46 protein-coding genes and 1 pseudogene (1 of these 47 running past the window's edge) are annotated in these 49,651 nt (G+C 64.9%); 27 read left to right on the top strand and 20 right to left on the bottom strand.

Features of this window, described 5'->3' with window-relative positions; genetic code table 11:
• Together H512_RS27470 and H512_RS0115950 are read left to right on the top strand one after the other, a co-directional pair.
• The coding region (locus H512_RS27470; RefSeq protein WP_210162713.1) for a hypothetical protein at positions 1–281 on the top strand (281 nt) is incomplete at its 5' end.
• A gap of 133 nt (positions 282–414) precedes the next feature.
• A complete protein-coding gene (locus tag H512_RS0115950) occupies positions 415–951 on the top strand; it encodes a hypothetical protein (protein WP_026784297.1) in 537 nt (178 codons plus the stop codon).
• A 3-nt stretch (positions 952–954) separates the two neighbouring features.
• On the opposite strand, the gene H512_RS27070 is transcribed toward H512_RS0115950, so the two are convergent.
• The gene (locus H512_RS27070; protein ID WP_156899527.1) at positions 955–1,590 is read right to left on the bottom strand and encodes a hypothetical protein; all 636 of its coding nucleotides are present in this window, start codon (positions 1,588–1,590) and stop codon (positions 955–957) included.
• Between the two features lie 966 nt (positions 1,591–2,556).
• Positions 2,557–3,123: a toll/interleukin-1 receptor domain-containing protein gene (locus H512_RS26450; RefSeq protein ID WP_169507168.1), complete on the bottom strand. Its 567-nt coding sequence runs from the start codon at positions 3,121–3,123 to the stop codon at positions 2,557–2,559.
• Positions 3,124–3,252: 129 nt separating this feature from the next.
• Here H512_RS26450 and H512_RS0115940 point away from each other — a divergent pair, with 129 nt between their 5' ends.
• The 3 genes from H512_RS0115940 (at position 3,253) to H512_RS0115925 (ending at position 4,527) form a co-directional block, all read left to right on the top strand.
• A complete protein-coding gene (locus H512_RS0115940) occupies positions 3,253–3,720 on the top strand; it encodes a M15 family metallopeptidase (RefSeq protein ID WP_026784296.1) in 468 nt (155 codons plus the stop codon).
• A 145-nt stretch (positions 3,721–3,865) separates the two neighbouring features.
• Positions 3,866–4,192 (top strand): hypothetical protein, encoded by a 327-nt coding sequence (locus H512_RS0115930; protein WP_026784295.1) that lies wholly within the window; start codon positions 3,866–3,868, stop codon positions 4,190–4,192.
• Positions 4,193–4,272: 80 nt separating this feature from the next.
• Positions 4,273–4,527 carry a hypothetical protein gene (locus tag H512_RS0115925; protein WP_036792129.1) on the top strand — a complete coding sequence of 85 codons (255 nt, stop codon included), beginning with the start codon at positions 4,273–4,275 and terminating at the stop codon, positions 4,525–4,527.
• On the opposite strand, the gene H512_RS0115920 is transcribed toward H512_RS0115925, so the two are convergent.
• The gene (locus H512_RS0115920; RefSeq protein WP_156899526.1) at positions 4,506–4,706 is read right to left on the bottom strand and encodes a hypothetical protein; all 201 of its coding nucleotides are present in this window, start codon (positions 4,704–4,706) and stop codon (positions 4,506–4,508) included. The two genes, H512_RS0115925 and H512_RS0115920, sit on opposite strands and share 22 nt — an antisense overlap.
• On the opposite strand from H512_RS0115920, the gene H512_RS0115915 reads away from it, so the two are divergent.
• Both H512_RS0115915 and H512_RS0115910 read left to right on the top strand, forming a co-directional pair.
• The gene (locus H512_RS0115915; RefSeq protein ID WP_026784292.1) at positions 4,693–4,968 is read left to right on the top strand and encodes a hypothetical protein; all 276 of its coding nucleotides are present in this window, start codon (positions 4,693–4,695) and stop codon (positions 4,966–4,968) included. The two genes, H512_RS0115920 and H512_RS0115915, sit on opposite strands and share 14 nt — an antisense overlap.
• The gene (locus H512_RS0115910) at positions 4,968–5,441 is read left to right on the top strand and encodes a hypothetical protein (RefSeq protein WP_026784291.1); all 474 of its coding nucleotides are present in this window, start codon (positions 4,968–4,970) and stop codon (positions 5,439–5,441) included. Before H512_RS0115915 ends, H512_RS0115910 begins: the two co-directional genes overlap by 1 nt.
• On the opposite strand, the gene H512_RS0115905 is transcribed toward H512_RS0115910, so the two are convergent.
• Positions 5,438–6,076 carry an SOS response-associated peptidase gene (locus H512_RS0115905; protein WP_026784290.1) on the bottom strand — a complete coding sequence of 213 codons (639 nt, stop codon included), beginning with the start codon at positions 6,074–6,076 and terminating at the stop codon, positions 5,438–5,440. The genes H512_RS0115910 and H512_RS0115905 overlap by 4 nt on opposite strands.
• 105 nt (positions 6,077–6,181) lie before the next feature.
• On the opposite strand from H512_RS0115905, the gene H512_RS0115900 reads away from it, so the two are divergent.
• Positions 6,182–6,673, top strand: coding sequence for a hypothetical protein (locus tag H512_RS0115900; protein WP_156899525.1), 492 nt, complete (start codon positions 6,182–6,184; stop codon positions 6,671–6,673).
• Positions 6,674–6,938: 265 nt separating this feature from the next.
• The gene (locus H512_RS26445; RefSeq protein ID WP_084798540.1) at positions 6,939–7,607 is read left to right on the top strand and encodes a class I SAM-dependent methyltransferase; all 669 of its coding nucleotides are present in this window, start codon (positions 6,939–6,941) and stop codon (positions 7,605–7,607) included.
• A gap of 25 nt (positions 7,608–7,632) precedes the next feature.
• Here the strand turns inward: H512_RS26445 and H512_RS27065 are convergent, their stop codons facing one another.
• The gene (locus H512_RS27065; protein WP_156899524.1) at positions 7,633–8,862 is read right to left on the bottom strand and encodes a hypothetical protein; all 1,230 of its coding nucleotides are present in this window, start codon (positions 8,860–8,862) and stop codon (positions 7,633–7,635) included.
• Positions 8,863–9,134: 272 nt separating this feature from the next.
• On the opposite strand from H512_RS27065, the gene mgtE reads away from it, so the two are divergent.
• The 4 genes from mgtE to H512_RS0115875 all read left to right on the top strand — a co-directional run bounded on the left by mgtE (position 9,135) and on the right by H512_RS0115875 (position 12,714).
• Positions 9,135–10,547: a magnesium transporter gene (gene mgtE / locus H512_RS0115890; protein ID WP_053239948.1), complete on the top strand. Its 1,413-nt coding sequence runs from the start codon at positions 9,135–9,137 to the stop codon at positions 10,545–10,547.
• A complete protein-coding gene (locus H512_RS0115885) occupies positions 10,529–11,350 on the top strand; it encodes a glycoside hydrolase family 25 protein (protein WP_084798539.1) in 822 nt (273 codons plus the stop codon). Before mgtE ends, H512_RS0115885 begins: the two co-directional genes overlap by 19 nt.
• A gap of 110 nt (positions 11,351–11,460) precedes the next feature.
• Positions 11,461–11,958, top strand: coding sequence for a lysozyme inhibitor LprI family protein (locus H512_RS25910; RefSeq protein ID WP_026784285.1), 498 nt, complete (start codon positions 11,461–11,463; stop codon positions 11,956–11,958).
• 132 nt (positions 11,959–12,090) lie between these two features.
• Positions 12,091–12,714, top strand: a complete 624-nt coding sequence (locus H512_RS0115875; RefSeq protein ID WP_026784284.1) for an ATP-dependent Clp protease proteolytic subunit — start codon at positions 12,091–12,093, stop codon at positions 12,712–12,714.
• A 100-nt stretch (positions 12,715–12,814) separates the two neighbouring features.
• Here H512_RS0115875 and H512_RS0115870 read toward each other — a convergent pair whose 3' ends face one another.
• Both H512_RS0115870 and H512_RS0115865 read right to left on the bottom strand, forming a co-directional pair.
• Positions 12,815–13,996, bottom strand: a complete 1,182-nt coding sequence (locus H512_RS0115870) for a peptidoglycan-binding domain-containing protein (protein WP_169507167.1) — start codon at positions 13,994–13,996, stop codon at positions 12,815–12,817.
• Positions 13,997–14,138: 142 nt separating this feature from the next.
• A complete protein-coding gene (locus H512_RS0115865; RefSeq protein WP_026784282.1) occupies positions 14,139–14,561 on the bottom strand; it encodes a MerR family transcriptional regulator in 423 nt (140 codons plus the stop codon).
• Between the two features lie 82 nt (positions 14,562–14,643).
• Here H512_RS0115865 and H512_RS0115860 point away from each other — a divergent pair, with 82 nt between their 5' ends.
• From H512_RS0115860 to H512_RS27650, 4 genes and pseudogenes are all read left to right on the top strand, one after another.
• Entirely contained in the window at positions 14,644–16,887 is a 2,244-nt protein-coding gene (locus tag H512_RS0115860; protein WP_026784281.1) for a heavy metal translocating P-type ATPase, read from the top strand.
• Positions 16,888–17,104: 217 nt separating this feature from the next.
• A complete protein-coding gene (locus H512_RS0115855; protein ID WP_026784280.1) occupies positions 17,105–18,367 on the top strand; it encodes a TIGR03808 family TAT-translocated repetitive protein in 1,263 nt (420 codons plus the stop codon).
• A gap of 278 nt (positions 18,368–18,645) precedes the next feature.
• Positions 18,646–20,220, top strand: coding sequence for a glutamine-hydrolyzing GMP synthase (guaA, locus tag H512_RS0115850; RefSeq protein WP_026784279.1), 1,575 nt, complete (start codon positions 18,646–18,648; stop codon positions 20,218–20,220).
• Positions 20,221–20,514: 294 nt separating this feature from the next.
• Positions 20,515–20,913, top strand: a pseudogene (locus H512_RS27650) (Arm DNA-binding domain-containing protein); the annotation flags it as partial.
• A gap of 48 nt (positions 20,914–20,961) precedes the next feature.
• Here H512_RS27650 and H512_RS0115845 read toward each other — a convergent pair.
• Both H512_RS0115845 and H512_RS0115840 read right to left on the bottom strand, forming a co-directional pair.
• Positions 20,962–21,531 carry a GNAT family N-acetyltransferase gene (locus tag H512_RS0115845; protein ID WP_036792122.1) on the bottom strand — a complete coding sequence of 190 codons (570 nt, stop codon included), beginning with the start codon at positions 21,529–21,531 and terminating at the stop codon, positions 20,962–20,964.
• A gap of 23 nt (positions 21,532–21,554) precedes the next feature.
• On the bottom strand, positions 21,555–23,078 hold the full coding sequence (locus H512_RS0115840; RefSeq protein ID WP_036792110.1) for an MFS transporter: 1,524 nt from the start codon (positions 23,076–23,078) through the stop codon (positions 21,555–21,557).
• Positions 23,079–23,141: 63 nt separating this feature from the next.
• Here H512_RS0115840 and H512_RS0115835 point away from each other — a divergent pair, with 63 nt between their 5' ends.
• Positions 23,142–23,702, top strand: coding sequence for a TetR/AcrR family transcriptional regulator (locus H512_RS0115835; protein WP_245585430.1), 561 nt, complete (start codon positions 23,142–23,144; stop codon positions 23,700–23,702).
• A 293-nt stretch (positions 23,703–23,995) separates the two neighbouring features.
• On the opposite strand, the gene recQ is transcribed toward H512_RS0115835, so the two are convergent.
• Positions 23,996–25,798, bottom strand: coding sequence for a DNA helicase RecQ (gene recQ, locus H512_RS0115830; RefSeq protein ID WP_026784275.1), 1,803 nt, complete (start codon positions 25,796–25,798; stop codon positions 23,996–23,998).
• A 259-nt stretch (positions 25,799–26,057) separates the two neighbouring features.
• Positions 26,058–26,948 carry a hypothetical protein gene (locus H512_RS0115825; RefSeq protein ID WP_026784274.1) on the bottom strand — a complete coding sequence of 297 codons (891 nt, stop codon included), beginning with the start codon at positions 26,946–26,948 and terminating at the stop codon, positions 26,058–26,060.
• 360 nt (positions 26,949–27,308) lie between these two features.
• Here H512_RS0115825 and H512_RS0115820 point away from each other — a divergent pair, with 360 nt between their 5' ends.
• The gene (locus H512_RS0115820) at positions 27,309–28,058 is read left to right on the top strand and encodes an SDR family NAD(P)-dependent oxidoreductase (RefSeq protein WP_026784273.1); all 750 of its coding nucleotides are present in this window, start codon (positions 27,309–27,311) and stop codon (positions 28,056–28,058) included.
• A 104-nt stretch (positions 28,059–28,162) separates the two neighbouring features.
• Here the strand turns inward: H512_RS0115820 and H512_RS0115815 are convergent, their stop codons facing one another.
• Positions 28,163–29,077, bottom strand: a complete 915-nt coding sequence (locus H512_RS0115815; RefSeq protein WP_026784272.1) for a LysR family transcriptional regulator — start codon at positions 29,075–29,077, stop codon at positions 28,163–28,165.
• Positions 29,078–29,188: 111 nt separating this feature from the next.
• Here H512_RS0115815 and amaB point away from each other — a divergent pair, with 111 nt between their 5' ends.
• From amaB to H512_RS0115800, 3 genes are read left to right on the top strand one after another with little or no spacing between them, the layout of a single operon-like run.
• The gene (gene amaB / locus H512_RS0115810; protein WP_026784271.1) at positions 29,189–30,706 is read left to right on the top strand and encodes an L-piperidine-6-carboxylate dehydrogenase; all 1,518 of its coding nucleotides are present in this window, start codon (positions 29,189–29,191) and stop codon (positions 30,704–30,706) included.
• A 4-nt stretch (positions 30,707–30,710) separates the two neighbouring features.
• Entirely contained in the window at positions 30,711–31,508 is a 798-nt protein-coding gene (gene dapB, locus H512_RS0115805; RefSeq protein ID WP_026784270.1) for a 4-hydroxy-tetrahydrodipicolinate reductase, read from the top strand.
• Between the two features lie 28 nt (positions 31,509–31,536).
• The gene (locus tag H512_RS0115800) at positions 31,537–33,204 is read left to right on the top strand and encodes a thiamine pyrophosphate-binding protein (protein ID WP_026784269.1); all 1,668 of its coding nucleotides are present in this window, start codon (positions 31,537–31,539) and stop codon (positions 33,202–33,204) included.
• Between the two features lie 61 nt (positions 33,205–33,265).
• Here the strand turns inward: H512_RS0115800 and H512_RS0115795 are convergent, their stop codons facing one another.
• Positions 33,266–34,936: an MFS transporter gene (locus H512_RS0115795; protein ID WP_245585429.1), complete on the bottom strand. Its 1,671-nt coding sequence runs from the start codon at positions 34,934–34,936 to the stop codon at positions 33,266–33,268.
• Positions 34,937–35,118: 182 nt separating this feature from the next.
• Positions 35,119–35,934, bottom strand: a complete 816-nt coding sequence (locus H512_RS24385) for a YdcF family protein (RefSeq protein ID WP_053239946.1) — start codon at positions 35,932–35,934, stop codon at positions 35,119–35,121.
• 262 nt (positions 35,935–36,196) lie between these two features.
• On the opposite strand from H512_RS24385, the gene H512_RS0115785 reads away from it, so the two are divergent.
• Both H512_RS0115785 and H512_RS0115780 read left to right on the top strand, forming a co-directional pair.
• On the top strand, positions 36,197–36,547 hold the full coding sequence (locus tag H512_RS0115785; RefSeq protein WP_026784267.1) for a RidA family protein: 351 nt from the start codon (positions 36,197–36,199) through the stop codon (positions 36,545–36,547).
• Positions 36,548–36,659: 112 nt separating this feature from the next.
• Positions 36,660–37,649: a transporter gene (locus H512_RS0115780; protein WP_026784266.1), complete on the top strand. Its 990-nt coding sequence runs from the start codon at positions 36,660–36,662 to the stop codon at positions 37,647–37,649.
• 54 nt (positions 37,650–37,703) lie between these two features.
• Here the strand turns inward: H512_RS0115780 and H512_RS0115775 are convergent, their stop codons facing one another.
• The 5 genes from H512_RS0115775 to H512_RS0115755 form a co-directional block, all read right to left on the bottom strand.
• Entirely contained in the window at positions 37,704–38,813 is a 1,110-nt protein-coding gene (locus tag H512_RS0115775) for an ABC transporter ATP-binding protein (RefSeq protein ID WP_036792107.1), read from the bottom strand.
• Positions 38,814–38,908: 95 nt separating this feature from the next.
• On the bottom strand, positions 38,909–40,576 hold the full coding sequence (locus H512_RS0115770; RefSeq protein ID WP_084798536.1) for an alpha-glucosidase family protein: 1,668 nt from the start codon (positions 40,574–40,576) through the stop codon (positions 38,909–38,911).
• 72 nt (positions 40,577–40,648) lie between these two features.
• The gene (locus tag H512_RS0115765; protein WP_026784263.1) at positions 40,649–41,479 is read right to left on the bottom strand and encodes a carbohydrate ABC transporter permease; all 831 of its coding nucleotides are present in this window, start codon (positions 41,477–41,479) and stop codon (positions 40,649–40,651) included.
• Positions 41,479–42,396 (bottom strand): carbohydrate ABC transporter permease, encoded by a 918-nt coding sequence (locus H512_RS0115760; RefSeq protein WP_036792176.1) that lies wholly within the window; start codon positions 42,394–42,396, stop codon positions 41,479–41,481. The genes H512_RS0115765 and H512_RS0115760 overlap by 1 nt, the downstream gene beginning before the upstream one ends.
• Positions 42,397–42,739: 343 nt before the next feature.
• On the bottom strand, positions 42,740–44,005 hold the full coding sequence (locus tag H512_RS0115755; RefSeq protein ID WP_036792105.1) for an ABC transporter substrate-binding protein: 1,266 nt from the start codon (positions 44,003–44,005) through the stop codon (positions 42,740–42,742).
• 303 nt (positions 44,006–44,308) lie between these two features.
• Between H512_RS0115755 and H512_RS0115750 the strand changes: the two genes are divergently transcribed.
• The 3 genes from H512_RS0115750 to cysN all read left to right on the top strand — a co-directional run bounded on the left by H512_RS0115750 (position 44,309) and on the right by cysN (position 48,414).
• Entirely contained in the window at positions 44,309–45,340 is a 1,032-nt protein-coding gene (locus H512_RS0115750; protein WP_026784260.1) for a substrate-binding domain-containing protein, read from the top strand.
• 237 nt (positions 45,341–45,577) lie between these two features.
• Positions 45,578–46,486 (top strand): sulfate adenylyltransferase subunit CysD, encoded by a 909-nt coding sequence (gene cysD, locus H512_RS0115745; RefSeq protein ID WP_026784259.1) that lies wholly within the window; start codon positions 45,578–45,580, stop codon positions 46,484–46,486.
• Positions 46,486–48,414, top strand: coding sequence for a sulfate adenylyltransferase subunit CysN (gene cysN / locus H512_RS0115740; RefSeq protein WP_026784258.1), 1,929 nt, complete (start codon positions 46,486–46,488; stop codon positions 48,412–48,414). The genes cysD and cysN overlap by 1 nt, the downstream gene beginning before the upstream one ends.
• On the opposite strand, the gene H512_RS0115735 is transcribed toward cysN, so the two are convergent.
• Positions 48,404–49,651 carry the 3' portion of an MFS transporter gene (locus H512_RS0115735; protein ID WP_026784257.1) on the bottom strand. It continues 165 nt past the right edge of the window, so 1,248 of the gene's 1,413 nt are visible here — the last part of the coding sequence; its start codon lies beyond the right edge, outside the window — the gene reads right to left on this strand; it ends in the stop codon at positions 48,404–48,406. The genes cysN and H512_RS0115735 overlap by 11 nt on opposite strands.

Here is a 49,651-nt window from a genome sequence, read left to right as displayed (position 1 = left end):
TCCGGTCTTTCCTTTTCGAAGTTCTATCCGACAGCGTTAGGCTTCTGTTTGGCAGCGGCGCATCTGACCTTGATACGCAGCTGTTCAGAGATGTGGCCGATCGCCTCACGATGGGGACGGGAGACAGCTTTAGGGTAGATGGAACTTATAACGGTGGCCACTTCGTTATGGGCAATTATCACCTGTGGGTAGACGCGGAAGGTCGACTGAGAATCAAAAACGGGGCGCCGACACCTGGCACAGGTGACCATGAGGGGACAGTCATAGGCTCTCAAACGTAGTCACACGTCTGAAAGCCATCCTTCACCGAATGGATCTTTTCGGGCTGAAAAGCTAGGCGACGGCAGCAGTCTGAAAAACGTCAATAACTTCACGTTTGTCGGCGGCACCATATCGTCTGGTGGAAACGGTGCGGTGGGCATTCTCGTCATGCCTTCGGTTGTTTCCAACACGCACGATGTCCACTCCCGATTCCTTGTCGGTCTGGGCGGTACGGATTCAATGAACGTCCTTGATCCTTTTGGGAGGTTTAAGGACGTTGTTCCCCAGGGCCGACGCATCGAGATTGCTCTTCGAGCTGCGCCTAACCAGCGCGTCGACGAGTTCATAATCCCTGGTGGCGCTACTAACGTTTATCCGATAACGGCGCAACGCATCGCGGATGCGTATGCCTGTTTTATGATTCAGATCCTGTCTACCGGCGGGCCTCGGCTCCTGTTCGGCGATGGCACGGCCGATCCAGACGTTCAATTGTTCCGAGATACGGCTGACCGTCTCACTATGGGCGTCGGTGACTCTTTTAGAGTGCAGGGCACCTTCGACGGAGGGCACCTCGTCATGGGCAACTACCACCTGTGGGTAGACGCCCAAGGGCGCTTAAGAATGAAGAACGGAGCGCCAACCCCTATCACCGGCGATAATGAAGGCACGGTGGTCGGCTCTCAAAGCTAGACCCTATCGCGTCGAAAAGCTGAGTGTCGGAGGTGGTTTCGTACCTACGATTATTACAACTTGGCCGGTCGCAGATCCTGTCTCGTACCCATTGGCTGGCCTAGCGGGGATCCCCGCCTCAATGAGCGTCGCTAAAATAGCTGGACCAACTCCATTAGTAGAAACCTGCAATCCAGCATCCGGTCCATTTAGCATTTCTGTTAGTTGAAGGTCTAGCCCTGCTGCTTGTAGGACACCACCTAATACGGATGCGAACGCACGCGTCTCCGCATCTGACGTGACTACTTGAAACCAAACCTGAGCATTCAGTCCTTTTAGCCTTTCAACAATGAAATCACCTTGCGACTGCAAAACGGTCCGCCACGCTAGCTCTTTCTTGATGCGTTCGGTCTCTAGGCGTGCTTCTTCAGCCTCTTTTGCCAACCTTGCCGCCGCTTCGTTTGCCATTGATGCGCGCTCGTCTGCCGCTGATAATTCTGCTCTCAGGAATCGTTCTTTTGTGTTTGCTGAAACGATGATTGCATAGGTCGCCACAACTCCCACTAATAAGGAGGTGAGCAATGCAGCGTTGGCTACTGTAGATATTCGTTCGGCGGTTTGGGAAGACAACGAGTCCCAGTTCCAAATCTCGTGCCACATGCTTCTGTCTTCTCTTTTATCACAGTGATCCCCAGCCTAACGGCGTCGAGTTTTGACCGGAGGGTCCATGATCAATCGTACCTCCATTAGATCTTTGAGGAACTGATCCAGTTCCTCCGTCGAAAGAGATAATTGAGCGTTTTCCAGCGACTGATCGAGTCGGATAATGATCGTCCGAAACTCTCGATCGGTGGAAAGATATCTTCCGGATGGTAGGGTCATTTGCGGGGACACGTAGGGTAGGAGGTTGGGTCGACGGAGGCGGGAAAACCCGCTGCGGGCGCAGATTGCGCGTCAGTGACCCGCAAGGCAAGGGCAAGCCTGATTGCCGCTTCGCCAGCGCCAACGGCGCCGACTTTATGAGTGGCGGGATGCGTCAGGCGCGGCATTGAAAGATCTGAGAGACTTTTGCTGCGCCTGCGGTTCGCTCCTTTTCAAGGTAGTTTCAAACGCTGTTTGAGATCGCCTGTCATCGGGTCTAGGCCCTCGTTTCAGGAGGCCGCGGTGGATAGATCAAGGATCTCCTTGTTGCCAGTCGAGACGATCTGCAGAGTTCCGTCAGGCAGGGGGCGCTGAAGCGCCCCAGCTTCGTCCCAAGGAGCGCGAAGCCAAACGTCGATTTCCTCCGACGTTGTGAGTATGGCAGACATAACCGTGGTTGGACTTGGCTGATAGCAAAACCAGACGCGGGTAAGTATCAGCAGCGCGCAGGTCTCGCGCTTGCAAAGGATGCTTCATCAAGTCACAGATTGGCTACCAATATATCACGGGTAATTTTTACTGATATATTTGCGCCGGTTATTGCTTTTGTGGGCCCAATCGATAGACCTGGGTCGGTTATCTCAACTTGTATCAACCCTTTTAGCTCATTACTACTGAGCTTTTCTATCTCAGAAATAACGGATGTATCTTGAAATCCGCAATCTAGAGTGAGTATGTAGGCAGTTTGGCTGTTTGCCCAATACTTTAGTTGCTGAATGTCCCCCCCCCAACCAACGAGCAAATACGACTGATGCTTGCTCCAATAGTATAGGAGGTCTGGAATGCTAGAGCCGCCGCTGCGAGTTTATCGAAGTCCGTGCGGAGAGCCCCCTTACCTCCTAAAGCACTCTGCAATGAGCGGAAGGCAAACTCGAGTTGAGAGGATTCCGTGGCGATGATGCCGTTCAAATTGTTGAGGGGAGCAGGTAGTTCACTGGGGGTAGATCCTGAATGACAAAATGGGATGGTTGGGATTTTCGTTCCGGCAGAGGGCTGGTTTAGAACGTTCCTGATCCAAACAGCGCCAAGTTCGAAATTGATCCAGTTTCTCTTCACTGACTTGGGGCTAATCAAGTAAATAGCTGCAGCGCAAGTGGCCAAACCATCTTCGATACGGCTCAGGAAATTGGCCCCCGCGGGTATAGTCGTCCCATCTGACGAAACAAAAACGTCAATGAATCCGCCAAACTCCTCCTGCACCGCGTTTTTTATCAGCACTGCTAGCTCACGCTCTTCGTGAATGTGCGAGAGGAAAATCAGCTGATTTGCCACAACACCCTCCTGTGGATGTTGCAAGTATAGCCTAAGCATCCTTTCCAATTGGTTCATGCATACCGACGCCTTCGCACCTAATGTACGTGCCGCAGCCCGCCTCGCGCGGGCTTTTTCATGGAGAAAACAATGTCAAACTTCGTTTTAGGGACGCGCAGCCGCGCGGCCCTCGTCGGCGTGCATCCATCTCTTATCAAGGTGGTTGAGCGCGCCATTGAACTTACGGCGCAAGACTTCACCGTGTTGGAGGGCGTGCGGTCGCTCGATCGCCAGCGGGTGCTCAAGTCGCACGGCAAGAGCAAGACCATGCTGTCAAAGCACCTCCGCCAGTCGGATGGCTATGGCCATGCCGTCGACCTGGCGCCCCTGGTCAACGGCTCAGTGGTCTGGGAGTTCGAGAAGATCCGGCCGATCGTGCTGGCTATGCGGCGAGCGTCGATCGAGGCTGGTGTGAAGATCGTCTGGGGTTCGATCTGGGATCGCAACCTCGCCCAACTGCCCGACACGCTACCGGGTATCGCCGACGCCGTCGATGCCTACAAGGCGCGCCATCCGGGGCCGGATTTCATCGACGGTCCGCACTACCAGCTCGCATGATCGAACATCCCTGGCGGTTGGTGGTCTTCGTCGTCTTCTGGTTCATCTACCTCGCTGCCATCCTCACTGCCTTTATCGTCCTTCCCGTGATGCCCGCCGATTGGCGGGTTTTTTAGTGCCCGCATGCCGGGCGGAAAGGTGACCTATGAAGCGCTTGATTTCCTTTGGCCTCGCTCTCTTCGCCGTGGTGGCGCTCGCCGCCTGCCAAACCACCGTGACCAAGATCGACGACGTTATTTCGAAGAACTTGCCGACAGCGTGCGCGGCGCTCAAAACGGCGCATGCGTCGTTCGTGATCGTGGCGGCAACCGGGAAGGTGAAGGAAGCCGCCGTCACCAAGGAAGCGGCGGCCTATGCTGGCGTCGCCTCGATCTGCGCCGACCCCGCGTCGGTCACCACGTCGACGGCGCTAGTCAAAGTGGCCACGGCCTATGCGGCGGTCATCGGCGCACTCAAGACCGCCGACAACTGACGCTCACTCCATCTTCCGCGCCGACCCCGCCCGCTTTCGAGCGGGTTTTTTAATGCCCTGAAGGGCGAAGGATACCCATCATGAATTCCAACCTGTTTCACAACATCGCCAATGTTCTGACGGCCATTCTCGCCGTGCTCGTCGCCGTGCTGCTGTTCACCGGCTGTACGGGCGATTTCACGACACAGTTGATCGTCGATTGCTCCGGTTCGTCGATCGACGCCAAGTGGCTATCTATCGCGATCGGCATCATCAGCGCCCTGAAACTCGGCCTCAACGTGCTTCGCGACGGCGTGGGCGGTCTGACCAAGCCTCAACCGCCGGTCGAGAAGTGAAAGCTGTTCTGGCGCTCATCGTTGAAAAGCTGCGGGCCTCGCTGGTGGCTTTTCTGCGCGGCCTCGTTGCCGATCGGCAGGCGAGGGCGGATGAAATGGATCTCGGCGCCTCGCGCGCCGCGACCGCCACCGACCATGTCATTGACGAAATGGAGGCGGAGCAAGATGCGGTGGATCAAGCCGATCGCGGCGGCGCTGCTGGCGTGCTTGCCCGCCTGCGCCGAACTGGCGACGGAACGGCCAGCACTGACCGGTGAGGCGTCTCAGATCCGTGAAGGGCTGGCGCGCGCGTGCCCTCGGCCGACGACGGAAAAGCAGAAGGCGGCGATCCTCGCCGAACTCGAAAGCCTCGACGCGGCCGGCATGATCGCCCGCGTCGATATGCTCGCCACCGAGTGGGAGCGGCTCGACGCCGGCGCCCGCGCCTGCCGGGGAACATAATGGCCGAATCCGAAAAGCAGCCTGCCGTCCGCTCGCGTTCTAGGCGTCGACCGGCCCGCCAACCCGCCGCCGACGGGGATATCTCGCGGTCACTTGGTCGCATCGAGGCGGGCTTGCAATATCTTGCCGATGAGATGGCCGGCGAGAAGGATGCGGCGGCGCAAAGTCGCGCGGCCGTGCATAGAAGGCTCGATGAACAGGCCGGGCTTATTGCCAAGCTGACTGGCGATGTGGCGATTTCCGTGCAGGTGAGCGCGCAGGCCCGTGAGCATGCCAAGGCGATCGAGGAACGGCTAGATCAGGAGGTGGCGCCCGCCGTTGCCGAGTGGCGAAAGATCCTCAGCATGGGGCAGGGAATGGCCATGCTGGTCGGCCTCGGGGGTGCCCTTGTGGCTTCAGGAGTATGGCTCGCTTTTTCCTACTTCGGCGATGCCATCGCGGCGGCGATCAGGGCCGCCCTTCGTATTCCTTAAGGATCTTCCTTGTTTCCGCTGGCGACGATCTGCAGCGTGCCATCGGGTAGCGGGCGTTGCAGGGCGCTTGCCTCCGACCACGGCGCGCGCAGCCAGACATCGAGCTCTTCGGCCGTTGTCAAAATGACCGGCATTGCCTTGGGGTGGATAGGTTCGACCTCGGCGTTCGGCTCGGTGGTCAGAAAGGCATAGAGCTTATGTTCGCCCTCGACCGGCTCGGCCTTGGTGCCGCGCGTGCCGTGCCATGTCGTCCAGATGCCAGCGAAAAAGAATAGGTCCCGTCCCTCATTGAGGGCGAACCACATGGGTGTTTTGCGAGGCTTGGTATCGGCGTATTCGCAAAAGGACGACACTGGAACGAGGCAGCGGCTCTCAGGGCCAAGCCAGCGGCGCCACCAACCGGATTGCGTATTGCGGACGTTGGTGATCGGGGCGCCGCCAAAGGCCGGCGGCCCCGGCATTCCCCAGCGCATGCGCAGGATTTCCCGCTCGCCTGCGTGCTGGCGAACCACCGGCGCCATCTGGTCCGGGAAGATGGAGGGCAGGGGCTCCAGGTTTCCCGTGTGATCGACCATCGCCTTGCTGATGGCACGGATGGCGGCAGGGGCGCGCGTCATGCTGTAGAGGTTGCACATGCTTCGTTCCTCGTTTCCTGACATATTCTGACAGTTGTTCTCTGAATGTTCCAGTGCCATCATCGCGGCATGGACAGAGTTTTCGAGATAGCGAGCCATTTTGCATTGACCATTCGCCAGGCCGACGAAGCCGGATGGACGGCGCTCGCTGTCGAATGTACCCCCTGCGGTACCACCACGCACATCTCGCTCAAGCGCCTCATCCAGTCGTCGCGATTGGGCTTCTTCCAGGAGGTCGTCGACCGCATGCGGTGTCACGTGTGCGGTTCTGAGCCATCGGCGGCCTACGTGGTGCGCGAGGTGAAGCGTCCCGATCCCCTGAAGGGCCTTAGCCACCGTGTTGAAATGTGGTCGGATGGCGGCGTTCGGTTCTACGAAACGCGCGCCGCCTGCGCGTCCGTTGTAACTGCCCATGCCGCCTTCGATGCGGAGCTTGAGCAAAACCCGCGCGTCACGCTGCTCCTGCGCCAGGGCACCTATGTTATCCGCTCGACGCTCAAAGACCCGGATCCGCCGGGTAATGTGGTGCCGATCGCCGTGAAGCCGTCCGAAGCCGAGGCGCGACCGAAAGTCGCTTTCCGGCGCAAGGTTGGATGATTCGTGGAGCTACAGGCAGGCGAGGGGAGCGCGCCGAAAACGCCTTAAAAATCAACAGGGCCTTTATCCCCTCGCAATGTGCCATGTGCTTGTTATTGCAATTGAATGCAACAATTCTCGACCGCACCATCTAAAAAATCCGGGCCTTTAAGTGCCCGGCTTTTTTTTAGAATTTTTCGTTAAACTGGTTATGGGATGCAATTTGTTTTGCACGGCTCTTTCTGTTCTCTGAGATGGGAAAAGTGCCCCCAGCGAGTAGCCGCAAATGGATCCCGCTGAGATTCTTATGGTGGAGGAAGATATGGTGGGTAGTTATGCGGACCATGTCGCGGCAACCAGTACTCGAGATGTCTATGTGAATGAACATCTCCATTCTGGATTTCGAGATATTTTAGAGGACATTCGGCCGGGAAAGAGCATCGTTGATATTGCTTGCGGCTCTGGAACGCTCTTGCAGGCTCTCTCAAAAAAGGAGTGTACGGTCGCGGGGTTTGACTTGTCGCCTGGGGCTGTTGAAATGAGTCGATCGAAAGGCCTCGATGTAGTTCAAGGTAATGCGGATCAGTTTGATACCGATCCTATTCTTGTCGAGCTTTTCGCGAGGAATCCAGATATTATCATATTCTCCAAATGCTTGGTTTATTTGGCCCGCAAGTCGGATATTTTTAGAAGTTTTAAGGGGGATTCTATTTATGTCTATCAGAGCAATCCAGGATATTGGCGACGCAGGTTATTTGCGAACAACCGAGATATTCTGTTCGACGAGGTCATTTATCGATCGTCCCAAGAGAAAATCATATCTATTGATGACCTTGGATCATTGCGGCGTTGGGGAGAGAGTTTTGGATATACGTCATGTGTTCTGACAAGCTGGCCCATTCTAAAAAAGAATGTTGTGGTTCGCTTTGATAGAGACACTTATCGTAAATTATAGCCTTTCCAAGGCGGCGCAGGGTGAACTATTGACCGACAATTAACAGCATATCATTCAGGGTAGCTGTAATCGGGGACTGTTGCCCTCCCAAAACATGCCGATCCAGAAATCTTTTGTACGCTTCCCAAGGGATTTTCTCTTCTAGGCAACGTCTGATCGCAGCTTCCGTATCCTCCATTCTCTCGACAACGATACAGGCCCCTTCTTCATCGAAACGAGTGGATAGCGAATTCAAAAAGCGAGGGTAAAGGAGGGGGAGGCCCAAGACAATAGCTTCGCAAACCACTGAAGAGACAAGTGTCGAAACGATGTCCGCTTCTCGAATGAGAATTGGAGCTGGAGTCGTCATATCGATGATGCAGCCGGGATGCCGCCGTAGACGTCGAAAACTGCTTTTCCCCTGTCCTCTGGGGTGCGGCTGCACGATCAGCCTAATTCCCGGCACAGTGGCGACGCGATCAAGCCAATCTATCACACGTTCGAAATCGTAATCGTAAACAAGTTTCGTCGCAAAAAAGACGATGGTTTTGATTTGGTGGTCGTGCCTTGCTAGACTTTGAGTTGCAATAGCTTTCCCAAGCAGATCGACCCATGATTTGTCGAACCTCGGCGCGCCGGCGACGCAGATTTTTTCCTGCGGGAAATCGGCTTCAGCCATTTGCTTATATCGAAATTCACTCTCAATATATAAGCGGCTAAAATCATGAGATAGACTGTTCGCCCCATTTGGAAAACTTGCCAAAGAAAGGCCATGCATCAATCCAACTACGGGGCGTCGGTTCGATTTCGCCCAGTCGGCAATTGACTTGATACCCCACGGGCCTTGGTCGGGACGATCCCAGCTCAAATCTACCCAATCAAAGGCGATAAGTGCCGGGTCTATTTCTCTGATTGTAATCAGTAATTGATTTCTCCATGCAGAACGACTTATTATTGTTCTTGCTATTCTAGGAAAAATTTTCCTCAATGGGCCTCTGGTCATACGAGTTGTCTCGCAGAGGCGACGCATAGGAATGCCAATGAGTTTTCCGGCCAGCTTCCATATATCAAATATTGTAATATTAGGCAGCTCACTTAGGACAGAAATCCGAAAATCATTCCTCCATAGCAATTCTTCCGAGGATACAAAAATATATATGTGGTCAAAAGAGTTATTTTTTGCCGCTGTAAATATGACTGGAAGAGTTGAGTCAAAATCATTATTATGTCTCCATACGAATAAAACATTCTTTTTAGGGGCGGCTTTATGTTTCACTTCATCTTACTCAGTATAGGCGATGGTTCGGAAGATATATGATTTGACTATCGAGCAATTGTCAGTCGCTGTCAACGACAAAGGGTATGTGAGCCTTCCCTTAAAAGGCTATAGACATGCCGGTAAACTTAAAACCGGCGTCTTACCCCGCCGCCCGGCCGTAATTTCTCCCTTGCACCATCCGGTTTGTCGGCCTTAACTCCCGGCCACGGTGCCGACCGTCGCCATCGATTCAACCTGCCCGCCGCCTCAAGACCTACGGGAGACGCGCCATGGCCGAAGCCGAGCCCAACGCGCCTGCGACACCGATCCCCGACGGCCTGCCGCCGCTCAGGACGGAGGATGGTGACTTCTCGCCCGCCTTCCTCGAAGCTCTCCGCACGGCGATCGAGGCGGCCGACGCGCGTACCATCGAGGCGCTGGCCGCCGACCTGCACGAGGCCGACGTCGGCGACATCATCGAGGCGCTGTCGCCCGACGAGCGCGCGCCGTTCATCCAGCTTCTCGGCGAGCACTTCGACTTCACGGCGCTGACCGAGGTCGACGAGACCGTCCGCGTCCAGCTGATCGAGGAGTTGCCGCCGGAGGCGGTGGCCGAGGGCGTGCGCGACCTCGATTCCGACGACGCCGTCTACATCCTGGAGGACCTCGATGACGAGGACCAGGAGGAGATCCTCGCCAAGTTGCCGGCCGTCGACCGCATGGCGTTGCGCCGCAGTCTCGACTTTCCCGAGGAGACGGCCGGTCGGCGCATGCAGACCGACTTCATCGCCGTGCCGCCGTTCTGGACCGCCGGGCAGACCATCGACTACCTGCGCGAGCGGAAGGACCTGCCGGACGAATTCTACGAAGTGTTCGTGATCGACGCCGGCTTCCGCTATCTCGGCGCCGTGGCGCTCAACCGCCTGCTGCGGGCGCCGCGCGTCACCCGCATGGCCGATATCATGAACGATGAGCGGCAGCGGGTGCTGGCCACCGACGACCAGGAGGTCGTGGCGCGCATGTTCGAGCGCTACAATCTGGTGTCGGCAGCCGTCGTCGACGAGGCGGAGCGGCTGGTCGGCGTCATCACCGTCGACGACGTGGTCGACGTCATTCAGGCCGAGGCGGAGGAGGACATCCGCGCGCTGGCCGGTGTCGGCGACGAGGAGATCTCCGACTCCGTGTTCTACACGCTGAAGACGCGCTGGGTCTGGCTCGCCGTCAACATGGTGACCGCCTTCCTCGCCTCGTCGGTGATCGGCATGTTCTCCGAATCCATCTCGAGGATGGTGGCGCTGGCCGTGCTGATGCCGATCGTCGCCTCGATGGGCGGCAACGCGGCGACGCAGACCATGACGGTGACGGTGCGGGCGCTCGCCACCCGCGATCTCGATACCCACAATGTTTGGCGGATTTTCGGTCGAGAATTAAGCGTTGGTTTACTCAACGGCGGCAGTTTTGCAGTGATCGTCGGCTTGGCGGCCGCGCTCTGGTTCCAGGACCCGCTCCTTGGAAGCGTGATCGGCGCCGCGATGATCGTCAATCTGTTGTCCGCGGCGTCGGCCGGCATCATGATACCCTTGGCCTTCGAGCGGTTCGACATCGATCCGGCGGTCGCCTCGGGGGTGTTCGTGACCATGGTGACCGACGTCGTGGGGTTTCTGGCGTTCCTCGGGCTTGCGTCATGGATTTTGCTGGGCTGAAGAAGGTGTTTCGGAGAAAGCGGTGGCGCGCCGGCGGCGCGCCGGATGGGGCGGGCCGCTGGGCCGGCCTTGCCGCTCGTCTCGTCAACCCGTTGGCTCTCGGCTCGCTCGCCCTGGGCCTGTCGGCCTGCGCGCTGTTCGACTTCGGCCCGCCGGGGCCGGACGACTATCCGGTGAAGGGCATCGACGTCTCCTATTTCCAGGAGGACATCAACTGGCGTTCGGTGGTGGCCGACAATACCGCCTTCGCCTGGCTGAAGGCCACCGAGGGCGGCGACTGGTCGGACCCGAAGTTCAGCTCCAACTGGTACGGCGCCGCCATGGCCGGCCTGCCGCGCGGCGCCTATCACTTCTGGTATTTCTGCCGGCCGGCCATGGAGCAGGTGGCCTGGTTCCTCCAGCACGTGCCCTATGATCCTTACGCGCTGCCGCCGGTGCTCGACATCGAATGGGTCAACTCCAAGACCTGTCCGGGCCACCCGCCGCGTGAGCAGATCATCCCGGAGGTGAAGACCTGGCTCGATGCCATCGAGCGCTATTACGGCAAGCGGCCGATCATCTACACCTCGATCAGCTTCTACAACGATCGCCTCAAAGGCGCCTTCCCGGATCATTTCGTGTGGATCGCCTCCTACAAGGGACATCCGCTGGTCCGCGATCCGAGCCTGCGCTGGCACTTCTGGCAACATACCGAAGCCGGCAAGGTGGCGGGTATCCGCGGCCGGGTCGATCGCAACGTGTTCAACGGCTCGGTGCGCGAGTGGCGCGCCTTCCTGGCGGGGCGGCTCAATCCGGGGAGCTAGAGCAACTCCGGCAAAAGCGGGAGCCGGTCCTGCGTCCGGAAGTGCGTCCATACAAGGAGATCGAGCGGTTCCGGTGAACCGGAATTGCTCTGGAAGCGGAGGAGGACCGAATGCGCATCGTCTTCGCGCTCTCGCTGGTGGCGGCGCTCGCCTGTTCGGGCGCCGCGCGGGCCGATGAGGCCGATCCCGCCGAACCGACCGCCGCCGACCGGCAGGCGGTGGCCGACTGCATCGCCAAGGCCGGCGAGGAGGAGGGTGGCAGCGCCTTCCGCTGCATCGGCGTTATCTCCGATCCCTGTCTCGCCGAGCCTGACAACGACAACACGGTGATGATGGGCGCCTGCCTGGCCCGCGAGTCGACGCTGTGGGACGAGCGCCTCAACGACGACTACAAGACGCTGCTCGACGGGCTGGAGGGCGAGGCGCGCGACAAGCTCAAGGCCGGCCAGAAGGCTTGGCTGACGGTGCGCGACACCACCTGCGAGGTGGAAAGCTCGTTCTGGCAGGGCGGCACCGGCTTCGGAACGGCGCTGACCGGCTGCATGCTGAGGGAAACCGCCACGCGGGACCTGTCGCTCGTCGCCTTGCGTGCCTATCTCGAGGAGTGAGCGCGCCGTTCACCCTGTCCGTCCGGTCGGGTTGCCGTCGGCTCCCCTGATGGGATACGAATGAAGCCCATCAGGAATTGCGAGTCCCAAGGCCCGATGTCCTTCGCGGCCGCCACCCACGAGAAGGTCCACATGATTTCCAAGGATCAGGAATACGTCCGCCTCGACGACGAGGAAGAGGAGAAGGACGAGAAGCTCAAGGACGCGGCTCCCGCCCCGCAGGTCGACAAGTATCTCTTCAAGTCGCGCACCGTGCTGATCACCGGCCAGGTGAGCCAGGAGATGGCCAAGGACGTGACGGCGCGCCTCTTGGCGCTCGCCGAAGCCAGCGCCACCGACCCGATCACCGTCATCGTCTCCTCGCCCGGCGGCCACGTCGAGTCCGGCGACATGATCCACGACATGATCGGCTTCGTGCCGGCGCCGGTGAACATCATCGGCACGGGCTGGGTGGCGAGCGCCGGCGCGCTGATCTACGTGTCGGTGCCCAGGGAGCGCCGCTTCTGCACGCCCAACACCCGCTTCCTGCTGCACCAGCCGTCCGGCGGCACCGGCGGCATGGCCACCGACATCGAGATCCAGGCGCGCGAGATCATCAAGATGCGCGACCGTCTCAACCGCATCTTCGCCGAGGCCACCGGCCAGCCGGTGGAGCGGATCGAGAAGGATACCGACCGCGACTACTGGATGAGCGCCGAGGAAGGCATCGCCTACGGCCTGGTCGGCAAGGTCGTGAAAACCGCCTCGGAAATCTGAGGCCACGTGAAAAGGGGCGGTCCGGACGGGCCGCCCCTTTGCCGAAAACCGACGCCCGGAAGGGCGCCGGGTGCCGGCGCGCCGGCGCCCGCCAGACGGATCAGAACTTCAGTTCGTCGGGCAATGCCTTGGCGGCCGTGTCGGTCAGCGGCGGCAAGGCGCGGCTGTCGAACAGATAGACGCGCAGCCCCGTAGCCTGCCCGTCCTTCAGCGGAACCGCCGCGTGAAAATAGGCGACGCAATCGCCGATCAGCCGGGACAGGCCGGTGGTGCCGGTCACCGGACTGCGGGCGTAGGCGCCGATGATCCGGTCACGCTCGGCAACGGCCGTAGCCGTCGAGCGGTCGCAGGCCGGCGAGGTGGCGAGCGTCATGTCGGCATCCTCGACGATCGGCTTCAGCGTCTCGCCGAGCTTGGAGACGATGGTCTCCTTCGGCAGGGGCGTGGTGAAGTCGATGCTACGGGCGAGATAGAACACGCTCTCCGAGTCGCCGCTGCCGGTGGTCGCAAAGCTCGCCGTGTCGGTATAGGCATCGCCCTTGTTGCTGCATTCGGTCAGCGCGCCGGTGGTCACGCAGTTGCCGATGCCGTCCCTGAACGCCTTCAGTGCGGCGGCCTTGGTATCGCCGACGTAGATGCCGAGCACCGTCGAGACGTCTTCCAGCCGGTCGATCTCCTCGTCCGACAGCGGTTTGGCCGGCGACAGCAGGCTGTCGAGCACCTTGGTGTCGGCGGGCTCGGCCGGTACCGCGGCGGCGACCTGCGGTTCCGGTGCCTGCGGCGAAATCGGCGCGACGGCCAACGGCCGCACCACGGCGGCGGCGACGACGCCCTGTTGCGGCACCGCAGTCGGCACGTCCTCCGGGTAGGGCGGCATGGCGGCATAGGCCGGCTGATTGACGGTGCCGCCGCCCATGGCCAGCGCCGTGTTGGCCTGACGCATCAACTCGTTGTACTGGTCCTGGCTCAACTGGCCGGACGGCTCGACGCCGATCGATGCCTGGAACGAACGGACACCGCGCCGGGTCTTGTTGCCGGGCACGCCATCGGGCCGCCCGACCGGAATGCCTATCTCGTTGAGTGCCGATTGCACGGTCCGCCAGTATTCGACGACCACGGGGTCGTAGGTCGGGCGATGGACGCGCCGCGGCGCCGGCCGCGACTTGCCGGCCTCGTGGCCGATGATCGTGCCGATGACGCCGCCGACAATCAAGCCGCCCACGAAGTCGCCGCCGCCGGCCATCGCCTCGGCGGCGTTGCCGAATGTCAAAACAGCCGCCAACGCGGTCGCCGCGGCTCCCGTCGTCAATGAATTGCCCATGATATCCCCCAGCCGTTCACGCAGTGAACCGTGCCAGAGTCATATACTTCCTGGTCGAAGGCAATCGGTCGATGGTAACCGTCTTCGATCGCCGGGGCGACCGTCAGTGGGTGTCGTGCAGGCACTTGTGATGGTCGGCCAGCACCTCGATCACCCGGCATTCGCCGACGCAGCGGTGGCCGCAGCCGCCGACCATCGCTTCCAGTTCTTCCTTGAGCGCCATCAGGCTGTCGATGCGGGCGTTGACCTCGGCGAGCTTGTCGCGGGCGATGCCGTCGGCCGCACCGCAGGGCTGGCTGGGATTGTCCTGCAAGGTCAGCAGCGTGCGGATGGCGTCGATTTCGAAGCCGAGGTCGCGGGCGTGCCGGATGAACGACAGCCGCCGGAGATCGCGCATCCCGTAGAGGCGGCGATTGCCCTCGCTGCGTGGCGGCGGCGGCAGCAGGCCGATCTGCTCATAGTAGCGGATGGTCGGCACCTTGACCTGGCTGCGGCGGGAGATTTCACCGATCGGCATTTCCGTCATTTTACGTACTTGCTCCTCTAGTGACTGGAGGATGCAACCTTTGGACGACAAAGGCAAGAATACCGGAAATCAAGGATTCGCGATGAACGACACGGCTCTGAAATCCCGCTTCAAAGTTGACGGCATGGATTGCGCGGCCTGTGCGGCTCGCATCGAGGGTGCGGTCAAGCGGCTCGACGGCGTCGAGGACGTCTCCATTTCCGTGATGACCGGCGCAATGACGGTTCATCACGGCGTGGCCACCGATCTCGCCGCGCTGGAAAGGACGGTCAGCCGCCTCGGCTATGGCATCAGCGCCGACGGTCACGCCGGTCATGAGGACGGAAAGGGGCATGACTGCGGCTGCGCTCACGGCGAGAGCGGACATGGGGATCACGATCACGAACATCATGATCACGATCACCATGATCACGATCATGCGTCGCACGAGGACGGCGCCGAAGGCGGTCACGCCGGTCACGTCCATGCCGCTGTCGAGGGGGAATGGTGGAAGTCGGCGGCTGGTCTTCAGGCGATCGGCGTCGGCCTCGGCATCGTCGTCGCCTATGCGCTGGGCTGGCTGGTGCCGGAGGCGGAGCGCTGGCTGTTCCTGGTGGTGATGCTGGTCGGCCTCGCCCCGATCGCCCTGCGGGCCTTCAGGCTGGTACAGGTCGGAGAGCCGTTCAGCATCGAAAGCCTGATGACCATCGCCGCCGTCGGCGCCGTATTTCTCGACGCCGGTGAGGAAGCGGCGGCCGTGGTGTTCTTCTTCCTGGTCGGCGAGTTGCTGGAGGGCCTGGCGGCCCGCCGGGCGCGCTCGTCGATCCAGGCGCTGGCTAGTCTGGTGCCCGAGACAGCGCAACTCCTCTCTGGCGGCGCGGCGCGCGAGGTGCCGGCGTCCTCGCTCGCCGTCGGCGACGAGGTACTGGTCCGCCCCGGCGACCGCGTGCCCTGCGACGGCGTGGTCATCGCCGGCACGAGTTCCATCGATGAATCCACGGTGACCGGCGAGAGCGTGCCGGTGACGCGCGGCGAGGGCGCCTCCGTCTATGCCGGCACCATCAATGGCGACGGCGTGCTCACCGTCCGCGTTACGGCGCCGGCCACCGACAACACCATCGCCCGCATCGTCCGCCTGGTCACCGAGGCGCAGGAGACGCGAGCGCCAGTCGAGCGCTTCATCAATCGCTTCGCCAAATACTATACGCCGGCCGTCGTGGCGGTCGCTGCCGCGGTGGCGCTGCTGCCGCCGCTCTTTGATGGCAACTGGGGCGGCTGGATCTACAAGGGCCTCGCCATCCTGCTGATCGGCTGCCCCTGCGCGCTGGTCATCTCGACGCCGGCTGCCGTCGCCGCCGCGCTGGCTACCGGCGCCCGCACCGGCCTGCTGGTCAAGGGCGGCGCCGTGCTGGAGCGCCTGCGCGACGTGACGGCCGTTGCCTTCGACAAGACCGGCACGCTGACCGTCGGCGCGCCGCAGGTGACCGACGTCGAGGCGTTCGGTGCGGATCGCGCCGCCGTGCTGCGGCTTTCCGCCGCGCTGGAAGCGACGTCCAGCCATCCGCTGGCCAAGGCGGTACTGGCCGCCGCCGGCGATGCGCCGTTGCCGCCGGTCGCCAACGGTCGGGCGGTGCCCGGCGAGGGCGTTGCCGGCCGCGTCGAGGAGCGCGACCTGTTCTTCGGCTCGGCCGAGGCAATCGGCGGACGGGCGCCGCTGCCGGCCGATGTGCAGGTCACCGTCGAACGGCTCGGCACCGAGGGCAAGACGGTCTGTCTGCTGCTGGCGGACGGCACGATTCTCGGCATTGTGGCCTTGCGTGACGCGCCGCGTCCGGATGCCGTCGCCGCGGTCGGCGAACTGCGTCGGCGCGGGGTCACCACCGTCATGCTGACCGGCGACAATCCGCGCGCCGCTGCCGCGGTCGGCCGCGAACTCGGCATCGACGACGTGCGGGCCGGCCTGATGCCGGGCGACAAGCAGACGGCCGTCCGGCTGCTGCAGGAGCGGGGTCTCGTTGTCGCCAAGGTCGGCGACGGCATCAATGACGCGCCGGCGCTTGCCACGGCCGACGTCGGCATCGCCATGGGCGGCGGCACCGACGTGGCGCTGGAGGCGGCCGACGCGGCGCTGCTTTATGGCCGGGTGGGAGATGTGGCCGCGATGATCGACCTCTCCCGCCGCGCCATGGCCAACATCCGCCAGAACATCTCGATCGCCCTCGGGCTGAAGGCGGTGTTCCTGGTGACGACGGTGCTCGGCATCACCGGTCTGTGGCCGGCCATCCTGGCCGATACCGGCGCCACGGTGCTGGTCACCGCCAACGCGCTGCGGCTGCTCAGGCGCTAGAGCATTTCCGGTGAAATCCGGTTCACCGGAAATACTCTCTCTCATTGTTCAGACGCAATTCCGGACGCAAAACCGGTTCCCACTTTTGCTGGAATTGCTCTAGCATCCGTCCGAAAAGTTGCGAGACTTTTCGGACGGAGGGGCTGCGTGAGGGCAAAGCCTCCGGTTGGAACGCGCCTTGCTCGGCGGACGGCATGTCTGTCCGCCGGAGGGCCATATGAACCGCCGCGCGTTCCTGTTCGGGACGATTCTGAGCCTCGGTCTGCCGGCCGTGGCCCGTTCCGGCACGCTCACGGGCCTCACCGAACTGCGCGGCAGCCTCGTGGTGCCCGAGCCGCGCCCCATCGCCCGCCGCACCGGCGACCGCAGCGCCGAGCTTCAGGCGGCCATCAACCGCGCCGCCGCCGCCGGCCGGCCGCTTTACCTGCCGGCCGGCCGCTACGAGGTGTCCAACATCCGCCTGCCCGATCGTACCCGCCTCGTCGGCGTGCCCGGCGAGACGCGGCTGATCTATTCCGGCGGCGGCCGGTTGCTCTATTCGGACGACGCCCACCGGCTGTCGCTCGACGGCCTGACGCTCGACGGTGCCAATCGTGCCCTGTCCGATGAAGACGACGGCCTGTTGTCGCTCGCCTTCGTCGAGGACCTCGCGGTCTCCGGCCTCGAAATCCTCGGCAGCGCCGGTCACGCTATCGCGCTGACGCGGACGGCCGGCCGCCTTGCCGACTGCCGCATCTCCGGCGCCGCTGGTGCCGGCATCGTCTCGACCGAGGGCAGGGCGCTCACCGTCGCCGGCAACGACGTGAGCAATTGCACGGGCGGCGGCATCCTGCTGCGGCGCTGGACGACCGGCGACGACGGCTCGACGCTGCGCGACAACCGCGTCGCGCGGGTGGGCGGCGCCGGCATCCGCCTGTCATCGGCCGGCGGCGTCCGCCTGTCCGGCAACGATCTCCGTGCTATCGGTGGCCCGGCCATCGTCGCCGACGCCGCCTCCTCGGGCGCCGCCGTCAGCGCCAATGCCGTCGATGGCGCGGCGCTCGGCATCGCGTTACTCGGCGGTGCCGACGACCGGCTGTCGCTCGTCGAGGGCAACGTCGTTCGCAATGTCGGCGGTGACGCGCCCGGCGCGCTGGCCGGCGGCCGACCGGCCGGCGTCGGCATCCATCTGGAGACGCACGGCTCGGTAACCGGCAATGTCGTGGAAGCAGCGCCGCATCTCGGCCTGTCGCTCGGCTGGGGCGCCACGCTCGGCAACGTCGTCGCCTCCGGCAACGTGGTGCGCGGCGCCGGCGCCGGCGTCGGCGTGTCGGTGCTGGCGCCGGGGCAGACCACTGTCGTCACCGGCAATCTCCTGGTCGACGTGCCGGGCGGCGGCGTGCGCGGCATGCGCTTTGCCGAATTCGCCACCGGCGACCTGACGCGCGTCGGCGCCGCCGCCTGGCCGGGACTGACGGTTGGGGAAAACCGTCTGGCCTGAGCGTGGACGGCGCCGGGAAAACCCTGTGGACGGTCTGTGGGCAGGCCCTGGAAAAGCTGTGCGCCGCGCTCTGGAAAACTACCGTCCGAACGCGTTGAAAACCCTGATCCGGCGCTGTGGATATCCTGTGTCTTGCCGGCCGTCGCCGGACGAGCGGCGGCGCGCTGTGGCCGCGGGCGCCGAATCCCGCCGTATCCCGCGACTTTCCGCTTGCCCGGCGGCCGGATTCGGCTTAGCGGAACCGCTTGATCCTTCTGGCCCCTTACCGGAAAGCTCCCATGGAAAAGCCCGCCCACGACAGCCTGCTGATCATCGACTTCGGCAGCCAGGTCACGCAGCTCATCGCCCGCCGGGTGCGCGAAGCCGGCGTCTACTGCGAGATCCATCCCTATCAGTCGGCGGCGGCGGCCTTCGAGAAGCTGCGGCCGAAGGGTGTGATCTTCTCCGGTGGGCCGGATTCGGTGACGCGCGAGGGCTCTCCGCGGGCGCCGCAGGCGGTGTTCGACAGCGGCGTACCCATTCTCGCCATCTGCTACGGCCAGCAGACGCTGGCCGCCCAGCTTGGCGGTGAGGTCGAGGGCGGCCACGCCGCCGAATTCGGCCGCGCCGACGTGGAAATCCTCAAGGCGTCGCCGTTGTTCGAGGGGCTGTGGGAGGTCGGAAAGCGCTATCCGGTGTGGATGAGCCATGGCGATCGCGTCACGCGGGCGCCCGAGGGCTTCGAGGTGATCGGCATCTCCGAGAACGCCCCCTTCGCCATTCTCGTCAACGAAGCCAAGCACTACTACACCACCATGTTCCACCCGGAGGTGGTGCACACGCCGGATGGGGCAAAGCTGCTTGCCAACTTCGTGCATACGATCGTCGGCCTGAAATCCGACTGGACCATGTCGGCCTACCGCGCCGAGATGATCGCCAAGATCCGGGAACAGGTGGGCAAGGAGCGGGTGCTCTGCGCCCTGTCGGGCGGCGTCGATTCATCGGTGGCCGCCGTGCTGATTCATGAGGCGATCGGCGACCAGCTGACATGCGTCTACGTCGACCACGGCCTGATGCGCCAGGGCGAGTCCGAGCAGGTGGTCGGCATGTTCAGGGATCACTACAATATCCCCCTCGTACACGTTGATGCGTCTGATCTTTTCATCGGCCAACTCGAAGGCGAGGCCGACCCGGAGAACAAGCGCAAGACCATCGGTCGGTTGTTCATCGAGGTATTCGAGGCCGAGGCGAAGAAGATCGCCGCCGACGGTCGCGGCGCGCCGACCTTCCTCGCCCAGGGCACGCTCTATCCTGACGTCATCGAGAGTGTCAGCTTCTCTGGCGGCCCCAGCGTCACCATCAAGAGCCATCACAACGTCGGCGGCCTGCCGGCGCGCATGAACATGAAGCTGGTGGAGCCGCTGCGCGAGCTGTTTAAGGACGAGGTCAGGGCGCTCGGCCGTGAGCTTGGCCTACCCGAGAGCTTCATCGGCCGCCACCCCTTCCCAGGGCCGGGCCTTGCCATCCGTCTGCCGGGCGGCGTGACGCGCGAGAAGCTCGACATCCTCAGGAAGGCCGACGCCATCTACCTTGAGGAAATCCGCAAGGCCGGCCTCTACGACAAGATCTGGCAGGCATTCTCGGTGCTGTTGCCGGTGCAGACGGTGGGCGTGATGGGCGACGGCCGCACCTACGACCGGGTGCTGGCGCTGCGTGCCGTCACCTCGGTCGACGGCATGACGGCCGACTTCTACCCCTTCGACATGGGCTTCCTCGGCCGCACCGCCACCCGCATCATCAACGAGGTGAAGGGCGTCAACCGCGTCGTCTACGACGTCACCAGCAAGCCGCCGGGGACGATCGAGTGGGAATGATTCAGGGCCATCCGAACGCCGCTGATTTCGCGCCAGAACCCGGAATAACCAACTGAAATAAAGTAATTTTTCTTTCGATGGCTATCGGCATCTCTCAATGGGCAGAGATGGAATGTACCGTCACAGCTGACGACCCTTGCCGGTATTAATCCCCGACAATTTCTAAAGTACCGTCACGAGAATTGAGGCTCGTGACGGTACTTCTTTTGGCATAAGTCATTGAAGAAATTATCATTTTCTCGCTGAGAGCCGCCCAAAGCCGCGTGACAGTACTTTTTTGGAGGTGGCGCAAGAATAGTGACGGACGATGGAATTAAGTCGCTGAAACCAAAAGACAAAGTATACAAGGCCGCAGATCGCGACGGCATGTATGCCCGCATTATGCCATCGGGAGCGATCTCTTTCAGGCTGGATTGCCGGCTGAATGGGCAACGCGAAACGGTCTATCCCGGCAAGCATGGGGGGATGGCATGTCGCTCGTGCACAGGAATTGTGCCTGGATGCAGGGCGCGCGGTCAGGGACGGATACCCCGCGATCGAAAACCAGCGCGAGAAGCGCCGCTTGAAGAAGGCCAAGAGCTTTGGCGAGTTTGGCGAGAAGTGGTTGGTGAATGCGCCGATGGCAGATAGCACCAGGGCCATGCGACGCTCGATCTTGAGCGCGAGTTATTTCCGATGTGGCGCAACCGGTTGGCACTATAACGCCTTCAGCGGTCTTCTAGCCTGCTGCCACCTCATCGGTCAGCCGCCCGTCGATGTTGCCGGTGGTCGTTGTGACGCCCATTCGCGGCGCAGCATGGCGTATTGCATGGTGTTTTCGTAGATCGGATTGCCTGCATCGTCCTTGGTGAACGATATGAACTCGACGAATACGCCTTCCCGGCGCATGCCCAGCTTTTCGCAAAGGCGTTGCGAAGGCTTGTTGTGGTCCTCGACATAGGCATAGAGCCGGCGGGAGCCCTTGGCTTGGAAAAGATGGTCGAACAAGGCCTTTGCGGCTTCGAACGCATATCCTTGGCCGCCGAATCGCGGATTGAGATTCCAGCCGACCGAAGCTGTCTCGTCTTCGTCATCGTCTCCGCCGCCACCGAACAGATCGCCGATGACCTGACCGGTCTGTTTGAGGCAAATCGCCACGCATCCCTCGTCGAGGGCGCGTTTGCTGACCTCGATCTCCGCCTCAGCCAGGTCTGCCAGCTTGAGCGAGAGAAAGCATGGGGCGGTGGGTGCGCGCAGATAGACGAATAGGTCCGCTGCATCGCCCTCCCGAAAGGACCTGAGGATCAGCCGCTCGGTTTCAATCGTCTGCATGTCCGGCACTCTTCGAAAAGCGGTCAATGATGCGCAGGGGGCAGGCTGCGATACCTGGCCAAGGCGAGGAAGACGACGACCGCCAGCACCGCGATCACCACGGCGGCCGTCGTCAGGAGAACGGAGTGTGTCTGGGTGAAGGCGGCCTTGCTTGCCTCGATCAGGGAAGCACCCTGGTCAAACGGAAGCTCGTTCGCGACGATGTAGGCGTCGCCGATCGTTCGGGACGCCTGTTCGGCCGAAGCCTGTGGAAGTCCAGAAGGCAGATCTATGGCCCGGCTGAATACACTCGACATGAATACGCCGAACAGGGTGATCCCGAGACCGGTGCCCAGCTCGTAGCCCGTCGCCTCCAGCGAACCGGCCGCGCCGCCCTTGCTCGCGTCGACGGAGCCCATGATGGCGATCGACGATGCCGTCAGTCCGATGCTGAGCGTCAGCCCGAGCAGGGCGAGCGCCAGCGGAACGAGGACGCCCGGATCATGGAAATCGCTTCGGGCGAGAAACGCCAGCATGACAGCCGCGCCGGCAAGTGAAAGCGTGGCCACGCGCCGTAATCCAAACCGGTTGGACAGATAGCCCGCGACCGGGCCGCCGACGGCCGAGGCCGCCATGATCGGGATCATGAAGACGCCGGCCTGCAGCGGCGTTTTGCCGAGCACATATTGCAGTTCCTGCGCCAGCGTCAGCTCGACGCCGGCCAGCGCGCCCGACGCGACAATAGCCATGATCAGGCCGGCGACGATCGCAGGGTGCGACAGAAGCGACAGGTCCAGCATCGGCTCCGGCGACCTGAGCTGCTTGCGTACGAACAGCGTCAGGCTGGTCACCCCGATCAGCACCACGAGGGCAATGACGGGCAGCGACTGCTTGCCACCAAAACCGGCCTTGATCCCGTACACGACCGATATCATGCCAACGATCAGCAGCAGCGCCTGACCGATCGCCCATCTGCCGGGCGTCGTCTGCTCGCGGCGCGGCAACAGGATATAGCAGGCCGGCACCACCATCAGCATGACCGGCACGTTGATCAGGAATACCGAGCCCCACCAGAAGTGCTGGAGAAGAGCGCCACCGACAAGCGGCCCGACCGCCGCGCCGGCGGCTCCGACCATGCCCCAGAGGCCGAGGGCCATGGCGCGCTCACCCTCATCCTCGAAGGTCTTGCGGATCAAGCCCAGCACACAGGGCATGATCATCGAGCCGCCCAACGCCAGAAGCACGCGCGCGGCAATCAGCATGGCGGCGCTCTGCGCGAAGGCGGCCCATGCAGAGGCCAGCCCGAAGATGACGAGGCCGATGAGCAGAATCTTGCGGTTGCCGACCCTGTCGGCGAGCGTGCCCATCGGCACCAGAAGCCCGGCCATCAGAAGCGGGTAGATGTCGATGATCCACAGCACTTCGGTCCCGGAAGCGCTCAGCGACTGCGTCAGCGTCGGAACGGCGACATGCAGGATCGTCATGTCGAGGACGACCGGGAGGAAGGCCAGCATGACGGCGACGAGAACAAGCCAGCGGTTGGCCGGGACAGAAACGGACGACATCATTCACCCAAGGAAGGATTGCGCCCGTTAATATAAATACATACGTATGGATTTCAATGGCGCTGGATGATGGAGGACGACAGATTGGGCAGAAAACCGACGATCACGCGTGAGAGTCTGCTCGAACTCGCGGAAGGGATCGTTCGCAGCGAAGGCGCGGCCGGCCTGACGATCGATGCGTTGGCCAAAGCGGCCGGCATTACGAAGGGTGGCGTCCAGTACTCGTTCTCGTCGAAAGACGATCTGGTCAGGGCGCTGATCGGGAGATGGACGCATCAATTCGACGAACTGCTGGGTGAAATTGACGGTCTTCCGCCTGCCGATCTCGTCCGAAAGTACATCAAGGTCATGCGCAGCTCCCAGGCGGCGATGAACGCCAAGATGGCCGGCCTGATGATCGCCTACATCCAGAACCCGCAAAATGTCATCGAAACCCGCCAGTGGTACCGCTCGATGTTCGAGCGTCTGGGCGGAAACACGCACGACGCGCAGGCGGCCCGTGTCGCTCTGCTGGCGGCCGAGGGCCTGTTCCTGCTGCGCATCGTCGGAATTGACGAGGACGGCGAGTGGCGCGGGTTTCTCGACGACGTGGAGACTATCTTCGAGCACCTGCTAAAGAAACGATGAGCCGCAACATACGCTTCTCGGGCGCGACCCCGGTATGGGGCCGACGCCATTGTCGCCGATAGTTATCTCGCGAAAACTGCGGCGGCTTGGAAACACCGCGGGCCAGGCATCGTGCACTTCCAGGCTGCGGACCAGGAAATCGAACGCTCGCTTCGATTGACCCGGCAGGAAGTGATCCCCCTCCTCAATGAAACAGATTTCGGCATGCGGCACGCGCTTTCCGAGCCGGGCGCGCCTGTGCCAGATGGAACCTCGGCGGAGCGGTCAGCCGACGATATCCGCCCGACTCCGGGCTATTCCACATGCTCGGCGATCACGGCAAGAAAGACGGCGGCGTAGCGATCCAGCTTGACCTCGCCGACGCCGGGGACCTTCGCCATCTGCGATCGCGAGGCGGGGCGCGCGGCGGCCAGCTCGATCAGCGTCCTGTCGTGGAAGATCACATAAGGCGGCACGGCCTGCGCGCGGGCAAGCTCGCTGCGTTTCTCGCGCAGCGCCTGGAACAGCGTCCGGTCGGCTTCGGGCAGGGAGATCGCCGTCCGGGCGCGGTCCTTTTTGGTTGGCGCGGCCCGCGCTCTGGCCGGCGCGCGCAGCATGAGCGTCGGCTTCTCGCGCAGGAAGCGGCGGCCGGCCTCCGAGATCGACAGCCCGCCGTGGCCGGCCAGGTCGACGTCGACGAGGCGCAGCGCGATCAATTGGCGCAGGATGGCGCGCCAGGTCCGGCTGTCGTGCTCCTTGCCGATGCCATAGGTCGAGATCCGGTCGTGGCCGGACCGGACGATGCGCTCGTCCGAGCCGCCCAGCAGCACCTCGACGATGTAGGCCTGGCCGAAGCGTTCGCCGGTCCTGTGGATGCAGGACAGGGCCTTCAGCGTCGCCACCGTTCCGTCGAACAGTTCCGGCGGCTCGGCGCAGGTGTCGCAGTTGCCGCAAGGCTCGGAATGGTCGCCGAAATAGGACAGCAGAACCTGGCGGCGGCAGCTCGCCGTCTCGGCAAGGCCGAGAAGCGCATCGAGCTTCTGCCGCTCCATGCGCTTGCGTTGCTCCGGCGCGTCGGACTCCTCGATGAAGCGGATGCGCTGCGCGATGTCTTCATGGCCGTAGAGCATCAGCGTATCCGACGGCAGACCGTCGCGTCCGGCGCGCCCGGTCTCCTGGTAATAGGCCTCGATGCTGCCGGGCAGGTCGAGATGGGCGACGAAGCGCACGTCGGGCTTGTCGATACCCATGCCGAAGGCGATGGTGGCCACCATGATGACGGCCTCCTCGCGCTGGAAGCGCGTCTGGTTCTTCTGGCGCTCCACCTTGTCCATGCCGCCGTGGTAGGGCAGCGCGGTGTAGCCTTGCTCGGAGAGCCAGGCCGCCGTCTCCTCCGTCTTTTTCTTCGACAGGCAGTAGACGATGCCGCTTTCGCTCTCGTGTTCCTTCAGGAAACGCTTCAACTGCGCCCGTGGATTGTCCTTCTCCGCGATGGCGTAGCGGATGTTGGGGCGGTCGAAGCCGGCGACGAAGGCATCGCTTTCGGCGATGTGCAGATGCGACAGGATCTCGGCGCGGGTCGGCGCGTCGGCCGTCGCCGTCAGCGCCATGCGCGGCGTGTCGGGGAATTGCGTGACGAGCGCGTCGAGTTGGCGGTAGGAGGGACGGAAATCGTGCCCCCATTGCGACAGGCAATGCGCTTCATCGATGGCAATCAGCGACAGCGGCGTGCGGTGCAGCAGGTCCAGGATGTCGGGCCTGAGCAGCGTCTCGGGCGCGACGTAGAGGAGATCCAGCGCGCCGCTCGATATGGCCCGCCACAGGGCGTATCGCTCGTCGCCCTGCAGGTCGGAATTGAGCGCGGCGGCCTTGACGCCCGCCTGCCGCAGCGCCGCCACCTGATCGGCCATCAAGGCGATCAGCGGCGAGACGATGAGGCCCATGCCGGGCCGGGCGATCGCCGGTATCTGATAGCAGAGGGATTTGCCGCCACCCGTCGGCATGAGCACGAAGGCGTTGTTGCCGGCCATCACATGGTCGACGATTGCAGCCTGGGGTCCGCGGAAGGCGTCGTAGCCATAGACGGTTTTCAGAATGTGCAGAGGGCGGGCGGTCACGACGGCTCGGACAAGAATCGGAAGGAGGGAGCATCATAACAGGTTTGCCGCAGGCCCGCCTGCCTGGAGGAAATCCAACGCTTTCCCGGCTATTTGATGTCGGCCCGCCGGTGTTCGCCGATCGGACGAAATAGCGGACGCCGCAGCCGATGGTCACAAATTTCCGGCATGGGTCTGTCCTCTCATATAAAGGAAAGGCCGGTGCCCGCGAGGCACCGGCCGTTTCCCGTTGGCAGCAGCGCCGAAGCGCCGGGCCATTTTACTTGTCGCGCAGCCGGCCACCCCAGGCGGCGCTGGCGCTCGCCAGGAAGGCGCCGACCAGCAGCGACAGGGCAGCCGCCAGGGCGAAGGCCGCGCCGGCCTTGCGAGCAGCGTCGGCGGCTTCCTGCGCCTTCACCTTCGCCTGCTGGGCCTGAGCGATGACGGCGTCGATGCGCGCCGTGGCATCGGCCTCCGACAGACCGGTGCGGGCGGCCACCAGCTGGCCGAGATAGGTCTTGTCGGCAGGCGAGATCTCGCCGGCAGCGGCGCTGGCGATCAGGATGCGCGACGCCTGCGCGGCCGCCGCCGCATCGCCCTCGGCGCCGGGCGCGGCGAGGCGGGCCGGATCGTTCGGACGGAACAGACTATCGACGAAATAGGAGGTGGCGGCGCTGCCGCTTCCTTCGTCGGCGCTCGATGCAGCACCGGCCGAGGCGCCCATGGCGGCACCGGAAGCGACGTTGGAGGCCGCCTGCACGCCGGTGCCGACCGCCGACGACAGGGTGGACGTGGCGATGCAGATGACGATCAGCGTCGACAGCGCCCAGGCGAGAAAACCGTGCGCGGTATCACGGAAGAAGGTCTCGTCGGTATGGAGGCCGACCCACTTGGTGCGCAGCCGGCCGGTCATATAACCACCGAAGGCGGAGGCCAGCCCCTGCACCACGATCATCCAGATGGCGGCGGAAATGGCGAAGGTGGTGACGCTGGCGCCCTGGTTTGTCCAAGGCGAGACCATGGTCAGGCCCAGCCCCGAGCCGACAAGAATGAGAATGAAGCTGACGGTGGATGCCGTGAAGGCGCCGGCGATGATCGATCCCCAGCTCACCGCCGACGATGAGGATTCGACGGAAGGCGGGTTTTCGGTCGCAATGAACGTGGATGCCATGATGTCCTCCTGTCGCGCGAACGTCGGCTGATTGCAGACGCCCGTGATCGGTCCCCGCGCTGGCTCCTGCCCGCCGCATCGGCGGGTTGCGTGGCGATGGCGGGGGCCACGGTTAATAAGCGTCTGAAAATGAAAAAGGTTCCGCGCGGGGTGACTTGACCCGCCATCGCGGCCGTACGGCATTCCGGCAATCCGCGAGAACGATTAAGCTGTCGCTTCAACCGGTTCAGCCGCCGGATGCGGCTTTCTGTACGTAGACATCCGCTCCTGCCCGTCCGCTTCCCTGCCTAACTATAGTCTAACCATCAAGTTTAAGCCGTCACGGCGCGGGCTTGGGGTTCAGGAAAGCAGGAGTTCGGAATGTCCAGAAGATTGAACGACAAGGTTGCCATCGTCACCGGCGCCACCTCCGGCATCGGCCGGGCGACGGCGCTGCTGTTCGCAGCCGAGGGCGCCAAGGTGGTGGTCACCGGCCGCCGCGCCGAGCAGGGCGCCAGTCTGGTCGATGAGATCCGCAAGGCTGGCGGCGAGGCGACTTTCGTTCAAGCCGACGCCACCAAGGCCGACGACCTCGTACGGCTGGTCGACACGGCGATGAAGACCTACGGCCGCATCGACATCCTGATCAACAATGCCGGCGTGCTGAAGACCTTCAATTTCCTGGAGATGGACGAAGCGCGCGATTTCGATCCGGTGTTCGAGACCAACGTCCGCAGCTATTTCCGGCTGACCAAGCTGGTGCTGCCGCACATGCTGGCCGCCGGGAAGGGCGCCATCGTCAACATCGCCTCGATCGCTTCCGAGACCGCCGTGCCCTTCCACGCTTCCTATTGCGCCAGCAAGGGCGCCATCAAGCAGTTCACCAAGGCGATAGCGCTCGAATATGCCACCTCCGGCATTCGCGTGAACGCCGTGCTGCCCGGTCTCACCACCTCCGACATGGTGCCGGAGGGCAGCGACTTCGAAAAGATGGTGATCTCCACCGTGCCGATGGGGCGCGCCGCCAAGGCGCTGGAGATCGCCAACGGCATCCTGTTCCTGGCCAGCGACGAGTCCTCCTTCTGCACCGGCACCACGCTGGTGATGGACGGCGGCGCCACGAGTCAGTGATCTAGTGCAATTCCAGCAAAAGTGGGAACCGGTTTTGCGTCCGGAATTGCATCTGAACAAAGAGATAGAGCATTCCCGGTGAACCCGATTTCACCGGTACTGCTCTAGCTGCCGGCCGGAGGCGCGGACGGCGTTGCCGTCTCCGCCTTCAGCCAGTCGCCGAAGGCCCGCACCAGCCGCGAGCGGGCTTTCGCCTCGGGATAGACGAACCAATAGGCCTTGCCGACGTCGAGCGGCCGTCCGGTCAGCAGCACCAGCCGGCCGGCGGCCAGCTCCGCTTCGACCATGAAGCGCGGCATCAGCGCCACGCCGAGGCCGGCGACCGCCGCTTCGGCGATCATCGAGAACTGGTCGAAACGCGAGCCGCGCCAGGCGCCGGCGGCCGACAGACCCTCGGCGGCGAACCAGTCGGCCCAGGCGGTCGGCCGGCTCGACTGGTGGAGGAGCGGCGCCTCGGCGATCGCCCTGGCGGTTCCCAGGCCATGCCGGTCGCGGAAAGCGGGCGAAGCCACCGGATAGACCGCCTCGCTGCACAGGAACTCGCAGACGGCGCCCGGCCAGGTCGGCTCGCCGAAGTGGATGGCCGCGTCGAGCGGTCCCCCCTCGAAGGAGAACGGCTCGTTGCGCACCGTGAAGTTGACGGTCGCCTGCGAATGGCCGGCGAGGAACTTCGGCAGGCGAGGCACCAGCCAGCGCGCCGCGAAGGTGGGTAGCACGGCAAGGTGCAGCACCTCGGCGCCGCCGGCGCTGGCCATGCGTCGCTCGGTCGCGGCGGCGAGATCGGCGAGGATGCGTGCCACCTCCTGCCGATAAGCTTCGCCGGCGTCGGTGAGGAAGACGCGCTGGTTGATCCGCTCGAACAGCGCCAGGCCGAGCCGCGTCTCCAGCTCGCGCACCTGCCGGCTGATGGCGCCCTGCGTCAGGTGCAACTCGGCGGCGGCACGGGAGAAGCTGAGATGGCGGGCGGCACTCTCGAAGGCGACGAGCGCGCCGATCGACGGCAGGAGATCGCGGGCCATGCGGGCATCCGGTCATGAGTTTTCCTCATGACCTTACCAGAAATCATCGCTTGCCGGGGAGGGGGCTCGGGCGATTAACCTCGGTGCAGCCAGCCATAGCGAGAACGCCCGATGCCCGCCAGCCTTGTCACTGAAACCGCCGATCTCCTAGCCCGCCTCGGCGTTCCCGCCGACGCCGTCACCGGCGGCAGTCTTGTCGTGACCTCGCCGATAACAGGCGAGCGCATCGCCGAAGTGCGCGAGACCGATGCCACTGGCCGCGACGCCGCCATCGCCGCCGCCGATGCCGCCTTCCGGGAATGGCGACTGGTGCCGGCGCCCAGGCGTGGCGAACTGGTCCGCCTGTTCGGCCTGGAACTGCGCGCCGCCAAGGCCGATCTCGGCCGGCTCGTCACCATCGAGGCCGGCAAGATCGTCTCCGAGGGCCTCGGCGAGGTGCAGGAGATGATCGACATCTGCGATTTCGCGGTCGGCCTGTCGCGTCAGCTCTATGGCCTGACGGTCGCCACCGAGCGGCCGAGCCATCGCATGATGGAGACGTGGCACCCGCTCGGCGTGGTCGGCGTCATCTCGGCCTTCAACTTTCCCGTCGCCGTCTGGTCGTGGAATGCGGCGATCGCGCTGGTCTGCGGCGACACCGTCGTCTGGAAGCCGTCCGAGAAGACGCCGCTGACGGCACTCGCCGTAGAGGCGCTGTTCGAGAAGGCATCCGAGAAGGCCGGCGCGCCGTTCGGCCTGTCACGGCTGATCATCGGCGGCCGCGAGGCCGGCGAGGCGCTGGTCGACGATACCCGCGTCGCTGTGGTGTCGGCCACCGGCTCGACGGCCATGGGCCGCGCCGTGGCGCCGCGCCTTGCCGCCCGCTTCGCCCGCGCCATCCTGGAACTCGGCGGCAACAACGGCGCCATCGTCGCGCCCAGCGCCGATCTCGATCTGGTGGTGCGCGGCGTCGCCTTTGCGGCGATGGGCACGGCCGGCCAACGCTGCACGACGCTGAGGCGGCTGTTCATCCACGAAGCCGTCTACGACGCCCTGTTGCCGCGTCTTCGCCGGGCTTATGCCTCGGTGACGATCGGCGATCCGCGCGAGGCGGGCATGCTGGTCGGCCCGTTGATCGACGCCGCCGCCTTCGACCGCATGCAGACGGCGCTCGACAAGGCGCGGGCCGACGGCGCCGTCATCCATGGCGGCGAGCGCGCCCGCCAGGATCTCGGCGGCAACGCCTGGTACGTCCGGCCGGCGCTGGTGGAGATGCCGGCTCAGACCGAGGTGGTCCGGACCGAGACCTTCGCGCCGATCCTCTACGTCATGCGCTACACCGATCTCGACGCGGTGATCGCCGCTCACAATGCCGTGCCGCAGGGTCTTTCCTCGTCAATTTTCACTAACGACTTGCGGGAAGCCGAAAGCTTCCTGTCGGCAGGCGGCTCGGATTGCGGTATCGTCAACGTCAACATCGGCCCGTCGGGCGCCGAGATCGGCGGCGCCTTCGGCGGCGAGAAGGAGACGGGCGGCGGCCGCGAAGCCGGCTCCGACGCCTGGAAGGCCTACATGCGGCGGGCCACCAACACCATCAACTACGGCCGCGACCTGCCGTTGGCGCAGGGCGTCGCCTTCGACGTGGAGTGAGACAATGGCGATCCGGGTCATCGTCGCCGGCGCTACCGGCTGGACCGGCGGCGCCGTGGCGCAGGCCGTGCTCGAGGCGGCCGATCTGGCGCTGGTCGGCGCCGTGGCCCGCGCGGCGGCTGGCCGCGACATCGGCGAGGCGCTGGGTGGGGCGGCCGTCGGCATCCGGGTGGTCGGCTCCGTCGAGGAGGCGCTGAAGGCCGGCGCCGACGTGCTCGTCGACTACACTTCACCCGAGGCGGTGAAGGCCAACACGCTGGCGGCGATCGCTGCCGGCGTCGCGGTGGTGATCGGCACGTCGGGCCTCTCGGCCACCGACTATGCCGAGATCGACGCGGCGGCGCGGGCGAGGAAGGTCGGCGTGTTCGCAGCCGGCAACTATTCGATCACCGCCACGCTGATGAGCAAGTTCGCGCTGATGGCCGCCAGATATGTCGCCGACGTCGAGGTGATCGACTACGCCGCGGCGGAAAAGCGCGACACACCCTCCGGCACGGCGCGCGAGCTGGCCGAGCGGCTGAGCGAGGTGCGCCGGCCGGCCACGTCGGTGCCGGTCGGCGAGCTTGCCGGCATCCGGGAGACACGCGGCGGCACCATCGATGCCGTGCAGGTGCATTCGCTGCGCCTGCCGGGCTACGTCTTGTCCTGCGAGGCGCAGTTCGGCGCGCCGGGCGAGCGCCTCGTCATCCGCCACGACGCCGGCTCCGACGCCGCGCCCTATGTCGCCGGCACGCTGCTCGCCCTCCGCCGGGTGGGCGAGCGGTCGGGGCTGCGGCGCGGGCTGGACCAGCTGATCGAGTGACGGCCACATTTTTTCCGGAGTTGCCATCTTGTCCTCCTCTCTCGCTTCCCGCACCGGCGGCCGCATCCTGATCGATCAACTGGTCCGCCAGGGCGTCGAGCGGATCACCTGCGTGCCGGGCGAATCCTATCTCGCCGCCCTCGACGCGCTGCACGGCAGTCCGATCGACCTCCTGGTCTGCCGCAACGAGGCCGGCGCCGCCATGATGGCCGAAGCCTACGGCAAGCTGACCGGCAAGCCCGGCATCTGCTTCGTGACGCGGGCGCCCGGCGCCACCAACGCCGCGCCGGGCCTGCACATCGCCCAGCACGATTCGACGCCGCTGATCCTGTTCGTCGGCCAGGCCGAGCGCGGCATGCTGGAGCGCGGCTGCTTCCAGGAGATGGACTACAAGGCGGTGTTCGGCTCGATCGCCAAATGGGTGGTGGAGATCGACGATGCCGCCCGCATCCCCGAACTGATCGCCCGCGCCTTCCGCGTCGCCATGCAGGGGCGTCCCGGCCCGGTGGTGGTGTCATTGCCCGAGGACATGCTGACCGAGACGGCCGAAGTGGCCGACGCGCCGGTGGTCGAGCCGGTGGAGATCTGGCCGGGCCTCGCCGACCTCGCGCGGCTCCAGAAGCTGCTGTGGGAGGCGAAACGGCCGCTCGTCATCCTCGGGGGCTCGCGCTGGAGCGAGCGGGCGCGGCGCGAGGCGATCCGCTTCGCCGAGCGCTTCGACCTGCCGGTGGCGACCAGCTTCCGCCGCGCGTCACTGTTCCCGGCCGATCATCCCAACTATGCCGGCGACCTCGGCCTCGGCCCCAATCCGAAGCTCGCCTCCCGCCTCCGCGACGCCGACGTGCTGCTGCTGATCGGCGGCCGGCTGTCGGAATCGCCGTCCTCGTCCTACACGCTCATCGACATTCCCCAGCCGACGCAGACGCTGATCCACGTCTATCCCGATCCGGAGGAGATCGGCCGCGTCTACCAGCCGGCGCTCGGCATCGTCGCGACGCCCAACGCCTTCGCCGCAGCGCTTTCCACCGTGCATCCGCCGGCCGACTTGCCCTGGTCGGCCGAGACGCGCGCGGCCCGTGCCGACTTCCTCGCCTGGACCGACAAGCCGACCGTGCTGCCCGGCGATTTCCAGTATGGCGACGCCGTGGTCTGGCTGCGCGAGCGCCTGCCGCCGGAGACCATCGTCGTCAACGGCGCCGGCAACTATGCCATCTGGGTGCATCGCTACTGGCGCTATACGAGCTTCGCCGGCCAGATCGCGCCGACGTCGGGCTCGGTCGGCTATTCGGTGCCGGCCGGCGTGATGGCCAAGCGCCAGTGCCCCGAGCGGCCGGTGGTGGTGTTTGCCGGCGACGGCTGCTTCCTGATGAACGGCCAGGAATTCGCAACCGCCGTGCAATACGACATTCCCGTGGTGGTGATCGTCGTCGACAACGGCATGTATGCCACCATCCGCATGCATCAGGAGCGCGACTATCCCGGCCGCGTCTCGGGCACGTCGTTGAGAAACCCGGATTTCGCCGCGCTGGCCCGCGCCTACGGCGGCCACGGCGAGACGGTGCGCAGCACGGCCGAATTCGCGCCGGCCTTCGAGCGGGCATTGGCCTCCGGCAAGCCGGCGATCGTCCATTGCTTCCTCGACCCGCAGGCGGTGACGCCGGCCAGGACTCTCGACCAGTTCGCAGGCCGGGCGTGAGCCGCACATGGAAAGGCCCGGCCGTGATGGCCGGGCCCCGTCCCTGCGATCCTTGGCCGGCTCAGTAGTCGGCGTGAATGTCGTTATCCTTGGTTTCCTTGACGAACAGCATGCCGATCACCAGCGTGGCGGCCGCCACGACGATCGGGTACCAGAGGCCGTAATAGATGTCGCCGGTGGCCGCCACCATGGCGAAGGCGGTGGTCGGCAGGAAGCCGCCGAACCAGCCGTTGCCGATGTGGTAGGGCAGCGACATCGAGCTGTAGCGGATGCGCGTCGGGAACATCTCCACCAGGATGGCGGCGATCGGTCCGTAGACCATGGTGACGTAGAGCACCAGCACGAACAGCAGCAGCGTCACCATGACGAGGTTGATCTGCGCCGGATCGGCCTGGGCCGGATAGCCGGCGGCGGTGACGGCGTCGGTCAGCGACTTGGTGAACAGCTGCGCCGGCGTGGCGCCGTCGGCGCCCGGCTCGCTGCCGTAGGCGACGGTGGCGTCGCCGATCCTGACGGTGGCCGGCGTGCCGGCCGGCGCGGCCTCGTTGGTGTAAGGCACGCCCGCCTTGACCAGCGCCGCCTTGGCGACGTCGCAGGAGGCGGTGAACTTCGACGTGCCCACCGGGTTGAACTGGAACGAGCATTCGTTCGGGTCGGCGACCACGGTCACCGGCGCGCTGGCGACGGCGTGTTCGAGGGCGGGGTTGGCGTAGTGGGTGATCCCCTTGAAGATCGGGAAATAGGTGAGGCAGGCGAGCAGCAGGCCGGCCATGATGATCGGCTTGCGGCCGATGCGGTCGGACAGCGTGCCGAAGATGACGAAGAACGGCGTGGCGAGCAGCAGCGAGGCGGCGATCAACAGATTGGCGGTCTGCGCTTCCACCTTCAGCGTCTGCGTCAGGAAGAACAGGGAGTAGAACTGGCCGGTGTACCAGACCACCGCCTGACCGGCGACCAGGCCGAACAGCGCCAGCAGCACCACCTTCAGGTTCTTCCAGCGGGCGAAGGCTTCGGTGAGCGGCGCCTTGGAGGTCTTGCCGTCCTCCTGCATGCGGCGGAAGGCCGGGCTTTCGTTGAGCTTCAGCCGGATCCAGACGGAGATGGCCAGCAGCAGGATCGACACCAGGAAGGGAATGCGCCAGCCCCAGGCGTTGAAGTCTTCCGACGACAACAGCACGCGGCAGCCGAGGATGACCAGGAGCGACATGAACAGGCCGAGCGTCGCCGTGGTCTGGATCCACGAGGTATAGGCGCCGCGGCGATGGTCGGGCGCGTGTTCAGCGACATAGGTGGCGGCGCCGCCGTACTCACCGCCGAGCGCCAGACCCTGCAGCAGGCGCAACAGGATCAGGATCACCGGTGCAGCAAAGCCGATGGAAGCGTAGTTGGGCAGGATGCCGACGATGAAGGTCGAGGTGCCCATGATCAGGATGGTGACGAGGAAGGTATACTTGCGGCCGATCATGTCGCCGAGCCGGCCGAACACCAGCGCGCCGAACGGCCGCACAGCAAAGCCGGCGGCGAAGGCGAGCAGAGCGAAGATGAAGGCCGCCGTCGGGTTGACGCCGGAGAAGAACTGGGCGGCGATCACCGCCGACAGGGAGCCGTAAAGATAGAAATCATACCACTCGAAGACCGTGCCGAGCGACGACGCGAAGATGACGCGCCGTTCCTCACGCGTCATCGTGGTCGAGCCCGGCGACTTCGACGGGTCGGCGGTGACTGCTGTCATGAAAATTCCTCCAACGGTGGCGATATGCTCCACCCCGACCGGCGGTCGACGACGACCGGCGGCTCCTCCCGGGTCGGGAGCGGCCGTAACACTACGTATGTTAAGCTTATCCGTGAAGATGCGTAGATAGTAATCTTTAGTCTACAAAAACGATGCGATTGGCGGAAAAGCGCCGTTGCGCGTCAGCCGCCGGCCGGGCGGTCCAACACTATTTCGTCGAACTTGCCGCAGCTCAGGATGTGGCGCGTGGCCACTTCCACATCGTCGGGAATATCGACATGCGGCAGGAAGCCCTTGCCGCGCGGGCCGTAGCCGTGCTCGTCATCGCGAAGGCGGCGGATTTCGCCTGTCAGCAACGACAGGAAGCGCTCCGGCGTCCACTTGCGGCTCAGCGGGCTCTGGAGATAGTCGATGCGGTCGTGACGATGGCCGAGGCGCGGTACCTGCACCGGCCAGTTGACGATGGCCGGGCGGGCGGCGCCGGCCCAGGCCTGCCGGAAGGAGGCATCGGTGCGCCGCTGCATCAGCGGGTCCTGGACGAGCAGGATCGATTTCGCCGCGATGCCGCGCTCGTCGAGGAAGCGCCGGCTGAACAGGCCGTTCTCGCCGCAGTTGGTCGATGCCTCCTCGAGCAGCAGCCGCGACTGGTCGAGCCCCAGGAACATGGCGGCGATGTCGCCGAGCAGGCGAGCCTCCGAGGTCTGGGCGCCCAGCGCCCGGCGGTAGACCGGATGGGCGTCGACGGCGGCGGCAAGCAGCCGCGTCGAATGGCCGATGCCGCCGGAGATCAAGAGCGGCACCTCGGCCTTGCGCGCCTTCCTCACCGCCCCTTCCAGCGTCCACAGCATGGCATTGCCGGCCAGCACCACCAGATCGAAGGCCGGCCGGTCGGCTTTCGCCCGGCCGCCGATGTCGTCGAGCGCCAGGAAGCGGGCCACGACGTTGATCGCCGCGAGATCGCCGGCGTCGAGCGGGCCGTAGGGGCCGAAGAAGGACATGGCAGCTCTCCGCGTGGGCCGGGCTCGGGAAGGAGCCACGCGATCGCTTCTACGAGCCATGGCCGCCGGCGACCATCCGTGGCACCGCTCATTGAGGCCGGACGGCCGTCCCTAATCGATCCAGACGCCGCCGAAATCCGCTGCCCGGTGCAAATCCGGCCTGCATGTTTTCCTGTTGCGGGCATCGGGCCGAGCGGATAGGCAACGGGCAGACCGGCGGGCCGGATGGGCCGGCCGCCGCAGCAAACGGAGACTTCCGCCAATGGCGATCACCCGCATCGAGCCCGGCAAGCGCATGAGCAACGCCGTCGTCCACAACAAGACCGTCTATCTGGCCGGCCAGATCGGCTCGCCCAAGGGCGACGTCAAGTCGCAGGCCGTCGAGGCGCTGGCCGAGGTCGACCGGCTGCTCGCCATTGCCGGCACCGACAAGACGCGGGTGCTGCAGGCGATCGTGTGGCTGGCCGACATGGCCGACTTCGCCGCCATGAACGAGGTGTGGGAAACCTGGGTTTCGCCGGGCAACACGCCGGCCCGCGCTACCGGCGAGGCCAAGCTCGCCGCGCCGGAATACAAGGTCGAGTTCATCATCACCGCTGCCCTGCCGGACTGATCGCCGGGTCTCCTTGCCAGCCGCCCCGGCCGCCTGCATGGAAAGGCCGGGGCGATACCCCCGCCCGCGCCGCCGGCGAACCTCCGCCGCGCCTGTCCGGAGTGCCTGGCCCTTGCTCAACACCGAGATCCCCGGCTTCGTCTGGGCCTACCGCTTCGACCCGGTCAACGGCCTCGGCCGGCCGCTGCCGGCCACCGCGCCGCGCGAGGATCTGGTCGTCGAGGAAGGCTTCGTCTGGCTGCATCTGGCGCTCAGCGACGCGCGGGTGCCGAAATTCCTCGAAGGCTTCGCCGATCTGCCGCCGGCGGCGCGCGCCACGCTGACCGATCGCGACAACCACGTCGTGCTCACCTCCGACGACGGCGTGCTGCACGGCGTGTTCACCGACATCGAGCGCGCCTTCGACTACGACACCAACGATATCGGCTGGTTCCGCTTCGCCGCCTCCGAACGGCTGATCGTCACCGCTCGGCTGCATCCGCTGCGCTGCGTCGAGGCGGCGCGGCTCGCCGTCGATCGCGGCCTTGCGATCCACGGCACGGTCGGCGTGTTCGCGGCCGTGGTCACCGAGTTCGAGAAGGTGCTGGACGCCCTGGTCACCGAGATGAGCGACGAACTCGACCGCATCGAGGACTATGTGTTCGAGACGGCGCCGCGCGACGAACGCCGCCGCCTCGGTCCGGTCCGCCGCACCGTCGTGCGGCTGAACCGGCAGCTCCGGGCGTCGGTGGCGCTGTTCCGCCGCTACCAGCGCCTTGACGAGCGCGAGCCGCTGCCGACCGGCACCGTCGAGATGGCCGAGACGCTGGCCGATCTTTTGGGATCGGTGTTGCAGGAGATGCAGGGCTTGCAGGACCGGGCGCGCCTGCTGCACGAGGAAATCGACTCCAAGATCTCGTCGGAAACCAATCGCCACCTCTACATACTGTCGATCATGACCGCCTTCCTGCTGCCGCCGACGCTGGTCACCGGTTTCTTCGGCATGAACACCGGCGGCCTGCCGTTCGCCGGCGAACACTTCGGCACGCTGCTGGCGTTCCTGCTGGGCGGGCTGTCGGTGTGGGGCGCCTGGTGGTTCCTGAAGAAGGTCGGCATCCTCTGAAACAAAGCGGCCGCCCCGAAGGGCGGCCGGCGGGATGCGCGGAAGAGGGCGACGTCACTCGGCGGCTTGGGACAGCCGCAGGCGGGGGAAGGCCACGCCGTTCTCGTCGAAGAGATGCAGCCGCTCGGTCGGCGCCGTCACGGTCAGCGTCGCGCCTTTGACGATCTCCACGTCGCCGTCGAGCTTGACGGTGATCGGCTCGGGCAGGCCGGTATCGAGATAGACCAGCGTCACCTCGCCGAGCTTCTCGACGATCTCCACCGTGCCGGTGAACAGGCCCGGCCCGTCGGTCGGCACCAGGTCTTCCGGCCGCACGCCGAAGGTCGCCTTGGCGTCGAGATAGGTGGCGGCAACCTCGGCGTTGATGGCGACCGGGTTGCCGGTCTCCGGCTGCACCGTGGCGGGCGCGCCGGTGCTGGCGATGGTGGCCGAGACGATGTTCATCGCCGGCGAGCCGATGAAGCGGGCGACGAACAGGTTGTTCGGCGCGTGATAGAGTTCCATCGGCGTGCCGACCTGCTCGACCACGCCGTAGTTGAGCACCACGATGCGGTCGGCCAGCGTCATCGCCTCCACCTGATCGTGCGTCACGTAGATCATGGTGGTGTCGGACATGCGCTCGTGCAGCTTGGCGATTTCGAGGCGCGTGGCGACGCGCAGGGCGGCGTCGAGGTTGCTGAGCGGCTCGTCGAACAGGAACACCTTGGGATCGCGGACGATGGCCCGGCCGATGGCGACGCGCTGGCGCTGGCCGCCGGAGAGCTGCTTGGGTAGACGGTCGAGATAGGGAGTGATCTGGAGCATCTCCGCCGCTTCCCGCACCCGCCGGTCGAGATCGCCGGGCGCCGCCTTGGCGAGCTTCAGGCCGAAGGCCATGTTCTCGTAGACGGTCATGTGCGGGTAGAGCGCGTAGCTCTGGAACACCATGGCGATGCCGCGTTTGGAGGGCGGCAGCGTGTTGACCTCCGTGCCGCCGATCTCCAGCGTGCCCTCGGTGATGTCCTCAAGGCCGGCAATCAGCCTGAGCAGCGTCGATTTGCCGCAGCCGGACGGGCCGACGAAGACGACGAATTCGCCGGACTTGATGTCGAGGTCGATACCGTGCAGCACCTGCACGGCGCCATAGGCCTTCTTGACTTGCTTGAGCTTCAGTCCGGCTGACATGCGCAATTCCTCCCGCGATTCCCGAAGGGTTTTCCCGAACCCCGTTTCCTGAGGCGCCGACCGCCCGCGACGGGGCGGCCGGCCTGTCGTTCAGATCACTTCACCGTGGCGATGAAGGCGCTCTCGGCCGGCACCGTCGCGACGCCCTCGACGAGCGTCGACCCGAAGCCAACGTCGGCCACCGACACCACGGAGAGACCCTCCGGCAGCGGGAAGCCCGCCCCGGACTGGCCGAAGTTGAAGACGCAGAGCACCGTCTCGCCGTCCGTCTCGCGGACAAAGGCGAGAATATCACCATCGGAGGGGAGGAAGCGCACCGAACCCTTGGTCAGCGCGCGGCTCCTGCGGCGCCAGGCGATCATCGCCTTGTAGAATTCGAGCTGGCTGTCCGCCTTGCCCGCCTGCCGATCGACGGCTTTCTCAAGGTGATCGGCCGGCACCGGCAGCCACGGCTTGCCGTCGGAGAAGCCGGCGTTGACGGCCTCGGCCTCCCAGACCATCGGCGTGCGGCAGCCGTCGCGGCCCTTGAACTCCGGCCAGAAGCGGATGCCGTAGGGGTCGACCAGATCCTCGAAGGCGAGATCGGCCTCGGTGAGGCCAAGCTCGTCGCCCTCGTAGATGCACACCGAGCCGCGCAGGCAGAGGTGGAGGGCGCCCATCAGCTTGCCCTGCCGCAACGGGTTCTGCGTCAGCGGCAGGTTGCGCGTCGCGTGGCGGACGGCGTCATGGTTGGACAGCGCCCAGCAGGGCCAGGCGTCGCCGGCACCGGCCTCGAAGGTCTTCAGCGTCTTCTCGACATAGGCATGCGTCGCCGCGCCGCCCAGGAGGTCGAAGGTGTAGCACATGTGCAGCTTGTCGCCGCCCGAGGTGTAGGCGGTCATGGTGGTCAGCGAGCGGTCGCCGTCGCCGATCTCGCCGACCGTCGTGGTGCCGGGATACTGGTCGAGCAGCCGGCGCATCCGCTGCAGGAAGACGAGGTTCTCCGGCTGGCTCTTGTCGTAGATGTGGTCCTGCCGGAGATAGGGATTGACGCGCGGCGCATCGATGGCGGCGACCGAGCGGGTCTGCGGCGGATTGGAGCGCAGCTGCTTGTCGTGGAAATAGAAGTTGGCCGTATCGAGCCGGAAGCCGTCGACGCCGAGGTCGAGCCAGAACTTCAGCACGTCGAGCAGCGCGTCCTGCACCGCCGGGCAATGGAAGTTGAGGTCGGGCTGGCTGGCGAGGAAGTTGTGCAGGTAATACTGGCAGCGCTGCGTGTCCCACTCCCAGGACGAACCGCCGAACACCGACAGCCAGTTGTTGGGCGGCGTGCCGTCCTCCTTGGCGTCGGCCCAGACATACCAGTCGGCCTTGGGATTGGTCTGGTCGGCGCGGCTTTCGGTGAACCAGGGATGCTGGTCGGAGGTGTGGCTCAGCACCTGGTCGATGATCACCTTGATGCCGCGCCGGTGCGCCTCGTCGACCATCCGCTTGAAGTCGTCGAGCGTGCCGAAGATCGGATCGACGTCGCAATAGTCGGACACGTCGTAGCCGAAGTCCTTCATCGGCGACTTGAAGAAGGGCGACAGCCAGACGGCGTCGACGCCGAGGTCTTCGAGATAGCCGAGGCGCGCGGTGACGCCGGCGAGATCGCCGATGCCGTCGCCGTTGGAGTCCTGGAACGAGCGCGGATAGATCTGGTAGATCACCGCGCCGCGCCACCAGTCGGGATCGGCGGTCCGATCGGCCTTCGCGACGACTTTCTCAAGGCTGGTCATGGTCATTCTGTCTTTCTGTTTCATCGGTGCCGGCGGGGAGGGCGCCGGCACGGTCCATCTTGTGAGGGCGCCGTCTTCTTAGCCCTTGACGCCGCCGGCCGTCAGCCCCTGGACGATCTTGCGCTGGAAGATCAGCACCAGCACGACGAGCGGTACGGTCACCACCACCGAGGCGGCCATGATCGAGCCCCAGGGGATCTCGTACTGGCTGGCGCCGGACAAGAGCGCGATGGCCACCGGCACGGTGCGCGTCTCGTTGGAGGAGGTGAAGGTCAGCGCGAACAGGAACTCGTTCCAGGCGGCGATGAAGGCGAGCAGGCCCGTGGTCACCAGCGCCGGCCACATCAGCGGCATGAACACCTTGGTGATGATCACCCAGGGGCTGGCGCCGTCGACGATCGCCGCTTCCTCGATCTCCATCGGCAGGTCGCGCATGAAGGTGGTCAGCACCCAGACCGTGAAGGGCAGGGTGAAGATCGTGTAGGAAAAGATCAGCGCGAAGGGCGTGTTGAACAGGCCGAAGGCGCGCACCAGCTCGAACAGGCCGGCCAGCACTGCGATCTGCGGGAACATCGACACGGCGAGGATGGTCATCAGCAACAGGCCGCGGCCGCGGAAGTTGACGCGGGCCAGCGCAAAGGCGGCGGTCACCGCCAGGAACAGCGCCAGCGCCACCACCGAACTCGCCACCAGGATCGAGTTGCCGAGGTTGCGGACGAACACGCCGGTGGTGAACACCGTGACGTAGTTGGCGAGGCTGAAGTGGTGCGGCAGGTAGTTGACCTCGAACAGCGCCGTGCCGGTTTTGAAGCTCGTCAGGATCGCGTAGTAGAACGGGAAGACCGAGACGACGACGATCACCGCCACCAGCAGGTAGAAGGCGGTGGTCTTGGTGTAGGTCCAGAGCATCACCGGTCTCCTCCGTCGAAGCGCACCTTGCCGAGCCAGATGTAGAGAATGGTCATCAGCGCGATGATCAGGAACAGCATGGTCGATTCCGCCGAGCCGTAGGCGAACTTGTCGAAATCGATCAGGTTTTCGCGGGCCAGCACCGAGATCGTCTTGGTCTGGGCGCTGTTGGGCGTCAGCACGTAGATCAGGTCGAAGATGCGCATGGCGTCGAGCAGGCGGAAGATCACCGCCACCATCAGCGCCGGCCGCACCAGCGGCAGCGTCACCTTCCAGAAGGTCTTGACCGGGTGGACGCCGTCGATGGCCGCCGCCTCGTAGATGTCGCGCGGGATCATCTGCAATCCGGCGAGGATCAACAGCGCCATGAAGGGCGTCGTCTTCCAGACGTCGACGATCAGCACGGCGATCATCGCCGTGTCGGACGAGGCGGTCCAGGCGATCTTGTGGTCGATCAGCCCGAGCGTCATCATCATGTCGTTGATGATGCCGAACTGGTCGTTGAGCATCCAGCTCCACATGCGGGCGGAGACGATGGTCGGGATCGCCCAGGGGATCAGGATGGCGGCGCGGACGATGCCGCGGCCCTTGAATTCGGCGTTGAGCACCAGGGCCACGACGGTGCCGAGGATGGTTTCGAGCGTCACCGAGATCACCGCGAAACGCACCGTGTTCCAGACGGCGTTCCACCAGGCCGGATCGGCAAGCAGGCCGGACCAGACGACGCGGCCGCTCTTCAGAACCGTCCAGTTGAGGTAGTTCTTGAAGCCGACCCACTCGGCTCCGTAGAGATTGGTCAGCGAGGCGTTGGTGAACGAGAAATAGATCGTCCGGAGAAGCGGCCAGCCGGCGACGATGGCGAGCGCGATCAGCATCGGGACGAGGAACCAGCCGGCCGCCCTGAGGCGCTGGCGCATCAACTCGGACTTGACCCGCTTGTGGGTGCCGGGCCCGGTCGGCGCGACCCGGATCGTCGATTGGGTGGAGGCCATGGCAATTCCTGCGATGGAGTGCGGAAGGCGCCGGTCCGCCCGCGGCGGGGCCGGTGGCGCGCCGTCCGGAAACGGAGGTTGTCTCCGGCGGCCGTCTCGACGGTCGAGGCATTTCAGGGGCGGGGCGCGAACGATCTTCCGCCCGGAAATGCGTCCAGGAAAACAGACGGAGCGCCAAAATGGTCGCCGACGGCGGACGCTCCGGGAAGGGGCCGGCCGCCCGACGTCAAGGGGGCGACGTCGGGCGGCCGGTGAGCCAGGGGGCGGCTTACCAGCCGGCGCCCTTCAGGTCGGTCAGCTTGGCCTCGAGCATTTCGAGGTTTTCGGCGGCGGTGCCGTTGCCCGACAGCGTGTCGTGGACGGCCGACCAGAACAGCGAGGACACCTCGTTGTACTTGACCTTGGTCGGCGCCGACGGACGCGGCACGGCATTCATGAACACCTCTTTCCACTGCGGGATGATCGGCGCGGCCTTGGCCACGTCGGCATCGTCGTAGAGGGAGACGATGGTCGGCAGGTTGGTCTGGTCGATGGCGCGCTGCTTCTGCACTTCCTTGGACCCGAGGTAGAGGGCGAGCTTGATCGCCTCTTCCGGATGCTTGGAATACTTGGACACCGCCACGTTCCAGCCGCCGAGCGTCGCCGCCGGCTTGTCGCCGGCCGTCGCCGCCGGCAGCGGCGCCACGCCGAACTTGTCCTTCACGGCGCTGTCGGCGCCGTTGCCGAGCGCGTAGGCATACGGCCAGTTGCGCATGAACACGGCATTGCCGGTCTGCCAGACGCCGCGCGCCTCTTCTTCCTGGTAGGCGAGCACGCCCGGGGGCGAAATGGTGCCGACCCAGCCCTTGACCATTTCGAGGGCCTTGGCCGCCTTCTCGTTGTTGATGGAGATGTCGCCGTTGGCCTCGACGATCTGGCCGCCGCCGAACGACTTCACCCATTCGAGCGCGTTGCAGGTCAGGCCTTCGTAGGCATTGCCCTGGAACACCAGGCCCCAGAGGTCCTTGGCGCCGGCCGCGCGTTCCTTGTCCTGGATCTCCTTGGCCGTGGCGGCCATCTCTTCCCAGGTCTTGGGAACCGGCTTGCCGTATTTCTCAAGCAGGTCCTTGCGGTAGTAGAGCGCCGGCGCGTCGGTGAAGGCCGGGATGGCCACCAGCTTGCCGTTGGTGGTCTGCGATTCGATGATCGACGGGAAGTGGTCCTTGACGACGTCCTTGGCGGCGTCGGTCAGGTCGAGGAACTGGTCGGCGAGCTGCGGCGCCCAGATGACATCGGTCTGGTAGACGTCGATGTCGGCGTTGCCGGCGGCGAGCCACAGGCGGTACTGGCCGAACTGGTCGGTGGTCGACGACGGCATCGGCACGACCTTGACGGTGTTGCCGGTGTCGGCTTCGAACTTCTTGAGCTGGCTCTGGAGGAAGGCGAGGCCGTTGCCGGTGTCGCCGGACACCATGGCGAGCTCAGCGGCCATCGCAAAGGATGCACTGAAAACCGCACCGGCGAACAGGCCGGCACGCAGAGCTGAATGAAACATCAAGTCCTCCCTTGAACGCGGCACTTCTCCCGAATGCCGCAACTCCCGTATCAAGCGCGGGGCAATCCCCAAAGCGCTTTGAACGCTGTGATCATCCTTGAAAGCCGTTCTCATGTCAACTGGACAATGTAACCGTTTGCAGAGAGGATTTCGGCGAAGGGGGCGACGCCTCTCGTCATGCTGATCCTTTGAGCAGCGGACGCAATCGGTGTAACAGTATCGTCGCGAATGACAGGGACTGCTCATCGGCGTCGTCTCCCGTTTCAGGGGGAAGAGCGAGGCGGCTTCCGATGACGACGGAAAATGGCGATGAATCTTAAGGAATTGGCCGCGGAGCTGCATCTGTCGCAGACGACCGTCAGCCGCGCGCTCAACGGATACCCCGAAGTCAGCGAAAAAACCCGTCAGATCGTGCTCGCCGCCGCGCAACGTTTCGGATACCGGCCGTCACCGGCGGCCCGGCGTCTGGCGACCGGCCGTGCCCATGCATTGGGCGTCGTGTTCAATGCCGAGCGGAACGCCCTGATGGATCCGCTTTTCGTCGAATATCTGGCCGGCGTGGCCGAGACCAGCGCCAAACAGGGATTCGATATCCTGATCAGCCCGTCGACGCCGCACGACGAAATCGCCACCTACAGCCGCCTGGCGAGCGACGGCACGGTCGACGTGGTGATCCTGTCGGCGCCGCTCTGCGTCGACCCGCGCATCGCGCTGCTGAGCGAGCTGAAGTTTCCCTTCGTGGTGCATGGGCGGCCGCCAATCCCGGCCGGCATCTCCTATCTCGACATCGACAATTTCGGTGCCTTCCAGCAGGCGACCAGCTTCCTGATCCAGCTCGGCCACCGCCGCGTCATGCTGATCAACGGCGAGGAGCAGTTCACCTTCGTCGAGGATCGCTCGCGCGGCGCCGCCACCGCCTTCGCCGCCGCCGGCCTGCCGGCGACGCTGCTCGACGAACACTTCATGCCGATGACCGCCGAGAACGCCTACCGCATCGCCCGCCCGGCGCTGGAGGCCGACGCGCGGCCGACGGCCATCCTGTGCGGCTCGATCCTGGTGGCGCTCGGCGTGCTGCGCGCCGCCGCCGAGCTTGGGCTCGACGTGCCGCGCGACCTCTCCATCGTCGCCCATGACGACGAGATGCCGGCCTTCCCGGCCGACCAGTTCCATCCGCAACTCACCACCACGCGATCGTCGATCCGCGCCGCCGGCACCCGCATCGCCGAAGTGGCGCTGGCGCGGGTGGCCGGCCAGAAGCCGGGCGCCGTGGCCGAGGTGTGGCCGGTGCAACTGATCGTCCGCGGCTCGACGGCGGCGGCTCCCGAGCGGAGCTGACAGCGATCCGTCCGGCGCTATTAGAATACAAACCTAGTAGATAATAGATGTCGTCGGCCATCATTTGTGGTCCGGCAAATCAAAACGGTGCCGCCGGAAAGATTTTCTCTTTTCCCGTTCCACCGGAGTGCGCGCTTTCTTGAGAGCCGGGAGGCCGCTTGCTACCGCTTCGCCAGCCTTCGGCGCCGGTGCCGGAGGCGAAAGCCGCGATGTCCGTCGCGCGTGAGGTGAGCCCCGGTGTCCCAGGATCGTCTGACCCATCTGAAGCGTCTCGAAGCGGAATCCATCCATATCATCCGCGAGGTCGCCGCCGAGTTCCGCAATCCGGTGATGCTCTATTCGATCGGCAAGGATTCGTCGGTGATGCTGCGGCTGGCGCTGAAAGCCTTCTATCCCGGCAAGCTGCCGTTCCCGCTGCTGCACGTCGATACCACCTGGAAGTTCCGCGAAATGATCGCCTTCCGCGACGCCACGGTGAAGGCGGAAGGGCTCGACCTCATCGTCCACACCAACCGGGACGGCGTTGCCGCCGGCGTCACGCCGTTCAGCCACGGCTCGTCGGTCTATACCAACGTCATGAAAACCGAGGCGCTGAAGCAGGCGCTCTCCGCCCACGGCTTCGACGCGGCCTTCGGCGGCGCCCGCCGCGACGAGGAGAAAAGCCGCGCCAAGGAGCGCGTCTTCTCCTTCCGCACCGATACCCATGCCTGGGACCCCAAGAACCAGCGGCCGGAACTCTGGCGCCTTTACAATGCCCGCGTCCGGCCCGGCGAGAGCATTCGCGTCTTTCCGCTCTCCAACTGGACCGAACTCGACATCTGGCAGTACATCCTCCTGGAAAAGATCCCCATCGTGCCGCTCTATTTCGCGGCCGAACGCCCGGTGGTCGACCGCGGCGGCCAGTGGATCATGGCCGACGACGACCGCCTGCCGCTTCTTCCCGGCGAGACGCCGGACCTGCGCCGCGTCCGCTTCCGCACGCTCGGCTGCTATCCGCTGACCGCAGCCGTCGAGAGCGACGCGGCGAGCCTGCCGGAAATCGTCCGCGAAATGCTGATCGCCCGCACCTCCGAGCGCTCCGGCCGGCTGATCGACCATGACGACAGCGCCTCCATGGAAAAGAAGAAGCGGGAAGGCTACTTCTGATGAACGCCATCGATCCGACCATCGCCGCCGACGCTTCCGCCTTCACCGACTATCTCGGCCGGCACGAGAAAAAGAGCCTCCTGCGCTTTCTCACCTGCGGCTCGGTCGACGACGGCAAGTCGACGCTGATCGGCCGCCTGCTCTACGATTCCAAGCTGCTGTTCGAGGACCAGCTTCTGAGTCTTGAAAAGGATTCCCGCAAGCACGGCACGGTCGGCGACGACATCGATCTCGCCTTGCTGGTCGACGGCCTGGAGGCCGAGCGCGAGCAGGGCATCACCATCGACGTCGCCTATCGCTTCTTCTCGACCGACAAGCGCAAGTTCATCGTCGCCGATACGCCCGGCCACGAGCAATATACCCGCAACATGGCGACCGGCGCCTCCACCGCCGATCTGGCGGTGATCCTGATCGACGCCCGGCGTGGCGTGCTGACGCAGACGCGGCGGCATTCCTTCATCGCCTCGCTGGTCGGCATCCGTCACGTCGTGCTGGCCGTCAATAAGATCGACCTCGTCGACTTCTCGCAGGCGATCTTCGAGGACATCGTCGCCGACTACCGCGCCTTCGCCGCCGGTCTCGGCTTCCGGACGCTGGCCGCCATGCCGCTCAGCGCCCGCCACGGCGACAACGTGCTGGAGAAAAGCGCCCGCACGCCCTGGTACGGCGGCCCGACGCTGGTCGAGCATCTCGAAACCGTCGCCGTCGACGACGAGGCGGCCGAGCGGCCGTTCCGCCTGCCGGTGCAGTGGGTGAACCGGCCCAACCTCGATTTCCGCGGCTTCTCCGGCACCGTCGCCTCCGGCACCGTGCGGCGCGGCGACGCCGTGGTGGTGGCGAAATCCGGCCGCACCTCGACGGTGAAGTCGATCGTCACCTTCGACGGCGAACTCGACACCGCTTCGGCCGGCGAGGCGGTGACGCTGACGCTCGCCGACGAGATCGACATCTCGCGCGGCGACGTGCTGTCGGCGGCCGCCGACCGTCCCGAGGTGTCCGACCAGTTCGCCGCACATCTGGTCTGGATGGCCGACGAGCCGCTTTTGCCCGGCCGGCCCTATCTCCTGAAGATCGGCGCCCGGCAGGTCACCGCCCAGGTGACGGCGATCAAATACAAGATCGACGTCAACACCGGCGGCGAACTGCCGGCGAAAAGCCTCGCCCTCAACGAGGTCGGCGTCGCCAACCTGTCGCTGTCCGAGCCGGTCGCCTTCGACCCCTACGCCGTCAACCGCGAGACCGGCGCCTTCATCGTCATCGATCGGCTCTCCAACCTGACCGTCGGCGCCGGCATGATCGATCACGGCCTCAGGCGGGCCGGCAACATCCACTGGCAAGCGCTCGACGTCGACAAGCGGGCGCGGGCGCTCGCCAAGGGCCAGAAGCCGGCTGTCGTCTGGTTCACCGGCCTGTCGGGCGCCGGCAAGTCGACCATCGCCAATCTCGTCGAGAGGAAGCTGACCGCCCTCGGCCGCCACGCCTACATCCTCGACGGCGACAACATCCGCCACGGCCTCAACCGCGACCTCGGCTTTTCAGATGCCGATCGCGTCGAGAACATCCGCCGCGTCGCCGAGACGGCGAAGCTGTTCGTCGACGCCGGGCTGATCGTCCTGGTGTCCTTCATCTCGCCGTTCCGGGCCGAACGGCGGCTGGCGCGCGAACTGGTGGAAACCGGCGAGTTCGTCGAGGTGTTCGTCGATACGCCGCTCGACGTGGCCGAGGCGCGCGACCCCAAGGGCCTCTACGCCAAGGCGCGGGCCGGCGAGATCGCCCGCTTCACCGGCGTCTCCTCGCCCTACGAGCCGCCGGAGGCGCCGGAAATCCGGCTCGACACCACCTCCGCCCCCGCCGACGCGCTGGCCGAGCGCGTCGTCGCCCACCTCCAGGACATCGGCATCGTGCCCGGCGCCGACGTCACGATCTGACGGCGCCCGCCCGGTACAGCCGGCCCATGCGCAGCGCGAAGGCGAGCGGCGGCAGCGCCAGCAGCGCGGCGGCGGCGAAGGCGATGACCAGCGACCGGCGCAGACCTTCGGGCGTGGGGTCGCTGGCGAAGCCGGCGAGATTGGCGACGAGGCCGAGGACCGCCGAACCCGCCGCGTAACCGGCCGATTGCAGCGTCGGCAGCAGCGCCGACGCCTTGTCGCGCTCGCCTTCGGGGTGGGTTTCCATGGTCACCTGGCAGAGGCTGCCCCATGCGACGCCCATGCCGAGGCCGATCATCAGCTGGCAGAGCACCACCAGCGCCAGTAGGTGCAGCAGGATGGCGACGGTGCCGACCACCAGGCCGGCCACCACCACCGACGCACCGGCGGCGACGAAGCGCAGCCGGCGCCCGGTGCCGTCGTAGTTGGCCACCGTCACCGCGCCGCCGCTCCAGGCCAGTGCCAGGATGGCGCCGATACCGCCGGCTACGGCCGGGCCATAGCCCCACAGGTGCTGCACGGCGTAGACCAGGAACACGCCGGTCACCGATTGGGCGAGCGGCAGGAAGAAGATCGTCCAGAAGCTGAGTCCCGGCACGCTGGTCAGGCCGAAGGCGCCGCGCGGCAGGATCGATATGCGGGACGAAAGGTCGATCCGAACGGCGGCGATGAGGCAGAGGACAGCGCCGGCCACCACCAGCATCGCCTGCCACGGTGCGTCGAGCGCCACGCCGGCCACCGAGATCGCCATCATGGCGAGCGCCACCAGGCCGAGGCGGATGCCGGGGAACAAGCCGGTATCGAGCTTCCGTTCCTCATGAGGCACCGCCACATGGACAAGCGCCACGAAGACGACGACGATCGGCAGGTTGATGAGGAAGGCGGCGCGCCAGCTCACCAGCTCGGTGATGACGCCGGCCAGCACCGGCCCGCCGAAGGCGGCCACCGCCCAGACGATCGCCTCGGCGCCGAATATCTTGGCAACCAGCCGCGACGGAAACAGCTGCGGAATCAGCGCGAAGGCGATGGCCGCCGTCAGTCCCTCGCCGGCGCCCTGCACGGTGCGGCCGACCAGCACCAGTTCCATGCTGGGGGAGAGGGCGGCGGCCAGCGTGCCGGCCGCGAACACCCCGCTTGCCCAGAACAGGCAGCGCCGGGCGCCGAAGCGCGCCTTCATCAGCGGCGCCGACGCGCCGGCGGTGATCGAGGCGACGATGTAGACGGTCAGCGTCCAGGA

Source organism: Pleomorphomonas koreensis DSM 23070 (assembly GCF_000425185.1).
GTDB classification, from domain to species: domain Bacteria; phylum Pseudomonadota; class Alphaproteobacteria; order Rhizobiales; family Pleomorphomonadaceae; genus Pleomorphomonas; species Pleomorphomonas koreensis.
This window is presented reverse-complemented; position numbering and strand designations above follow the sequence as displayed.

Coding starts and splice junctions, on each gene's coding strand:
- H512_RS27070 (WP_156899527.1), bottom strand. CDS start 1,590: ATGTGGCACGAGATTTGGAACTGGGACTCGTTGTCTTCCCAAACCGCC.
- H512_RS0115940 (WP_026784296.1), top strand. CDS start 3,253: ATGTCAAACTTCGTTTTAGGGACGCGCAGCCGCGCGGCCCTCGTCGGC.
- H512_RS0115930 (WP_026784295.1), top strand. CDS start 3,866: ATGAAGCGCTTGATTTCCTTTGGCCTCGCTCTCTTCGCCGTGGTGGCG.
- H512_RS0115925 (WP_036792129.1), top strand. CDS start 4,273: ATGAATTCCAACCTGTTTCACAACATCGCCAATGTTCTGACGGCCATT.
- H512_RS0115915 (WP_026784292.1), top strand. CDS start 4,693: ATGCGGTGGATCAAGCCGATCGCGGCGGCGCTGCTGGCGTGCTTGCCC.
- H512_RS0115910 (WP_026784291.1), top strand. CDS start 4,968: ATGGCCGAATCCGAAAAGCAGCCTGCCGTCCGCTCGCGTTCTAGGCGT.
- H512_RS0115905 (WP_026784290.1), bottom strand. CDS start 6,076: ATGTGCAACCTCTACAGCATGACGCGCGCCCCTGCCGCCATCCGTGCC.
- H512_RS26445 (WP_084798540.1), top strand. CDS start 6,939: ATGGATCCCGCTGAGATTCTTATGGTGGAGGAAGATATGGTGGGTAGT.
- mgtE (WP_053239948.1), top strand. CDS start 9,135: ATGGCCGAAGCCGAGCCCAACGCGCCTGCGACACCGATCCCCGACGGC.
- H512_RS0115885 (WP_084798539.1), top strand. CDS start 10,529: ATGGATTTTGCTGGGCTGAAGAAGGTGTTTCGGAGAAAGCGGTGGCGC.
- H512_RS25910 (WP_026784285.1), top strand. CDS start 11,461: ATGCGCATCGTCTTCGCGCTCTCGCTGGTGGCGGCGCTCGCCTGTTCG.
- H512_RS0115875 (WP_026784284.1), top strand. CDS start 12,091: ATGATTTCCAAGGATCAGGAATACGTCCGCCTCGACGACGAGGAAGAG.
- H512_RS0115865 (WP_026784282.1), bottom strand. CDS start 14,561: ATGACGGAAATGCCGATCGGTGAAATCTCCCGCCGCAGCCAGGTCAAG.
- H512_RS0115860 (WP_026784281.1), top strand. CDS start 14,644: ATGAACGACACGGCTCTGAAATCCCGCTTCAAAGTTGACGGCATGGAT.
- H512_RS0115855 (WP_026784280.1), top strand. CDS start 17,105: ATGAACCGCCGCGCGTTCCTGTTCGGGACGATTCTGAGCCTCGGTCTG.
- guaA (WP_026784279.1), top strand. CDS start 18,646: ATGGAAAAGCCCGCCCACGACAGCCTGCTGATCATCGACTTCGGCAGC.
- H512_RS0115845 (WP_036792122.1), bottom strand. CDS start 21,531: ATGCAGACGATTGAAACCGAGCGGCTGATCCTCAGGTCCTTTCGGGAG.
- H512_RS0115840 (WP_036792110.1), bottom strand. CDS start 23,078: ATGATGTCGTCCGTTTCTGTCCCGGCCAACCGCTGGCTTGTTCTCGTC.
- H512_RS0115835 (WP_245585430.1), top strand. CDS start 23,142: ATGATGGAGGACGACAGATTGGGCAGAAAACCGACGATCACGCGTGAG.
- H512_RS0115825 (WP_026784274.1), bottom strand. CDS start 26,948: ATGGCATCCACGTTCATTGCGACCGAAAACCCGCCTTCCGTCGAATCC.
- H512_RS0115820 (WP_026784273.1), top strand. CDS start 27,309: ATGTCCAGAAGATTGAACGACAAGGTTGCCATCGTCACCGGCGCCACC.
- H512_RS0115815 (WP_026784272.1), bottom strand. CDS start 29,077: ATGGCCCGCGATCTCCTGCCGTCGATCGGCGCGCTCGTCGCCTTCGAG.
- amaB (WP_026784271.1), top strand. CDS start 29,189: ATGCCCGCCAGCCTTGTCACTGAAACCGCCGATCTCCTAGCCCGCCTC.
- dapB (WP_026784270.1), top strand. CDS start 30,711: ATGGCGATCCGGGTCATCGTCGCCGGCGCTACCGGCTGGACCGGCGGC.
- H512_RS0115795 (WP_245585429.1), bottom strand. CDS start 34,936: ATGACAGCAGTCACCGCCGACCCGTCGAAGTCGCCGGGCTCGACCACG.
- H512_RS24385 (WP_053239946.1), bottom strand. CDS start 35,934: ATGTCCTTCTTCGGCCCCTACGGCCCGCTCGACGCCGGCGATCTCGCG.
- H512_RS0115785 (WP_026784267.1), top strand. CDS start 36,197: ATGGCGATCACCCGCATCGAGCCCGGCAAGCGCATGAGCAACGCCGTC.
- H512_RS0115775 (WP_036792107.1), bottom strand. CDS start 38,813: ATGTCAGCCGGACTGAAGCTCAAGCAAGTCAAGAAGGCCTATGGCGCC.
- H512_RS0115770 (WP_084798536.1), bottom strand. CDS start 40,576: ATGACCATGACCAGCCTTGAGAAAGTCGTCGCGAAGGCCGATCGGACC.
- H512_RS0115765 (WP_026784263.1), bottom strand. CDS start 41,479: ATGCTCTGGACCTACACCAAGACCACCGCCTTCTACCTGCTGGTGGCG.
- H512_RS0115760 (WP_036792176.1), bottom strand. CDS start 42,396: ATGCGCCAGCGCCTCAGGGCGGCCGGCTGGTTCCTCGTCCCGATGCTG.
- H512_RS0115755 (WP_036792105.1), bottom strand. CDS start 44,005: ATGTTTCATTCAGCTCTGCGTGCCGGCCTGTTCGCCGGTGCGGTTTTC.
- H512_RS0115750 (WP_026784260.1), top strand. CDS start 44,309: ATGGCGATGAATCTTAAGGAATTGGCCGCGGAGCTGCATCTGTCGCAG.
- cysN (WP_026784258.1), top strand. CDS start 46,486: ATGAACGCCATCGATCCGACCATCGCCGCCGACGCTTCCGCCTTCACC.